The organism is Desulfurobacterium atlanticum, assembly GCF_900188395.1.
Lineage (GTDB): Bacteria > Aquificota > Aquificia > Desulfurobacteriales > Desulfurobacteriaceae > Desulfurobacterium_A > Desulfurobacterium_A atlanticum.
In genome coordinates this window covers 1-53685 of the sequence record NZ_FZOB01000010.1, presented here as the reverse complement: position 1 = coordinate 53685, position 53685 = coordinate 1, and the positions used below count along the sequence as shown (strand labels likewise).

72 protein-coding genes and 2 tRNA genes are annotated in these 53685 nt (G+C 38.3%); 44 read left to right on the top strand and 30 right to left on the bottom strand.

What is annotated here, in order from left to right; all coding sequences use genetic code 11:
• Positions 1-21: 21 nt before the first annotated feature.
• From rpsJ to CHB58_RS07005, 33 genes are all read left to right on the top strand, one after another.
• Positions 22-333 carry a 30S ribosomal protein S10 gene (rpsJ, locus tag CHB58_RS07165; RefSeq protein WP_089323427.1) on the top strand — a complete coding sequence of 104 codons (312 nt, stop codon included), beginning with the start codon at positions 22-24 and terminating at the stop codon, positions 331-333.
• A 16-nt stretch (positions 334-349) separates the two neighbouring features.
• Positions 350-973, top strand: a complete 624-nt coding sequence (gene rplC, locus CHB58_RS07160) for a 50S ribosomal protein L3 (protein ID WP_089323426.1) — start codon at positions 350-352, stop codon at positions 971-973.
• Positions 974-983: 10 nt separating this feature from the next.
• Positions 984-1610, top strand: a complete 627-nt coding sequence (gene rplD, locus CHB58_RS07155; RefSeq protein ID WP_089323425.1) for a 50S ribosomal protein L4 — start codon at positions 984-986, stop codon at positions 1608-1610.
• On the top strand, positions 1607-1930 hold the full coding sequence (gene rplW / locus CHB58_RS07150) for a 50S ribosomal protein L23 (RefSeq protein ID WP_089323424.1): 324 nt from the start codon (positions 1607-1609) through the stop codon (positions 1928-1930). Before rplD ends, rplW begins: the two co-directional genes overlap by 4 nt.
• 16 nt (positions 1931-1946) lie before the next feature.
• The gene (gene rplB / locus CHB58_RS07145) at positions 1947-2771 is read left to right on the top strand and encodes a 50S ribosomal protein L2 (RefSeq protein ID WP_089323423.1); all 825 of its coding nucleotides are present in this window, start codon (positions 1947-1949) and stop codon (positions 2769-2771) included.
• A gap of 12 nt (positions 2772-2783) precedes the next feature.
• The gene (gene rpsS, locus CHB58_RS07140; protein ID WP_089323422.1) at positions 2784-3062 is read left to right on the top strand and encodes a 30S ribosomal protein S19; all 279 of its coding nucleotides are present in this window, start codon (positions 2784-2786) and stop codon (positions 3060-3062) included.
• A 13-nt stretch (positions 3063-3075) separates the two neighbouring features.
• On the top strand, positions 3076-3471 hold the full coding sequence (gene rplV / locus CHB58_RS07135) for a 50S ribosomal protein L22 (protein WP_089323421.1): 396 nt from the start codon (positions 3076-3078) through the stop codon (positions 3469-3471).
• A 12-nt stretch (positions 3472-3483) separates the two neighbouring features.
• Positions 3484-4182 (top strand): 30S ribosomal protein S3, encoded by a 699-nt coding sequence (rpsC, locus tag CHB58_RS07130; protein ID WP_089323420.1) that lies wholly within the window; start codon positions 3484-3486, stop codon positions 4180-4182.
• Positions 4183-4184: 2 nt separating this feature from the next.
• Positions 4185-4598, top strand: a complete 414-nt coding sequence (rplP, locus tag CHB58_RS07125) for a 50S ribosomal protein L16 (protein WP_089323419.1) — start codon at positions 4185-4187, stop codon at positions 4596-4598.
• A 20-nt stretch (positions 4599-4618) separates the two neighbouring features.
• Positions 4619-4819, top strand: coding sequence for a 50S ribosomal protein L29 (gene rpmC, locus CHB58_RS07120; RefSeq protein WP_089323418.1), 201 nt, complete (start codon positions 4619-4621; stop codon positions 4817-4819).
• Between the two features lie 13 nt (positions 4820-4832).
• A complete protein-coding gene (gene rpsQ, locus CHB58_RS07115; RefSeq protein ID WP_089323417.1) occupies positions 4833-5105 on the top strand; it encodes a 30S ribosomal protein S17 in 273 nt (90 codons plus the stop codon).
• Positions 5106-5133: 28 nt separating this feature from the next.
• Positions 5134-5502, top strand: coding sequence for a 50S ribosomal protein L14 (rplN, locus tag CHB58_RS07110; protein ID WP_089323416.1), 369 nt, complete (start codon positions 5134-5136; stop codon positions 5500-5502).
• Between the two features lie 12 nt (positions 5503-5514).
• A complete protein-coding gene (gene rplX / locus CHB58_RS07105; protein WP_089323415.1) occupies positions 5515-5862 on the top strand; it encodes a 50S ribosomal protein L24 in 348 nt (115 codons plus the stop codon).
• A 23-nt stretch (positions 5863-5885) separates the two neighbouring features.
• A complete protein-coding gene (gene rplE / locus CHB58_RS07100) occupies positions 5886-6440 on the top strand; it encodes a 50S ribosomal protein L5 (RefSeq protein WP_089323414.1) in 555 nt (184 codons plus the stop codon).
• Between the two features lie 15 nt (positions 6441-6455).
• The gene (locus tag CHB58_RS07095; protein ID WP_089323413.1) at positions 6456-6641 is read left to right on the top strand and encodes a type Z 30S ribosomal protein S14; all 186 of its coding nucleotides are present in this window, start codon (positions 6456-6458) and stop codon (positions 6639-6641) included.
• A gap of 25 nt (positions 6642-6666) precedes the next feature.
• The gene (rpsH, locus tag CHB58_RS07090; protein ID WP_089323412.1) at positions 6667-7089 is read left to right on the top strand and encodes a 30S ribosomal protein S8; all 423 of its coding nucleotides are present in this window, start codon (positions 6667-6669) and stop codon (positions 7087-7089) included.
• A 25-nt stretch (positions 7090-7114) separates the two neighbouring features.
• Complete coding sequence (gene rplF, locus CHB58_RS07085; protein WP_089323411.1) at positions 7115-7657, top strand: 50S ribosomal protein L6; 543 nt, start codon at positions 7115-7117, stop codon at positions 7655-7657.
• 23 nt (positions 7658-7680) lie between these two features.
• The gene (gene rplR, locus CHB58_RS07080) at positions 7681-8046 is read left to right on the top strand and encodes a 50S ribosomal protein L18 (RefSeq protein WP_089323410.1); all 366 of its coding nucleotides are present in this window, start codon (positions 7681-7683) and stop codon (positions 8044-8046) included.
• A gap of 11 nt (positions 8047-8057) precedes the next feature.
• Positions 8058-8615 (top strand): 30S ribosomal protein S5, encoded by a 558-nt coding sequence (rpsE, locus tag CHB58_RS07075; RefSeq protein WP_089323409.1) that lies wholly within the window; start codon positions 8058-8060, stop codon positions 8613-8615.
• Between the two features lie 2 nt (positions 8616-8617).
• Complete coding sequence (gene rpmD / locus CHB58_RS07070) at positions 8618-8803, top strand: 50S ribosomal protein L30 (RefSeq protein ID WP_089323408.1); 186 nt, start codon at positions 8618-8620, stop codon at positions 8801-8803.
• Positions 8804-8810: 7 nt separating this feature from the next.
• Positions 8811-9263, top strand: coding sequence for a 50S ribosomal protein L15 (gene rplO, locus CHB58_RS07065; RefSeq protein ID WP_089323430.1), 453 nt, complete (start codon positions 8811-8813; stop codon positions 9261-9263).
• A 3-nt stretch (positions 9264-9266) separates the two neighbouring features.
• Complete coding sequence (gene secY, locus CHB58_RS07060; protein WP_089323407.1) at positions 9267-10592, top strand: preprotein translocase subunit SecY; 1326 nt, start codon at positions 9267-9269, stop codon at positions 10590-10592.
• A gap of 2 nt (positions 10593-10594) precedes the next feature.
• Positions 10595-11155: an adenylate kinase gene (locus CHB58_RS07055; RefSeq protein ID WP_180706455.1), complete on the top strand. Its 561-nt coding sequence runs from the start codon at positions 10595-10597 to the stop codon at positions 11153-11155.
• Positions 11148-11921: a type I methionyl aminopeptidase gene (gene map / locus CHB58_RS07050; protein ID WP_089323405.1), complete on the top strand. Its 774-nt coding sequence runs from the start codon at positions 11148-11150 to the stop codon at positions 11919-11921. Before CHB58_RS07055 ends, map begins: the two co-directional genes overlap by 8 nt.
• Positions 11922-11957: 36 nt before the next feature.
• Positions 11958-12176 carry a translation initiation factor IF-1 gene (infA, locus tag CHB58_RS07045; RefSeq protein WP_022847329.1) on the top strand — a complete coding sequence of 73 codons (219 nt, stop codon included), beginning with the start codon at positions 11958-11960 and terminating at the stop codon, positions 12174-12176.
• Between the two features lie 59 nt (positions 12177-12235).
• Positions 12236-12352: a 50S ribosomal protein L36 gene (gene rpmJ / locus CHB58_RS07040; RefSeq protein WP_013637834.1), complete on the top strand. Its 117-nt coding sequence runs from the start codon at positions 12236-12238 to the stop codon at positions 12350-12352.
• Between the two features lie 9 nt (positions 12353-12361).
• A complete protein-coding gene (gene rpsM / locus CHB58_RS07035) occupies positions 12362-12742 on the top strand; it encodes a 30S ribosomal protein S13 (RefSeq protein ID WP_089323404.1) in 381 nt (126 codons plus the stop codon).
• Positions 12743-12754: 12 nt separating this feature from the next.
• Positions 12755-13150, top strand: a complete 396-nt coding sequence (rpsK, locus tag CHB58_RS07030; protein ID WP_089323403.1) for a 30S ribosomal protein S11 — start codon at positions 12755-12757, stop codon at positions 13148-13150.
• 12 nt (positions 13151-13162) lie between these two features.
• Positions 13163-13789: a 30S ribosomal protein S4 gene (gene rpsD, locus CHB58_RS07025; RefSeq protein WP_089323402.1), complete on the top strand. Its 627-nt coding sequence runs from the start codon at positions 13163-13165 to the stop codon at positions 13787-13789.
• A gap of 25 nt (positions 13790-13814) precedes the next feature.
• Positions 13815-14777 carry a DNA-directed RNA polymerase subunit alpha gene (locus CHB58_RS07020; protein ID WP_089323401.1) on the top strand — a complete coding sequence of 321 codons (963 nt, stop codon included), beginning with the start codon at positions 13815-13817 and terminating at the stop codon, positions 14775-14777.
• Positions 14774-15151, top strand: a complete 378-nt coding sequence (gene rplQ, locus CHB58_RS07015; protein WP_089323400.1) for a 50S ribosomal protein L17 — start codon at positions 14774-14776, stop codon at positions 15149-15151. The genes CHB58_RS07020 and rplQ overlap by 4 nt, the downstream gene beginning before the upstream one ends.
• 73 nt (positions 15152-15224) lie before the next feature.
• Positions 15225-16349 carry a clostripain-related cysteine peptidase gene (locus CHB58_RS07010; protein ID WP_089323399.1) on the top strand — a complete coding sequence of 375 codons (1125 nt, stop codon included), beginning with the start codon at positions 15225-15227 and terminating at the stop codon, positions 16347-16349.
• Positions 16350-16360: 11 nt separating this feature from the next.
• Positions 16361-16939 (top strand): hypothetical protein, encoded by a 579-nt coding sequence (locus CHB58_RS07005; protein ID WP_089323398.1) that lies wholly within the window; start codon positions 16361-16363, stop codon positions 16937-16939.
• Here the strand turns inward: CHB58_RS07005 and CHB58_RS07000 are convergent, their stop codons facing one another.
• The 3 genes from CHB58_RS07000 to CHB58_RS06990 are packed head-to-tail and all read right to left on the bottom strand — an operon-like array spanning position 16940 to position 18633.
• On the bottom strand, positions 16940-17182 hold the full coding sequence (locus CHB58_RS07000) for a cell division topological specificity factor MinE (RefSeq protein ID WP_089323397.1): 243 nt from the start codon (positions 17180-17182) through the stop codon (positions 16940-16942). It lies immediately after the preceding gene.
• Between the two features lie 2 nt (positions 17183-17184).
• A complete protein-coding gene (gene minD / locus CHB58_RS06995; RefSeq protein ID WP_089323396.1) occupies positions 17185-17982 on the bottom strand; it encodes a septum site-determining protein MinD in 798 nt (265 codons plus the stop codon).
• 3 nt (positions 17983-17985) lie between these two features.
• On the bottom strand, positions 17986-18633 hold the full coding sequence (locus tag CHB58_RS06990; RefSeq protein ID WP_089323395.1) for a septum site-determining protein MinC: 648 nt from the start codon (positions 18631-18633) through the stop codon (positions 17986-17988).
• 52 nt (positions 18634-18685) lie between these two features.
• On the opposite strand from CHB58_RS06990, the gene speB reads away from it, so the two are divergent.
• From speB to CHB58_RS06975, 3 genes are read left to right on the top strand one after another with little or no spacing between them, the layout of a single operon-like run.
• Positions 18686-19486: an agmatinase gene (gene speB / locus CHB58_RS06985; RefSeq protein WP_089323394.1), complete on the top strand. Its 801-nt coding sequence runs from the start codon at positions 18686-18688 to the stop codon at positions 19484-19486.
• 1 nt (position 19487) lies between these two features.
• Entirely contained in the window at positions 19488-20336 is an 849-nt protein-coding gene (gene speE / locus CHB58_RS06980) for a polyamine aminopropyltransferase (RefSeq protein ID WP_089323393.1), read from the top strand.
• 12 nt (positions 20337-20348) lie between these two features.
• Positions 20349-21404 carry a bis-aminopropyl spermidine synthase family protein gene (locus CHB58_RS06975; protein WP_089323392.1) on the top strand — a complete coding sequence of 352 codons (1056 nt, stop codon included), beginning with the start codon at positions 20349-20351 and terminating at the stop codon, positions 21402-21404.
• A 34-nt stretch (positions 21405-21438) separates the two neighbouring features.
• Here CHB58_RS06975 and CHB58_RS06970 read toward each other — a convergent pair whose 3' ends face one another.
• The 4 genes from CHB58_RS06970 to CHB58_RS06955 form a co-directional block, all read right to left on the bottom strand.
• Positions 21439-21750, bottom strand: coding sequence for a hypothetical protein (locus tag CHB58_RS06970; RefSeq protein WP_089323391.1), 312 nt, complete (start codon positions 21748-21750; stop codon positions 21439-21441).
• A 66-nt stretch (positions 21751-21816) separates the two neighbouring features.
• The gene (locus CHB58_RS06965) at positions 21817-23397 is read right to left on the bottom strand and encodes an L-lactate permease (protein WP_089323390.1); all 1581 of its coding nucleotides are present in this window, start codon (positions 23395-23397) and stop codon (positions 21817-21819) included.
• Between the two features lie 31 nt (positions 23398-23428).
• Complete coding sequence (locus CHB58_RS06960) at positions 23429-23872, bottom strand: ACT domain-containing protein (protein WP_089323389.1); 444 nt, start codon at positions 23870-23872, stop codon at positions 23429-23431.
• 14 nt (positions 23873-23886) lie between these two features.
• Positions 23887-25188, bottom strand: a complete 1302-nt coding sequence (locus CHB58_RS06955) for a phenylacetate--CoA ligase family protein (RefSeq protein ID WP_089323388.1) — start codon at positions 25186-25188, stop codon at positions 23887-23889.
• 102 nt (positions 25189-25290) lie between these two features.
• Between CHB58_RS06955 and CHB58_RS06950 the strand changes: the two genes are divergently transcribed.
• The gene (locus tag CHB58_RS06950; RefSeq protein WP_089323387.1) at positions 25291-26559 is read left to right on the top strand and encodes a phenylacetate--CoA ligase family protein; all 1269 of its coding nucleotides are present in this window, start codon (positions 25291-25293) and stop codon (positions 26557-26559) included.
• On the opposite strand, the gene CHB58_RS06945 is transcribed toward CHB58_RS06950, so the two are convergent.
• From CHB58_RS06945 to CHB58_RS06900, 10 genes are all read right to left on the bottom strand, one after another.
• Complete coding sequence (locus CHB58_RS06945) at positions 26556-27095, bottom strand: indolepyruvate oxidoreductase subunit beta (RefSeq protein ID WP_089323386.1); 540 nt, start codon at positions 27093-27095, stop codon at positions 26556-26558. The genes CHB58_RS06950 and CHB58_RS06945 overlap by 4 nt on opposite strands.
• A complete protein-coding gene (locus tag CHB58_RS06940) occupies positions 27092-28879 on the bottom strand; it encodes a thiamine pyrophosphate-dependent enzyme (protein WP_089323385.1) in 1788 nt (595 codons plus the stop codon). The genes CHB58_RS06945 and CHB58_RS06940 overlap by 4 nt, the downstream gene beginning before the upstream one ends.
• 99 nt (positions 28880-28978) lie before the next feature.
• A complete protein-coding gene (locus CHB58_RS06935; RefSeq protein ID WP_089323384.1) occupies positions 28979-29533 on the bottom strand; it encodes a hypothetical protein in 555 nt (184 codons plus the stop codon).
• A gap of 22 nt (positions 29534-29555) precedes the next feature.
• Complete coding sequence (gene fsa / locus CHB58_RS06930; protein WP_089323383.1) at positions 29556-30218, bottom strand: fructose-6-phosphate aldolase; 663 nt, start codon at positions 30216-30218, stop codon at positions 29556-29558.
• A 34-nt stretch (positions 30219-30252) separates the two neighbouring features.
• A complete protein-coding gene (locus CHB58_RS06925; protein WP_089323382.1) occupies positions 30253-30744 on the bottom strand; it encodes a metal-dependent hydrolase in 492 nt (163 codons plus the stop codon).
• Complete coding sequence (locus CHB58_RS06920) at positions 30741-31382, bottom strand: MBL fold metallo-hydrolase (protein ID WP_089323381.1); 642 nt, start codon at positions 31380-31382, stop codon at positions 30741-30743. Before CHB58_RS06920 ends, CHB58_RS06925 begins: the two co-directional genes overlap by 4 nt.
• On the bottom strand, positions 31342-31929 hold the full coding sequence (locus tag CHB58_RS06915) for a LabA-like NYN domain-containing protein (protein ID WP_089323380.1): 588 nt from the start codon (positions 31927-31929) through the stop codon (positions 31342-31344). The genes CHB58_RS06920 and CHB58_RS06915 overlap by 41 nt, the downstream gene beginning before the upstream one ends.
• A complete protein-coding gene (locus tag CHB58_RS06910) occupies positions 31919-33193 on the bottom strand; it encodes a cation diffusion facilitator family transporter (RefSeq protein WP_089323379.1) in 1275 nt (424 codons plus the stop codon). The genes CHB58_RS06915 and CHB58_RS06910 overlap by 11 nt, the downstream gene beginning before the upstream one ends.
• Positions 33183-34709, bottom strand: coding sequence for an ATP-binding protein (locus CHB58_RS06905; protein WP_089323378.1), 1527 nt, complete (start codon positions 34707-34709; stop codon positions 33183-33185). Before CHB58_RS06905 ends, CHB58_RS06910 begins: the two co-directional genes overlap by 11 nt.
• Positions 34706-37048, bottom strand: coding sequence for a hybrid sensor histidine kinase/response regulator (locus tag CHB58_RS06900; RefSeq protein ID WP_089323377.1), 2343 nt, complete (start codon positions 37046-37048; stop codon positions 34706-34708). Before CHB58_RS06900 ends, CHB58_RS06905 begins: the two co-directional genes overlap by 4 nt.
• 301 nt (positions 37049-37349) lie before the next feature.
• Here CHB58_RS06900 and leuD point away from each other — a divergent pair, with 301 nt between their 5' ends.
• From leuD to CHB58_RS06865, 7 genes are all read left to right on the top strand, one after another.
• Positions 37350-37859 (top strand): 3-isopropylmalate dehydratase small subunit, encoded by a 510-nt coding sequence (gene leuD, locus CHB58_RS06895; RefSeq protein WP_089323376.1) that lies wholly within the window; start codon positions 37350-37352, stop codon positions 37857-37859.
• A 10-nt stretch (positions 37860-37869) separates the two neighbouring features.
• Positions 37870-38952: a 3-isopropylmalate dehydrogenase gene (leuB, locus tag CHB58_RS06890; protein WP_089323375.1), complete on the top strand. Its 1083-nt coding sequence runs from the start codon at positions 37870-37872 to the stop codon at positions 38950-38952.
• A 160-nt stretch (positions 38953-39112) separates the two neighbouring features.
• Positions 39113-39976 (top strand): glycine--tRNA ligase subunit alpha, encoded by an 864-nt coding sequence (locus CHB58_RS06885; protein ID WP_089323374.1) that lies wholly within the window; start codon positions 39113-39115, stop codon positions 39974-39976.
• Complete coding sequence (gene glyS, locus CHB58_RS06880) at positions 39960-42026, top strand: glycine--tRNA ligase subunit beta (protein WP_245807359.1); 2067 nt, start codon at positions 39960-39962, stop codon at positions 42024-42026. The genes CHB58_RS06885 and glyS overlap by 17 nt, the downstream gene beginning before the upstream one ends.
• A gap of 15 nt (positions 42027-42041) precedes the next feature.
• Positions 42042-44726 carry a pyruvate, phosphate dikinase gene (gene ppdK / locus CHB58_RS06875; RefSeq protein ID WP_245807358.1) on the top strand — a complete coding sequence of 895 codons (2685 nt, stop codon included), beginning with the start codon at positions 42042-42044 and terminating at the stop codon, positions 44724-44726.
• Positions 44727-44762: 36 nt separating this feature from the next.
• A complete protein-coding gene (locus tag CHB58_RS06870; protein WP_089323371.1) occupies positions 44763-45692 on the top strand; it encodes a DsbA family protein in 930 nt (309 codons plus the stop codon).
• 1 nt (position 45693) lies between these two features.
• Positions 45694-46482: a metal ABC transporter ATP-binding protein gene (locus CHB58_RS06865; protein ID WP_089323370.1), complete on the top strand. Its 789-nt coding sequence runs from the start codon at positions 45694-45696 to the stop codon at positions 46480-46482.
• On the opposite strand, the gene CHB58_RS06860 is transcribed toward CHB58_RS06865, so the two are convergent.
• From CHB58_RS06860 to rpmG, 13 genes are all read right to left on the bottom strand, one after another.
• A complete protein-coding gene (locus CHB58_RS06860) occupies positions 46476-47447 on the bottom strand; it encodes a DHH family phosphoesterase (protein WP_245807357.1) in 972 nt (323 codons plus the stop codon). The two genes, CHB58_RS06865 and CHB58_RS06860, sit on opposite strands and share 7 nt — an antisense overlap.
• Positions 47448-47449: 2 nt before the next feature.
• Positions 47450-47758 (bottom strand): 30S ribosome-binding factor RbfA, encoded by a 309-nt coding sequence (gene rbfA, locus CHB58_RS06855; protein ID WP_089323369.1) that lies wholly within the window; start codon positions 47756-47758, stop codon positions 47450-47452.
• Positions 47755-49089: a TldD/PmbA family protein gene (locus tag CHB58_RS06850; protein ID WP_245807356.1), complete on the bottom strand. Its 1335-nt coding sequence runs from the start codon at positions 49087-49089 to the stop codon at positions 47755-47757. The genes rbfA and CHB58_RS06850 overlap by 4 nt, the downstream gene beginning before the upstream one ends.
• An 18-nt stretch (positions 49090-49107) precedes the next feature.
• Entirely contained in the window at positions 49108-49713 is a 606-nt protein-coding gene (gene thyX / locus CHB58_RS06845; RefSeq protein WP_089323368.1) for an FAD-dependent thymidylate synthase, read from the bottom strand.
• A 5-nt stretch (positions 49714-49718) separates the two neighbouring features.
• A complete protein-coding gene (queC, locus tag CHB58_RS06840) occupies positions 49719-50426 on the bottom strand; it encodes a 7-cyano-7-deazaguanine synthase QueC (protein WP_089323367.1) in 708 nt (235 codons plus the stop codon).
• The gene (locus CHB58_RS06835) at positions 50419-50955 is read right to left on the bottom strand and encodes a hypothetical protein (protein WP_089323366.1); all 537 of its coding nucleotides are present in this window, start codon (positions 50953-50955) and stop codon (positions 50419-50421) included. Before CHB58_RS06835 ends, queC begins: the two co-directional genes overlap by 8 nt.
• A 20-nt stretch (positions 50956-50975) precedes the next feature.
• Positions 50976-51052, bottom strand: a tRNA-Pro gene (locus CHB58_RS06830).
• Between the two features lie 71 nt (positions 51053-51123).
• On the bottom strand, positions 51124-51846 hold the full coding sequence (gene rplA / locus CHB58_RS06825; RefSeq protein WP_089323365.1) for a 50S ribosomal protein L1: 723 nt from the start codon (positions 51844-51846) through the stop codon (positions 51124-51126).
• Positions 51847-51904: 58 nt separating this feature from the next.
• Positions 51905-52330 carry a 50S ribosomal protein L11 gene (rplK, locus tag CHB58_RS06820; protein ID WP_089323364.1) on the bottom strand — a complete coding sequence of 142 codons (426 nt, stop codon included), beginning with the start codon at positions 52328-52330 and terminating at the stop codon, positions 51905-51907.
• A 28-nt stretch (positions 52331-52358) separates the two neighbouring features.
• Positions 52359-53093 (bottom strand): transcription termination/antitermination protein NusG, encoded by a 735-nt coding sequence (gene nusG / locus CHB58_RS06815; protein ID WP_089323363.1) that lies wholly within the window; start codon positions 53091-53093, stop codon positions 52359-52361.
• Between the two features lie 4 nt (positions 53094-53097).
• Positions 53098-53286: a preprotein translocase subunit SecE gene (secE, locus tag CHB58_RS06810; RefSeq protein ID WP_089323362.1), complete on the bottom strand. Its 189-nt coding sequence runs from the start codon at positions 53284-53286 to the stop codon at positions 53098-53100.
• 23 nt (positions 53287-53309) lie between these two features.
• A tRNA-Trp gene (locus CHB58_RS06805) sits at positions 53310-53385 on the bottom strand.
• A 28-nt stretch (positions 53386-53413) separates the two neighbouring features.
• Positions 53414-53578, bottom strand: a complete 165-nt coding sequence (gene rpmG, locus CHB58_RS06800) for a 50S ribosomal protein L33 (protein ID WP_089323361.1) — start codon at positions 53576-53578, stop codon at positions 53414-53416.
• Positions 53579-53685: the final 107 nt, after the last annotated feature.

Sequence of the window (53685 nt, the reverse complement as noted above, 5' to 3'; positions counted from 1 at the left end):
TTAGACTAAGAGGGGTAGGTAATGGCTCAGGATCGCATAAGAATAAAGCTGATGGCTTACGATCATAGGTTGCTTGATAGATCTGTGCAGGAGATTATTGATACAGTTAAAAGGACTGGCGCTATAGTTGCCGGTCCTATTCCACTGCCTACGAAGCGCTCCGTTTGGAGTGTTATCAGGTCTCCTCACAAGTACAAATATTCACAGGAACAGTTTGAGATGAGAAGACATAGAAGGCTTCTTGATATTAAAAATCCAAAGCCGCAAACTGTAGAAGCGCTAATGGATTTAAAGCTTCCTGCAGGTGTTGATGTAGAGATTAAGCTTGATTAATTAAAGAGGTGAAACAATGAAAGGAATCCTCGGTAGAAAAATTGGTATGACACAAGTTTTTACTGAAGACGGCAAAGCCCTTGCTGTTACAGTTATAGAAGCAGGACCTTGCACTGTTGTTCAAAAGAGAACTCAGGAAAAGGATGGATATACAGCATTACAGCTTGGGTTTATGGAGAAAAACAAAGCAGAAGCTAAATTTCCAAAACCTCTTTTGGGACATTTTAAGAAGGCAGGAATTAAGCCGGTTAGATTTTTAAAAGAGGTTAAGTTTTCTGACGTGGATAAGTATAACGTTGGAGACAAAATAACCGTTGATATTTTCCAGCCTGGTGAAAAAGTAGATGTAACAGGAACTACAAAAGGTCGTGGATTTGCAGGTTATCATAAGAGATGGGGCTTTGGCGGTGGAAGAAAGTCTCACGGTTCCGATTTTCACGAAGGTCCAGGTTCTATTGGTGCATGTACTTTTCCTGGAAGAGTTCATAAAGGTAAGAAAATGGCCGGACATTACGGGAACGAGACAGTTACGGTGAAAAATCTTGAGATAGTTGATGTTATTCCTGAAAAGAACCTGATACTTGTAAAAGGTGCTATTCCAGGCCATAAAGGTTCCTTTGTAGTAGTTAAAGGAAAGTAAGGGGTGAACTATGGAAATAAAAGTATTAAATACAGAAAATCAGGAAGTTGGTACTGTTAAGATAAGCGACGATATAGCAAAAGCTCCTATAAAAAGTCATGCTATATGGGAAACTGTAAAGTGGCAACTTGCAAAAAGGCGCAGAGGAACTCACTCAACCAAAACAAGGGCAGAAGTTAGAGGAGGCGGTAGAAAACCCTGGCCTCAAAAACATACAGGTAGAGCAAGACAGGGTTCTATCAGGGCTCCTCAGTGGGTAGGTGGTGGAGTTGTTTTTGGTCCAAAACCAAGGGATTATTCTTACAATCTTCCTAAAAAGGTAAGGAAGGTTGCTTTAAGAAGTGTTGTTGCTGGGAAACTTGGAGATGGTTCTTTTATCGTTGTTGAAGATTTTGCCTTTGATCAGCCAAAAACAAAGCAGGCTGTAGAGTTTCTTAAGAAGTTAGGGCTTGAAAACGAGAAGGTTTTAATAGTTGTTTCTGAATTTGATGAGAATACATGGAAATCTTTTAGAAACCTTCCAAATGTGAAGCTTCTTGAGATAGAAGGACTTAATGTCTATGATATGCTCTGCTTTGATAAATGTGTTTTCTTTAAGTCAACTCTACCTAAATTAGAGGAGAGGTTATCAAGATGAAAACTCCTTATGATATAATCATCCGTCCGATTGTTACGGAAAAGAGTGTGCGTCTTGCGAATATGGAAGTTAAAAGCTCAAAAACTAAAGAAACCAGAAAGATTACTAAAGTTACATTTGAAGTTGACCTTAAAGCAACAAAGCCAGAGATAAAGGAAGCTGTTGAAAAGATTTTTGATGTTAAAGTTGACAAAGTGAATACGATTGTTGTTAAGGGTAAAAGGAAAGGGTTCAGAATGCTCAAAGGCAAGAGGAAGGACTGGAAAAAGGCTATCGTTACTCTCAAACCGGGGTATGAGATAGACCTTGAGAATCTGTAAGTAGAGGAGTTGAGAAATGGGAATAAAGAAGTTTAAACCATATACACCAAGTAGACGTTTTATGACCGTTTCTGACTTTTCAGAGATTACAAAAACAGAACCTGAAAAGTCTTTGACAGTAGGTTTTGTCAGGGGAACAGGTAGAAACAATCAGGGAAGGATAACCACAAGACATAAGGGTGGCGGTCATAAAAGGCGTTACAGGATAATTGACTTTAAGAGGGATAAGATAGGTATTCCTGCAAAAGTTGCAGCTATTGAGTATGATCCTAACAGAAGTGCAAGAATAGCCCTTCTTTTTTATGCTGACGGAGAGAAAAGGTATATCATCTGGCCTGATGGATTAAAGGTTGGAGATACAGTTGTTTCTGGCCCTGATGCAGAGATAAAGGTTGGAAATGCGCTTCCTTTGAGAAACATTCCTGTAGGTACTATAGTTCATAACGTGGAACTTAAACCTAAAAAAGGTGGTCAGCTCGCAAGATCTGCCGGATCTTTCGCCCAGCTTATGGGTAAGGTTGGAGATTATGCTCAGTTAAGGCTTCCTTCTGGTGAATTAAGACTTGTTCATCTTGACTGTATGGCGACAGTTGGTCAGGTAGGAAATATTGACCATGAGAATATTGTGATAGGTAAGGCGGGTAGATCAAGGTGGCTTGGTATAAGGCCTACTGTTCGTGGTACAGCGATGAACCCTGTTGATCACCCACACGGTGGTGGTGAAGGTAGAACTTTTGGTAAGCATCCTGTTACACCGTGGGGACAGCCTACTAAGGGATACAAGACAAGACCTAAGCGTAAGTACTCCGATAGGTTTATAATCAAACGCAGGACTAAGTAACGGAGGTTTTTGATGGGACGTTCAATTAAAAAGGGTCCCTATGTGAACCCTAAAATTTTGAAGAAAGTTAGAGCACTTAACGAGTCTGGAGAAAAGAAGGTTATAAAGGTTTGGGATAGAGCCTGTGTTATCGTTCCTGAATTTGTAGGCCATACATTTGCAGTTTACAACGGACAGAAGTTCATTCCGGTATATGTAACTGAGCAGATGATAGGACACAGGCTTGGAGAGTTTGCACTTACCAGGACTTTTAGAGGGCATGCGGGACAAAAGGTTGCCAAGAAGAAGTAAGGAGAGGTAGAAAATGGCTGTTGAGAACAGAGATTACTATAAAGAAGGTGAAAGAGGGTTTAAAACTCCGGATGAGGCAAGAGCTATCTGGAGAAAGGCAAGAATGTCTGCCTCTAAAGTGAGGCTTGTTGTTGATCTTATCAGGGGCAAACATATAGAGGAGGCACTTGCTATCCTTGCCAACTGCCCGAGAAAGGCAGCAAAGCTTGTTGAAAAAGTGCTTAAGAGTGCAATTGCTAATGCAGAGCAAAAAGGCCTTGATGTGGACTCTCTTGTAGTAAAGAAAGCTTATGTTGATGAAGGGCCAACAATGAAGAGAGTTAAACCTCGTGCTATGGGTAGAGCGAATATGATTAGAAGAAGAACCTGCCACATCACAGTGGTGGTAGGTACAAAAGAATCAAAATAACGGGGGTCAGCTTTGGGACAGAAAGTACATCCAGTAGGATTTAGGCTTGGAATAACAAAGGATTGGGAATCCAAGTGGGTTGCCAAGGAGAAAGGTAAGTATGTTAACTTTCTCCACGAAGATTTAAAGATTAGAAATCTTATCAAGCAGAAGTATTATCACGCAGGTATAGCCAGAATAGATATTGAAAGGACGCTTGATAAAATCAACATTAGAATATGGGCGGCAAGGCCGGGACTTCTCATAGCAAGAAAAGGAGCTCAAGTTAAAGAACTTAGAAGGATACTTGAGGGATTGACTGGAAAATCCGTGCACATAAACATTGAGGAAGTAAAGACACCTCAGTTAAATGCTCAGCTTGTTGCTGAAAATGTTGCTGCTCAGCTAGAGCGCCGTGTGGCGTTCAGGCGTGCAATGAAAAGAGTAATTGCTGATGCTATGAGAGCAGGTGCGAAGGGTATAAAAGTTCAGTGTGCTGGAAGACTTGGTGGCGCCGATATGGCAAGGATAGAATGGTACAGAGAAGGAAGGGTTCCTTTACAAACTATCCGTGCAGATATAGATTATGGCACGGCAGTAGCCCAAACTAAGTATGGTGTTATTGGCGTTAAAGTGTGGATTTACAAGGGTGATGTTTACAAAGACGAGACAGAGGAGATCCTCAAAAGACTTGAGAAGGAAGTTAAAGAAGAAATGGCAAGGGGTGAGTAACCATGTTGATGCCTAAAAGAACCAAATTCAGAAAACAGCATAGAGGAAGACTCAAAGGTAAATCTTATAGAGGAAATACTCTTGCGTTTGGTGATTACGGTATTCAGGCACTTGAGCCAGGATACATTACAACAAACCAGATAGAAGCTGCAAGGGTTGCCATTACGAGAACGATGAAAAGAGGTGGTAAGGTCTGGATAAGGATTTTTCCAGATAAACCTTACACCAAAAAACCTCTTGAAACTCGTATGGGTAAAGGTAAAGGTAATGTTGAAACCTGGGTTGCACCTGTAAAACCTGGAAGAATTATGTTTGAAATAGCAGGTGTTCCTGAAGGTGTTGCTATGGAAGCTTTAAGGCTTGCTATTTTTAAGCTTCCTATTAAATGTAGAATTGTTAAAAGGGAAGAAGCATAATTCCCAGGAAGGAGTAAGCTATGAAAAAATACACAGAAGATTTAAGAGCTAAAAGCACTGAAGAGCTTAGAAATATGGTTGCCGAGCTTAAAGAATCTCTTCTTAAGATGAGATTTAAAAACGCTTTCGGGCAACTTGAAAGCACTGCTGATATAAGGAAAACGAGAAGGCAGATAGCCCGTATTTTAACTATCCTTAGAGAGCGTGGGGTGAAGCTCTAATCTGGAGGAAGTAATGGCAGAAACAAGAGTTAATAGAAGAAAAGTAAGAGTTGGAGTTGTTGTTAGTGATAAGATGGATAAAACTGTAGTTGTTCGTGTTACAAGGGAGTTTAGACATCCTGTTTACGGTAAGCGTGTTAAGTTTTCCAAGAAATATATGGCACATGATGAGAGCAATCAGTGTCAGATAGGGGATGTTGTGAAAATAATGGAAACCAGACCCTTATCTAAGCGTAAAAGATGGAGAGTTATAGAGGTTATTGAAAAGGCCAAGAAACTTGGCTAAGTAAATTCCTGCTACAAGGAGTAGAGCGATGATTCAGGTTCAAACATATTTAAATGTTGCGGATAACACTGGTGCAAAAAAAGTTCAGTGTATAAGAGTTTTAGGTGGTTCAACAAGACGCTATGCTTCTCTTGGAGATGTTATAGTTGTAACGGTAAAGGATGCTATTCCAAATGCTACGGCTAAAAAGGGAGAAGTTTATAGGGCTGTTGTTGTTAGAACTAAAAAAGAGGTAAGACGTCCAGATGGGACTTATATAAAGTTTGACGATAATGCGGTTGTAATCCTCAATAAACAGGGTGAACCTCTTGGTACACGTATTTTGGGGCCTGTTGCCAGAGAGGCAAGACAAAAAGGATTTACAAAGATAGCTTCACTTGCTCCGGAAGTTATTTAAGGGAGGATTCTAATGGCTAAAAAGAAGTTTAAAATAAAAGCCGGCGATAAAGTAGTTGTTATTGCCGGTAAAGATAAAGGTAAAGTTGGTAAAGTTTTAAAGGTTTTACCTGAAGAGGAAAGAGTAATAGTTGAGGGTGTTAGGATCGTTAAAAAGCACCTTAAACCAAGTCAGAAATATCCTGAAGGTGGAATTATAGAGAAAGAGGCACCTATTCATATAAGTAATGTTATGCTTGCAGATCCAAAAGATGGCAAACCTACAAGGGTAGGAATTAAGTTTGAGAATGGTAAGAAAATCAGATATGCTAAGCGTTCTGGTGCTACCATAGATGAGATCAGCAAACCGGCGGGTCGGTAATCCGCTAAATTTAGGGAGGTAAGATGGATAAGAAGTATGTACCTAGATTAAAAGAGCACTACAAAAAGGAAGTTGTTCCTGCGCTGCAGAAGAAGTTTAATTACAAGAATGTAATGGAAATTCCAAAAATAGAGAAGATTGTTGTTAATATGGGTGTTGGTGAGGCTGTTCAGAATATAAAAGCTCTTGAAAATGCTATGAGAGACCTGGAGCTCATTACAGGACAGAAGCCTTCCGTGAGGAGGGCGAAAAGGTCTGAAGCTGGATTTAAACTTCGTAAAGGGATGCCTATCGGTGCTAAAGTGACCCTTAGAGGGGATAGAATGTATGACTTTCTTGATAGGCTTATATCCGTTGCTCTTCCAAGGGTTAGAGACTTTAAAGGATTGTCTCCAAAGTCTTTTGATGGAAGAGGTAATTACAACTTTGGACTAACAGAGCAGGTTGTGTTCCCTGAGATAGATTACGATAAGGTTGACGCTATAAGAGGAATGAATATAACTATTGTTACAACAGCTGAAACTGATGAAGAAGCGAAAGCTTTACTTGAAGCTTTTGGTTTTCCATTCAGGAAATAGTAAAAAGGAGGCATAATGGCAAGAAAAGCTTTAATAGTAAAAGCACAGAGAGAACCTAAATATAAGGTTAGAAAGTATAACAGATGTCCTCTCTGTGGACGTCCAAGAGGTTTCATAAGAGAGTTTGGAATGTGCAGACTCTGTTTTAGAACACTTGCCCTTCAAGGAAAAATCCCCGGAATCAAAAAGGCAAGCTGGTAAAAACACACTGGAGAGGTAAGGCAAAATGATGATGGATACAGTTGCAGATTTTCTTTCAAGGATTCGCAACGCAAACCTTGTATATAAAGAGTATGTTGATACTCAATACTCAAAGGTTAATGAGGCTATAGCTAAAATTCTTAAAGAAGAAGGTTTCATAAAGGATTATGAGGTGATAGAAGAACCCTTTAAAAGGGCTAGAAATCCTGAAAACAGAAGAAAGGTTTTAAGGATTCATTTAAAATATGGTCCTAACAGAGAAAGAGTTATTAATGAGATAAAAAGAGTATCTAAGCCTGGTAGAAGAGTATATGTTGGTGTAGAAGATATTCCTCTTGTGAAAGCTGGACTTGGTGTTGCCATTCTCTCTACCAACAAGGGAATAATTCCAGGTTATAAGGCGAGAAAGCTTGGTGTTGGTGGAGAAGTTCTCTGTTACGTATGGTAAAACCAGATATTAAAGGAGTGGAGCTATGTCAAGAATAGGTAAAATGCCTGTTGAGATACCTCAGGGAGTAACTGTAGAGGTTAAACCGGGAAATCATGTAGTTGTTAAAGGTCCAAAAGGACAGCTTGAATTCACCTTTAATCCTAAGTTAACTATAAAAGTTGAAGGGAATCAAGTTATAGTTGAAAGGCCGAATGATGAAAAGCAGATGAAAGCTTTGCATGGAACCACAAGAGCTATCATTAATAATATGGTTATAGGTGTTTCAAAAGGTTTTGAGAAGGTTTTAGAAATTAAAGGTATAGGTTATAGAGCTTTTGCTAAAGGTAAAAATCTTGAGCTTCATCTTGGTTTTTCTCATCCTGTTATTTATCCTATACCAGAAGGTATAGAAATAGAAGTTGACAGGGATAACAATATTTTTGTTCGTGGAATAGATAAGCAAAAGGTAGGGCAGGTTGCTGCAGAGATCAGATCCTTTAGACCGCCTGAGCCTTATAAAGGAAAAGGTATTAGATATAGAGGTGAAAGAATCATTCTTAAGGCTGGTAAATCAGCCAAGAAGTAATCTCTTATGAAAGAGGGGTAAAAATGGCAAAGATGACAAGAAAGGAACGTATACTAAGGAAACATAGAAGAGTAAGAAAGAAAGTTTTTGGGACTTCAGAAAGACCAAGACTTGCAGTATATAAAAGCTTGAAACATATGCATGCTCAAATAATAGATGACACAAAAGGTATTACACTTGTTTCAGCTTCAACGGTTGAGAAAGAGATTAAAGAGAAAGTTAAAGGTTTAACTAAGACAGAAGCTGCAAAAGTTGTGGGTCAGGTTATTGCTGAAAGAGCAAAGGAGAAAGGTATTAAAGCTGTTGTATTTGATAGAGGTGGTTTTATATACCACGGTCGTATTAAGGCTGTAGCTGAAGGTGCCAGAGAAGGTGGTTTAGAATTTTAAGGAGGTAATTGATGGCTAAGAGGGTAAAACCTGAGGGATTGGAGCTTAAAGAAAGGCTTGTTCATATCAATAGAAACGCAAAGGTTGTGACAGGTGGTAGAAAGTTTAGTTTTACAGCTTTTGTTGTTGTTGGTGATGGTAATGGTGTTGTTGGTTTTGGTAGGGGAAAAGCATCAGAGGTTCCTGATGCTATAAGAAAAGCTACTGAAGATGCTAAGAAAAACTTAATAAAAATTCCTGTAGTTGATGGTACCATACCTTATGAGATTCAGGAGCGCTTTGGTGCGTCAACAATTATAATGAGGCCGGCGGCTCCTGGTACTGGAGTTATTGCATCTGCTCCTGTTCGTGCAGTTCTTGAATCTGCAGGTATTACCGATATCTTGACAAAAGTTATCGGTTCTACAAATCCTCATACTGTTGTTAGGGCTGTCCTTAAAGCACTTGAAAAGCTCAAACTTCCTGAGGAGTTTGCAGAGCTTCGTGGTGTGTCAACAGAGGAGCTTAGAAAACGCTGGAAGCTTCCAGGAAGAAAGATTACGCCAGAAGGTGAGATAATCAGGAGGTAACAATGGCAAAAGTTAAGATAACTCTTATTAGAGGGCTTGCTGGCAAGTCAAAGAAAAAGAGAGCAACCCTTGAAGCTCTCGGCCTTAGAAAGAGAGGTAAAAGTACAGTTAAAGAACTTAATCCTGCTATTGAAGGTATGATAGATAAAGTTAGAGAGCTTGTAAAAGTAGAACCTCTGGAGGAGTGAAATGGATATCAAATTACATAATTTAAAACCGGCAGAAGGTGCTGTTAGAGAGAAAAAGAGAGTTGGTAGAGGACACGGTTCTGGAGTTGGTAAGACTTCAGGTAGAGGTCAGAAAGGGCAGAAAGCCCGTTCTGGATGGAGTGGTGGAACAAGGCCTGGATTTGAAGGTGGCCAGACACCTCTTTACATGAGATTTCCAAAGAGAGGTTTTTCTAACTATCCGTTTAAGAAAGAGTACGAGGTTGTTAACGTAAAAGATTTAAATAGGTTTGAAGAAGGAACGGAAGTAACCCCAGAGCTTCTTGTAAAAGCAGGGCTTGTTGCAAGGAATAAGCCTGTTAAAGTTCTTGGCGATGGTGAAATTACCGTTAAGCTTACTGTGAAAGCTCATAAATTCTCCGGTTCTGCAAAAGAGAAGATAGAAGCTGCCGGTGGCGTTTGTGAAATTATAGAGAGGTAATAGATGAACCTTTCAAAAATAATAAGAAATATTTCTGAAGTTCCTGAATTGAAAAAAAGGTTATTTTTTACTCTGGCGCTCCTTGCCGTTTTTCGGCTTGGAGCTCACATTCCAACTCCCGGAATAAATGTTGCAGCACTTTCAGAGTTTTTTCAGAGAGCTCAAGGTACTATGTTTGGTTTTATGGATGCGTTTTCCGGGGGTGCTTTGTCAAAACTTACAATTTTTGCCCTTGGTGTAATGCCGTATATCAGTGCGTCCATCATTATGCAACTTTTTACAGTGGCTTTTCCTTCTCTTGAGAAGCTTGCAAAAGAGGAAGGTGAATACGGAAGAAAAAAGATAAATCAATATACGAGATACGGTGCTGTTGCCCTTGCATTTATACAGGCTCTTGGAATTGCGATAGGGCTTCAGGGAATGAAAAGTCCATCAGGTCTTCCTGTTGTTCCTGAACCAGGATTAACGTTTATTTTTGTCTGCGTTACGACTCTTGTGGCTGGTTCTACCTTTCTTATGTGGCTTGGGGAGAAAATAACAGAACACGGTGTTGGTGAAGGAATGTCACTTCTCATTTTTGCCGGTATCGTTAGCGGTATTCCGAAAGGTGTTATAAATGTTCTTGTTCAGTTTAAATCTGGAGAACTTTCCCTTTTTAAGCTTATTGCTATTGTGTTAATAATTCTTGCAATGACAGCGTTTGTTATCTATATAGAGACGGCAGAGAGAAGGGTTCCTCTCCAGTATGCTAAACGTTCAGCTCCTCAAGTGGGAGGAACATATACAAGCTTTCTGCCTATAAAACTTAATCCTGCAAATGTTATTCCCATAATTTTTGCCGCTTCAATTATGATGTTTCCGGCTACAATAACAAAGTTTATTCACACTTCATGGGCGCAGAAAATAGCTGAGATTTTAACACCTGGAACACCTACATATATGGTGATTTACGGTGTTCTTATCTTCTTCTTTACATATTTTTATACTGCTGTTGTTTTTAATCCAGAAGAGATTGCTGAGAACCTTAATAAAGCAGGTGGCTTTATTCCAGGAGTCAGGGCTGGAAAAGACACTGTAGAGTATCTTGACAGAATAGTTTCCCGGTTGACATTTGCAGGTGCTGTGTTTCTTACAGCCATAGCGATTATTCCCCTTCTTATCATGCAGAAAATGCACTTTCCTTTCTATTTTGGTGGAACAGCTCTTCTTATTGTTGTTGGGGTTGCTCTTGATACTTTAAGAAGGATTGAGGCTTTTGCTCTTAATGTTTCGTATGAAGGATTTCTTGGTAGAAGAAGACGCAGGAAAACCGGTTTTGGGGGAGCATAATGATAAAAGTTGTTTTTCTCGGGCCTCCTGGTGCTGGGAAGGGAACTCAGGCAGTAAGAATTGCTGAAAAATTCAATGTTCCTCATATAGCAACAGGAGATATTTTAAGGGCTGCAGTTAAAGAGGGAACAGAGCTTGGAAAACTTGCGAAGTCTTATATGGATAGAGGCGAGCTTGTCCCTGACGATGTAATTATCGGGATTATAAGAGAGAGACTTTCTCAGGATGATGTTAGAAGTAGTGGATTTATTCTTGATGGATTTCCAAGAACCCTTCCTCAGGCTGAAGCTCTTGATGAACTTCTTTCTTCTATAAATATGGAGCTTGATAAAGTTATCTATTTGAATGTGGATGATGAAGAGATAGTTAAAAGGCTTCTCTCAAGGGGAAGAGCTGACGATAATGAGGATGTAATAAGAAATCGTCTTGAGGTTTACAGAAAGCAGACAGCACCTTTAATTGATTACTATAAGGGGAAAGGACTTCTTGCTGAGATTAATGGTGTTGGTGATATTGATGAGATTACTCAAAAAATTGTAGAGGCAATAGGCGTAAATGGTTAAAGCTTTGAGAAGACAGATTCCTATTAAAACTTCCGAAGAGATAGGTAGGTTAAGGAATGCAGCTGCTCTTACTATGGAGATTCTCCTTAAAATAGGGGAAAACATATCTCCTGGTATAACTGCTCTTGATATAGATAAGCTTGCAAGAAGTTATTGTAAAGAGTATGGAGTGAAGCCAGCCTTCTTAGGTTATGCTGGATTCCCTGGAGCTATCTGTGTTTCTGTAAACGAAGAAGTTGTTCATGGTCTTCCTACAGGCAGGAAGATTTTTAAAGAGGGAGATATTGTAAGCCTTGATTTTGGTGTTATTAAAGATGGTTTTTACGGCGATGTGGCAATAACTTTTCCTGTTGGGGATATTGCTGATAATGCAAGGAAGCTTTTAGAGGTTACCAAAGAGTCTCTTTATAAAGGTATAGAACAGCTAAAACCCGGTGGGAAGTTGATAGATGTTTCTCGAGCTATTCAAAAGCATGTGGAATCTCATGGCTTCTCTGTTGTTAGAGATTATGCCGGTCATGGGATTGGAAAAGCTCTGCATGAGGAACCTCAAATAACAAACTATGTGTATAAAGGATATCCCGATATAACTCTTGAACCTGGAATGGTGTTTGCGATAGAACCGATGGTGAATGAGGGGACTTACAAGGTAAAAGTAAAAAGAGATAGATGGACTGTTGTTACAAAAGATGGTAAACTGTCGGCTCATTTTGAGCATGATGTTGCCATTATAGAAAATGGATATATAATTCTATCGGAAATTTGAGAAAAATTGAACGTTTAATTTTTGTAGAGGAGAGGTATGGCAAAAGAGAAAGGTATTCAGGTAGAGGGGAAGGTAGTGGAAGCTCTGCCTAACGCTTACTTTAAAGTTGAGCTTGATAATGGACATCAGGTACTTGCTCACGCATCAGGAAAGATGAGGGTGCATTTTATAAGAATTTTGCCAGGCGACCGTGTGGTTGTCGAGCTGAGTCCTTACGATTTAACGAGGGGCAGAATAATTTTCAGGAAAGGATAATCCGTCCCTAAGATAAAACCGCGGCTAACGGCACAAAACTTTAACGACGGAGAGGAAAGATGAAGGTAAGACCATCTGTGAAGAAGATTTGTCCAAAGTGTAAGATTATTAAGAGAAAGGGTGTTGTAAGGGTAATTTGTGAAAACCCGAAGCACAAGCAGAGACAAGGTAAGTAAGGAGGAAAGATGGCAAGGATAGCAGGTGTTGATATTCCAGATAACAAGAAGGTTCCGTATTCCCTTGCGTATATTTACGGAATAGGGATAAAAACAGGTTTCAAAATTTGTGAAGAAGCTGGTATAGATCCTGAAAAAAGGGTCAAGGATCTTACAGAGGAAGAGATAGCAAAAATCAGAAAGATTATAGAGAGCGAGTATAAGGTTGAAGGTGACTTAAGAAAAGAGATAGCAATGAATATCAGAAGGCTTATAGATATTGGCTGTTACAGAGGTGTGAGACACAGACTAGGCCTTCCGGTAAGAGGACAGAGAACAAGGACAAATGCCAGAACAAGGAAAGGACCTAAGAAGACTGTAGCCGGGAAGAAAAAGGCTACTAAGAAGTAAAGGAGGTAATTAATGGCAAGAAGAAAAAGAGGCGGTGCCAAAAAGAAAGCAAAAAGAACCGTAGGTTATGCTATAGCGCATATCCAGACCACTTTTAACAATACGATAATCACCTTTACAGATAAAGAAGGTAATACTCTTACATGGGCTTCAGGTGGAACAGTTGGTTTTAAAGGAACAAGGAAAAGTACACCTTATGCTGCTCAGCTTGCTGCTGAAAAAGCTGCTAAAAAGGCTATGTCTGAGTACGGTGTAAAAGATGTTGAAATATGGATCAAAGGAAACGGTGGTGGTAGAGAAACGGCTATTAAGGCTATTGCGGCAACAGGTTTAAACATAAAAGTTATTAAAGATGTTACTCCTATTCCTCATGATGGTTGCAGACCACCTAAGAGAAGAAGAGTTTAATGGAGGTAATTGATGGCAAGATATAGAGGAGCGAAGTGGCGTATAGCTCGTCGTTTAGGTGTGAATATTTATGTTGGTGAAGAGAAATCACTTAAAGGTAAAGCTATAACAGATAAAAGACCTTACCCACCGGGACAGCACGGTAGAAGCAGAAGGAAGATTTCCTACTACGGCCGTCAGCTTATGGAGAAACAGAAGGTTAAATATTACTACGGGGTAAGAGAGGAGCAGTTCAGACGTTTCTATAAGATGGCCGAAAGGATGAAAGGGCAGACTGGTGAAAATCTTCTTAAGCTTCTTGAAAGCAGACTGGATAATGTGGTTTACAGGCTTGGTTTTGGAAAGTCTCATAGACATGCAAGGCAGCTTGTTGTTCATGGACATATTCTTGTAAATGGGAAGAAAGTTACAAGGCCTTCTTTCCTTGTTAAGCCTGGTGATGTTATAGAGGTAAGAGAGAAAAGTAGAAACATTCCTGATATACTCTCAGGTATTGAGCTTGCTAAACAAAGGGGTGTTCCATCCTGGCTCGAGCTTGATGCTGAGAATTTCAAGGGGATTGTAAAGGCTGAACCTACGAGAGATGAGATAGAGATTCCTATTGCAGAGAACCTGATTGTAGAGCTCTACTCTAAGTAATAGCTAACCTTTAGTGGAGGAAATAATGATTGAATTTATCACACCTGATAAATTCCGCTGGGAGGAACACACAGACTCCTACGGAAGATTTGTTGTTGAACCTCTTGAAAAGGGGTATGGTGTAACTGTAGGTAATGCACTTAGAAGGGTTCTTCTTTCCTCCATAGAAGGTGCTGCTCCTACAGCAGTTAAGTTTGAGGGAGCCTGGCATGAGTTTACAACTCTTCCTGGAGTTGTTGAAGATTTGACGGAAATAGTGCTTAATATAAAAGATTTAAGGTTTGCTCTTCATGGAGATGCTCCGGTATTTATAGAGCTCAGAAAGAAAGGACCCGGGAAAGTTTATGCTTCTGATTTTGAACTTCCTTCACAGGTTAAGCTTCTTACTCCAGACAAGGAAATAGCAACTCTTGATAATGAAAATTCTGAGATAGAACTTCATCTTCGTATAGATAAAGGTAAAGGATTTGTTCTTTCAGAGGAGATTCAGGAAATTTTTGATATTTCAACTCTTGGATGGATAGCTCTTGATGCTGATTTTTCTCCTGTTAGAAAGGTTGCGTTTAAAGTTGAAGATACAAGGGTTGGAAGAAGGACAGATTACAACAAACTTACTATGGAAATATGGACAGATGGAGGAGTAACTCCTAAGGAAGCTCTTGCTAAAGCTTGTTCTATTTTGATAGATCACTTCTCTTCAGTTATGGTTAATCTTGCTGAGGTCACTCCAGAAGTGCCGGTTGTTGAGGTTCATCAGGAAGAAGAGAAAGAAGATGAGAAACTTTCAATGACTCTTGAAGAGGCTGGTCTTAAGTCCAGGGCTCTCAGGGCTCTTAAAGAAGCAGGAGTTGAAACTATAGGAGAACTTATAAAATTAACCGATGCTGATTTAAAGAAACTTAAAGGATTGGGTAATAAGTCCATAGCTCAGATTAAAGAGGTTCTTTCCTCTTTAGGACTTGAACTTTCCGGAGGTAAAGAGGAATGAGACATAGAGTTAAGAGAAAAAAATTGGGAAGACGCACTGAGCATAGAGTAATGATGCTTAGAAATCTTGTAACAGATTTGATGGAACACGGGAAGGTTGTAACTACTATTGCCAGGGCAAAAGAGCTTAGAAGACTTGCTGATAAAGTTATTACGAAAGCAAAGTCTCAGGATAAGCTTAAAGCTATAAGAGAAGTGAATGCGATAATTACAAGAGAAGATGTTGCTTTTAAAGTTGTAAATGAGATAGCTCCAAAGTATGCAGATAGAAACGGTGGATATACAAGACTTCTTCATTACGATTTCAGAAAAGGTGATGCTGCTCCAACAGCTATAGTTATGCTTGTTGAAACAGAAGAAGAATCAGCTGAGTAAGAGTATAGATTGTTATAATTAAAGGGAGAGCTTTGGCTCTCCCTTTTTTATTTTTGTAGGGAGAATTTTTGATATGTCATGGATTAAGCTGATTTTTCTGTTTGCTCTTTTAGGAGTTTTTTCCTGTTCTTACGAAGTTTCTGATAATAGATATTCAAAGTGGGTTGTTGCGGTTTATATGGCCGGTGATAATAATCTATCCGATTATGCGACACTTGATCTTAAAGAGATGATGGATGCGGGTTCTGATGAAAATGTAAGGGTGGTTGTTCTTTGTGATAGAGGAGAGGGGACGACAGTTTATGAAGTTAAAAATGGATGGCTTGAGCCTGTTGAAGGTTTCGGAAATTTGAATACTGGAAGTCCTGATACCTTAAAACTGTTTTTAGATTCTATTTTTCATCATTACTCTTTCTCAAATCTTGCTCTTGTTGTCTGGGATCATGGAAATGGCTGGGAAATTGCCAGTATAGACGATACTTCAAAAGATTATCTAACAATGTATGAAATATATAAAGTGCTAAAGGATAATAGTATTCATCTTGGTTTTTTGGGGTTTGATGAGTGTCTTGCTGGTATGGTAGAGGTTTTTTACACGTTTAAAGATTTTGCTGATGTGATGGTTGCTTCAGAGGCATCGGAGCCTGGTAATGGCTGGGATTATAAAGGTTTGATTGAGGTTTTCAGAAAAACTGATTTATCTCCTTTTTCTCTTGGAAAGGCAGCTGTTGATTCATATTACACTTTTTATAGAGATTATTGTGCAGAAACTGGAGTAGAAGATTGTGTTCTTGCAGCGGTAAATTCAACAGATATGGATGGTGTTGTTAATAGTCTTGAAAATATTGTTTCTTTCTACTCTCCATCAACATCTTTAGATTTTAAAATAGCAAGGGAAAATAGTTTGTATGTAGATCCTTACTTTTCAGACTACATAGACCTTTATTCTTTTGCTGATAGTCTTTTTACTGTTTCTTCAGATGAGATTCTCGTTCAGGAGATTAACAATCTTAAATCTGCCCTTGATAAGTTTTATGTTCGTTCCGTTTTTAACAAGTTGAAAGGGGTTTCAATCTACTTTCCGCAAAGTGCCTCAGATATAAGTCCTGAAGAGTATTATAATTATAGCTATTTTAGTCCCTACAATCTTTTTACACAAACAAACTGGGATGAGTTTTTAGAAAGTTTTGTTAATTAGTGGAGTTAAATATGGTTTTTCTTATTTTTCTTTTAATACTGATACTTCCGTGTGCTTCAAAGGCTGATGGTCTTCTCTTGAAGTTTGGATCGGGATGGTCTTCAATTTCTGGTTATGAAGAACTTTTCAAGGATTATCCTGTTTATTTACTTGAGAGGGATGTTTATCCGTCTTTTTCTATCTCTTTCTCACAAGAGTTTAAATCCTACTATTTTGAAGGAGGAACTGAATTTTTGGGTGTTTCCTCAACCTTTTATTTTTATTCTGGTGATGTTAAAGAATATAGGCTTACAGGGGGATATATTTTTGCTGGAGGGGGATTCAAAAAGGATTTGAAAGGTTTGGTATTTAAAGGTGGAATAGAAGGTTTTTTTAAGTTTTATGAGAAATTTTCTGTAGATGGTTCCGATTATTCAACAGATTTTTTGTCCGATTTTTTCCCGGCAGTGGTTTTTACAGTTGATGCTTTTTTGACGAAAAGATTATGTTTGTTTGCTGTGTTTAAAAATAGCCTAGGCAAGGTTTTATCTACTCCTATAGCTGAAGGATCCTGGAATTCTTTTAATTTGGGAGTAGGTTTTAGACTTTAGCTATTTTTCGGTTTTAACGGGAATTTCAAGCTCTATCTTTTCTTCCTGTTCATCCTGAGGAAAATTTATTTTTATTCCTGAGATGTCAACAAACGGGAAATCCTTTAAAGCAGTTAAAATAGCGTCTTTTATCGCATCCACAGCATTTGGTGGCAGTCCTGCCCTATCATATTTTAAAATCACCTGAAGCCTTTGTTTTGCTACATCCTTGCTTGGTTTTCTATTAAAAGGCCAGAATCCCATTTTTAGCTCCCACCGAACAATCTTTTGAATTTTGATAGCAGCCCTTCTTCAGTATCAAGTTTCATAAAGGGCACATCTTTACCTAAAATTCTTTCGGCTATATTTCTTAAAGCTTTTCCTGCAATGGAGTCATTTTCAAGGACTGCAGGCTGTCCCCTATTGATATAGGCTACCATGTTTTTATCTTCAGGAACAACTCCAATTAACTCAAGACCGAGAATTTGAAGAACATCTTCAACATCAAGCATATCTCCTCTTTTTACTTTCGCAGGATCAAGACGGTTTATTATAAGCTTTGGTTCTAGTTTTCCCATAGCTTCACAAAGGCCTGTAACTCTGTCAGCATCTCTTATGGATGCCATTTCAGGATTTGTCACAACAAGAACTCCGTCTGCCGGTGCAACGGCAGTTTTAAATCCTTCTTCTATTCCAGCTGGTGAGTCTATAAATATAAAATCAAATTTTTCCCTTAAAGCTTCAACTATGGAGATAAGGTCTTCAGGTTTTACAGCGCTTTTATCCTTTGTTTGGGCAGCAGGAAGAAGGAAAAGATTCTTAGTTTTTTTATCTTTTACAAGAGCTTTTTCAGGCGGACAAACACCTTCTATCACATGAACAATATCGTAAACTATTCTGTTTTCAAGCCCCAGAACAAGGTCAAGGTTTCTAAGTCCAATATCAGCATCTATTGCTACAACCTTATAACCTTTCATTGCCAGAGCGGTAGCTATGTTACCGGTTATTGTACTTTTTCCCACACCTCCTTTTCCGGATGTTATACAAAAGACCTTATCTTCCATAATTTAAACCCTCTCCGTGTTGTTAATTCTAATTTTACCATTTTTATATATAAGCCTGAAATTATAGAACTTTTCATTTCTGTCAAAAGTTTTCTCTTCTCCACACACTTCAATACGAGGTGTTTGAACAAATAGGGCTCTGATTTCACATTCTTTTTTCCCGATGCCAGCTTTTACAAGTCCTCTTAAACTTCCAAATATATATACATTCCCTCCCGCTTCAACTTCAGCACCGGGGTTAACATCTCCTAATATTGCAATGTCTCCGGAAGAAGAAACCTTTTCTCCTGAGCGGACAGTTTTCTTTATAAACTTTATCTCTTCGTTGGAAGCTCTTTCTGTAGTTCTTTCAAGTTCAAGGGTTGACATATCGCAGGGAAAGCCGGCCTGAAGACACAGTTCCCGTGTTTCTCTTTTTGAAGTTTTAAATCCACAGAAAATTATTTCTGGAAAATTTTTTATAAATTCAGCAATCTCTCTTATCTCTGTTTCTTTAGGAATAACGTCATCAAAAGTTATTACAAGCCTTGTTTTCTTCATTATATCTTTTTTTTCTGATATAAATTTCTTTATGTCTTCAAGGTTAAACTTTTGCGGAGGAATAATGATTTCAATTCCGAGGATATTTGTTCCTCTAATTTTGTAATCCATCGTATAATTTCCTCAGGATATTTTAGCTTAATTTTACCATAAGGGGAAAAAGATGAAATTTCTGGCTGCAAAAGATAGAGGAGAAATAACGATTTTTGGTGTTCCTTTTGACGGAACTACCTGTTTTAGGCCTGGAGCAAGGTTTGCACCTGCTGGTATAAGATTTTTTTCGGAAAACTTGGAAACTTATAGTCCTGCTTTAAATAGAGATCTTGATGATATTGATTTTTGCGATGCTGGTGATCTTGAAATTAATGCTTTGCCAGAAGATATGGTAGAAACAGTTTACTCTTTTATGGAGAATGTAAAGATCCCTGTAATGCTTGGAGGAGAGCATTCTGTAACTTTTCCTGTTGTAAAAGCTTTGAAAGAGAGATATGGAGAACTTACGGTTATTCATTTTGATGCTCATACAGATTTGAGAGATATTTACTCTGGAACAGCTTATTCTCATGCTTGTGTTATGAGACGGGTTTTAGAGCTTGGGTGTAAGATTGTTCATGTTGGTGTAAGAAGCGGGACGCTGGAGGAGTTTACTCTTATAAGGGATAATCCTCTCCTTCATCTGGTGGATATAAAAAAACTTCCAGAGATTTTGGAAAATGAAAAGAATATCTATTTCTCAATAGATATAGATTATTTTGATCCTGCGTTTGCACCTGGAACTGGCACGCCAGAGCCATGTGGTGGAACGCCAGTTGAATTTTTTTCAATTATCTATAATTTACCATCTGCTAATATTGTTGGGTTTGACATTGTGGAAGTTTCTCCTCCTTATGATCCTTCAGGTATCACACAGATGCTTGCGGCTAAAGTAGTGCGGGAGTTGATTTTAAAATTCTGGGGAGGTTGATATGTTAAGGTTTACTGAGATGATGAATGGAGCTGGACTGACTGTAGATGTTAACAGTTCCATAAAGTATAAAACACCGTTTCAGGAGATACTTCTTCTTGAAACGGAAGCTTTCGGCAAAATGCTTGTTCTTGATGGTGCTGTTCAGACGACCGAGAAAGATGAGTTTATCTATCATGAGATGATTGTTCATGTTCCTCTTTTTACCTTGGGGAGAGATGTGGAGAAAGTTCTTGTAATTGGTGGTGGTGATGGAGGAACTGTAAGGGAAGCTTTAAAACATAATCCTTCTAAAGTTGATATGGTTGAGATAGACAGGGAAGTTGTAGAGCTTTGTAAAAAAGAGTTTCCAGAGATAGCTTCTGGTCTTGATGATGAGAGGGTGAGTATCTTTTTTGAGGATGGGAGAGAGTTTATCAAAGGAAAAAAAGGTGAGTATGACGCTGTTATTATTGATTGTTCTGATCCTGTAGGGCCGTCAGCTGTTCTTTTTTCTGAAGAATTCTACAAAGATGTTAAGAATGCTTTAAAAAGTGATGGTGTTGTTGTAACTCAGTCTGAGTCTCCTTTTGCTCAGTTTGATGCGTTTAAAGTGGTTATTTCAAACCTTAAAAAGGTGTTTTCTGTTGTTAGGCCTTATCTTGCTTTTATTCCAACCTATCCTTCTGGAATGTGGAGCTTTACTTTTGCTTCAGATAGTAAAGATCCCCTATCCGTTTCTCCCCAGGAGCTTGCGGAAAGACTTTCCTCTTTTGAAAAAAATAAAGGAAGACTTAAGTATTATAATCTTGAAATTCACTACGGAGCTTTTGCAATTCCAAACTTTGTAATTGATAAACTTAACAAATAAGGAGGTGCTTTAATGGAACTTCTTGAGAAAGTTGCCCGTGAAGCTGAAGAGAGAACGCAGGTGCCGGCTTATCCTGTTTCTGTGGAGAAGGTTTTAAAGGCTGTTATATTGTCCGGAGATTTCTGGAAGATAGTTGATTACTCTGACGAACCTCTTCCTCTTGTTGCAGAGATTTTGAAGATTTTAAACAGGGAAGGAATTATTGCTTTTGAGGGGAGTCAAATCCTTCTTACAGAGAAAGGAGCGGAATTTGTAAAGGAAGCAAACATTCAGCCTCCTGTTTCCCACAGGTGTAAATGTTGCAACGGCAGAGGGGTTGTTATTGACGAAACTTTAAAAGATGCGTTTGAAAAGTTTGTTGAAATTCAGAAAAATAGACCCCCAGCTATTCACTGTTTTGATCAGGGATATGTTACTCCAGAAAACTCTTTTGCAAGAGTTGCTCTTGCAGACGATAGGGGAGATTTAAGAGGTAAAAAGGTTTGTGTTCTTGGAGATGATGACCTTATGAGCATAGCACTTGCTCTTACAGGTTTGCCTGAAAAAGTAACAATTCTTGAGATAGATGAAAGGCTTATAAATTTCATAAAAGAAGTATCTGATAAATATAATCTAAACATTGATGCAAGGGTTCACGATTTGAGAAAGCCGCTTCCAAAAGATGTTGTCGGAGCTTACGATACATTTTTCTGTGATCCACCAGAAACAGTTGAAGCAATAAAAGCTTTTGTTGGAAGAGGAGTTGCTACTTTAAAGGCAGAAAGGTGTGCCGGTTATTTTGGTGTGACAAGAAGGGAGTCATCTCTTGATAAGTGGAGAAAGATTCAAAAGGTTCTTCTTGATATGGGACTTGTTATAACAGACCTTCTCCACAACTTTAACGAATATGTAAATTGGGACTACTATGAAGAGATGAGAGGATGGCAGCTTACTCCTGTGAAAGAACCACCAAAAGAGATCTGGTATAAGTCAACTCAATTTAGAGTTGAAACTGTAAAAGGATTTAAGGGATTCAATGAACCGATAGTTGGCGATATTTACAATGATGCGGAAAGTTCAACTACTTAATAGAACATAAAAGGGGGCGGCAAGCCCCCTTATTTTAATAAAGACCTACAAGTTTTAGTCCAAGATCAAGAAGAACGTAGGTAAGGAGACCTGTTATTCCGAGTGTTGTAATGAGTCCAAAGCAGAACACTTCTGGAGCAGGTTTTCTTGCTTTAAAAAAGGAGATGTAAAGTTTTGCACTTACAAGTGCTACAATGAGAGCTACAACTACCTTTGGAAGAAGGTAGTGCTCAAAATCAAGGTTGTTTCCAAATATTCCAAGAGGAAGAAATGCATACATGACAACAGTTATGAAAGCTACAGCCCCCAGAGACCAATCCATACTTTTTTCCATGAAAGAACCCATATTAAAACCTCCCTTTTTTCTTCTATACCATTATAAAATGTTGTTTGTCTAAAAATCAAGTACTGCTCACATAGTTGAGATTATTATTTGAAGGATGATCCCAACTATTAGGGTTATTGCAAGGACAGGGATAATCATTGTTTTAAGTAGTTGGCTTTCATCTTTCCCTTTCAATCCTACAAGGGCAGCTGCATTTGTTAATTTAGAAGGGGTGATAGCACTTGCTATCCCACCGCCAACTGCGTGCGCGCCGTATGCAGGTAGAAAAGCAGAAGCTCCTGCTGTTGCAACTATCGCACTGTATTGAATTTTTGCGAAAAGAACGTTTGATGCTGTTTCACTGCCTCCCACAAAAGCTCCAATGAGACCTAAAAATGGAGAAATTAGTGGATAGAATTTTCCAAACACGCTGGCAAGAGTCTGTCCTATTATTATATCCATGTTAAGATGCTGGAAGTTAGCTCCCGGTGTAAGTTTTCCGTTTATTATTTCCATTCCAGACCAGGCCATTACAAATGCAACAGCAAAAAACAAAGAGTAAGCAATAAAAGGTCCCCATACACGGTTTTTCCATGTAGTAAAAGCTCTGGAAAGTTGTTCCTTTGTAGGGTTAAGCAAAGGTAGAGATACTATAAGAGCTATAAGTATCCAGAAGTAAACGCTTGCAAAGATGTTCAGGTCTACCTTTTTATTTGCTATTATCGGAATTACTTCCAATTTTCCTGGGATATTTGCTAAAAACTTTTTAATCGGTGGATAATTGGTAATAAGGGAGAATAAAAACAGAAACAACCAGGGGGAGATTGCCTTTAAAAAAGATACATCTATTTTAGTTTTGCTACTTTCATTTTTCCTGAAGAAGAGATAAACAATTACCATTGTTATAAAGCCAGAAATAACACCTATAACTTCTACAGGGACAATCTTTGTGTATGCCAGAAACATTGCAGAAAGAGATAAAACAAGCCCTGCGGTTAGGGCGTGGATGGCATTTTTCTTTATAGCGCTCCACCCTCCAACAAAGTAAAGCATCATAAAGGCAAAGAATACTGAAATAACGGGAAGGAAGATGGTTATCTGCTGGGTAAATGCCCAGATAAATTGGTCAACATTCTCAATTCCTGGAGGACGAATTCCAAAAGGTCCCCATACAACTTTTGCAGGAAGTGTTATCGGTATTGACAGGAGGGCAAAAGATGTAAGTGGGTCGTAACATAGAACGGCTATTGCTACAGCCGCAAGAGGGCTAAAGCCAAGTGCTACAAAAACGGGAGGAAATAGTGCGGGAGTAACCACTCCAAGGGATGTGGCAAGAGAGCCAAATCCCATTCCGATAAAGAGGGTCTGTTCAACTTTATCTGTTGTTATTGAGTTTACAGTTTTTACTATTTCTGTTAGTGCTCCTGTTTCCTTCATTATAAAAATCATCAGCATTGTAAAAGCCACAGCAAGAGTGATACCGAGAGCTTTTACAACTCCGTAAACACTTGCTCCGATTACAACGGGCAGAGGAGTTTTAAAGTAAAGCCATGCAACTACTCCGGCAAACAGCCATCCACTTACAGCCATAAAAACACCTGAACGGGAGAATACAAGCATGCCGATTAAAACAACTAAGATAGGACTAATTGCGAAGATAAAATCCATTCTTCCTCCTGACAGAAAGAATTAGTTTGTATTAGCGATATATCTGAGCAGCTTCAACAAGCTTTATTCCTTTTTCACGCAGAATATTTATGGATTTGTTAAGCAGTTCCTCCTTAACTTTAAAAAACAGTATCGCTTTTGAGCTGCTGCCGGCATAGGCATATGTGTATTCAATGTCAATTCCTTCTTCTGTAAGGGTGCTTACTGTTCTGTAAAATCCTCCCGGTCTATCTTCAACCTCAACTGCGAATATATCGGTTTCGTTTGCAGCAAATCCTTCTGAGAGAAGAACAGCTTTTGCTTTTTCTGGATTGTCAACAACAAGCCTGAGAATTCCAAACTCAGAAGAATCGGCAAGGAAAAGTGCCCTTATGTTGATGTCGGTTTCTGCCAATGCTTTTGCTACGTCTGCAAGCCTTCCCCGTCTGTTTTCAAGAAATATAGAAATCTGCTTTATTGTGTATTTCCCTTCCATATCAATTTCCCTCCCTATAGATTTAGTTCTCTTCTGTCAACGATTCTTTTTGCCTTGCCCATGCTTCTTTCAAGAGTTTTAGGCTCTACAAGTTTTACTTTTGCTTTTATAAACAGATAGTTTAAAAGGTCTTCCTCTATCTTTCTTTTAAGGTTGTCAAGACTCCCGATGCCGTCTGTTAGCATCATTTCATCAACTTCAATCCACACTTCCAGTTTATCAAGAACCCCTTTCTTATCAACGACTATTATGTAGTTTGGTGTTAACCCTTCTATCTTTGTTATTACGTGTTCTATCTGGGAAGGGAAAACGTTTACACCGTTAACGATCAGCATATCATCGCTTCTTCCTTTTATGTTTTCCATATAAACGATTGTTCTTCCGCATGGACACGGTTCTCTCCGTAGAACAGTTATATCTTTTGTTCTGTACCTTATCATTGGAAGTGCCTGTTTTGTGAGTGTTGTTAAAACAAGTTCTCCCTCTTCTCCGTCAGGCAGGACTTCTCCGGTTTCAGGGTCTATTATTTCGGGATAAAAGTGATCCTCAAATATGTGAAGATTGCCGTATTTGCAGGTTGCGGCAACTCCCGGTCCTATTATTTCAGAAAGGCCGTAAGCTTCAACATACTGAATGCCCCACAGTTTTGCAACGGTTTCTTTCAATCCTTTTGATGCAGGTTCTGCTCCGAAAAATCCTGCTCTGAGTTTAAAGTCTTTTTTAAGATCATACCCTTCTTCTCTGGCTACTTCTGCAAGGTGAAGGGCAAAAGATGGGGTGCAGCACAGAATTGTTGTGCCAAAGTCTTTCATGAGCATAAGCTGTCTTTTGGTAAAACCTCCGCTTGCTGGAACAACCGCAGCTCCAATAGCCTGAGCAGCATCGTGAAAGCCGAGTCCTCCTGTAAAAAGGCCGTATCCGTAAGCGTTGTGGACAACGTCTTTTTCATTCACATCAGCCATAAGGTATGTTCTTATCATAACTTCCTGCCAGACTTTCATATCGTGTTCGGTGTAGCCTACAACTGTTGGTTTTCCGGTGGTGCCGGAAGATGAATGGATTCTGACTATCTGTTCAATAGGAACGGCAAAAAGCCCAAATGGATAATTGTCTCTTAAGTCCTGCTTTACTGTGAATGGAAGTTTTTTAATGTCTTCAAGGGTGTTTATATCTGAAGGTTTTATGTTGGCTTCTTCAAACTTTTTTCTATAAAATGGGACAAGATAATATGCCCTTTCCACAGTTTCTTTCAATCTTTTTAGTTGAATTGCTGAGAGTTCCTCCCGTGATATGTAATCTTTTCTTTTAAGAGACATTTTATCTTCCTCCTATCCATTTTTATATTTTGATAGATAAAATTATTATAAAATAATCTCTATTCTAATAGAAACTTTTAGAAACTTTCGGGGAGGATTTTTATGTTTCAACGGCTTATTGAAACAATGCCAAGGGAGCGTATTGAAAGGTTACAGCTTGAAAGGTTAAAAAGGACGATAAGCAGGATAAAGGAAAAAAACAGCTTCTACTGGGAAAAGATAGGGAAGGTGGAGGTTGAAGATATAAAATCTCTTGATGATATTAAACAATTACCATTTCTTACCAAGGAAGATCTGCGGAAAGGTTATCCTTTCGGGTTTGCCTGTGGCCATCAGAGTGAATTTGTTCGGTTTCACATGTCTTCTGGAACAACCGGTACCCCTGTTGTAAATCCATACACTCCGAAAGATATTGACCAGTGGGGAGAGATAATGGCAAGGTGCCTTGCAGCAGCAGGGATTACATTTAAAGATGTGCTTCAGATAACTCCATCTTTCGGGCTTTTTAACGGAGGATTTGGTTTTCATTACGGTGCTGAGAAAATAGGTTGTTTTGTTGTTCCTATAGGACCTGGTAGAACATTTCTTCAATTAAAATTCTTTAAGGATTTTAACACTACTGCTCTTGCAGGTATAGCATCTTATCCATTAAGGATTATAGAGGTTGCAAAAGAGGAGGGATTTGACTTTTCTGAAACCTCATTAAGGGTCGGGATTTTCGGGGCTGAAGTGTGGAGTGAAGAGATGCGTCGCTACATAGAAAAGGAGATGGGAATAGAGGCGTTTGATATTATCGGAATGACAGAAACAGGTGGAGTAGGCCTTGGTATAGAGTGCAGCTTCCATAGCGGTATTCATGTCTGGGAAGATCACTATTTTATTGAAATAATAAATCCTGAAACAGGAGAAGTTTTACCAGATGGAGAGGAAGGTGAAATGGTTGTTACCACTCTTACAAGGGAAGGTTTGCCGCTGATAAGATATAGGACGAGGGATATAACTAAAATAGTTTCAAGAGAACGTTGTGAGTGTGGAAGAACTCATATTAAAGTTGCAAGGATAAAGGGAAGAACGGATGATATGTTGAAAGTAAAAGGGGTATGTTTTTATCCGAAACAGATTGAAGAGATAGTTATGAAATATCCTGAGATACTTCCTGATTATCAGATTGTTATAGGTAAAAGTGAAGGGAAAGATTTTGTTAAAGTTGTGGTTGAAACTGAAAGAATTGACCAGTATTTGAAAAACCGCCTTGAGGAGGAGATTTACAGCACTTTGGGGCTTCATGTTGATATTGTTCTTGTTAAGAAAGGAGAGATTGAAAGGAAGCCTGGAAAAGTGGTAAGAGTGAGAAAGGAGGGAGACCTTTAAAGGTTCTCCCTGTAATAAAAGCCTTTGTTAAAAGCTTTAATATTTGTATCGGCAAATTTTGCGTTTATAGCTTTTATCCCATCTTCAATTTCCTCTTTTGTGAAGGGAAAATCGGGAGATTTCTGGAGGGTATAGCCCAGGATGAAAACATTGAGGGATTTAGGATTAATCTCTCCATTTACAGCTAACCTTGAGCCGTTTACAGTAAAGATATTAAGGTTTTCCATCTTTGGTAAGTTAAAGTTATCAGTTACGTTTGTTATGACTTTTCCGTCTTTTTTTAAATATTCAAGAAATCTCAATGTTTCTGTTGGGTAAAGTCCTATAATAATATCTGCCTGCCCTTTTCCTACAAGGGGAGCGTAGAAATCTCCTATTTTAAGATAGGAGATAACCGTTCCTCCTTTTTGTGCCATTCCGTGAGTTTCTGTTCCGATAAACGGTATGTTCTTATTAAGGGCACATTGAGCGAGTAATTTAACAAGGAATATCGTTCCCTGCCCTCCAACCCCTGTAAGGACTATCTGATATTTCATCTTCTATCCTCCACAAAAGCATTAAACGGACATACACCGTCAAGGCATACACTGCATCCGACACAGAAGTATCTGTTTACTGTTACTTTATCGTTTTTCCACTCAAACGCAGGGCAGCCAAATGTTTCTATACAGTAGCCGCAGCCGGTACATTTAGTTTCATCAACTTTTGCAAAAATGCCAGGCAGGTTAACTTTTTCTCTGTCAAATGTGCAGAACTCTTTTACTACAGCTACTACCGGTAATTGACTTTTCTCATATTTCTCTTTTACCTTTTTGAAAAAATCTATTGTGGTTTTTACTGTTCCGTCATAGTTGAGTATTAACGGTTCCACGCCACACCCTTCTACCACTTTAGTTATTTCAACTCCTCCTATTCTTTCTGGAGTTGGCTGAAGGCCTGTCATTGCTACGGTGCTGTTATCCATTATTACAAGGATATATTTGTGTTTGTTGGCTATGCTGTTTATAAGGGGATGTATGCCTGAATGGAGGAATGTTGAGTCTCCTATGGTTGCAACTACAGTTTTATCAGGGTCTGCTATGGATATTCCTCCTCCAAGTCCTGCAGCTGCTCCCATGCAGAGTATTGTGTCAACCGCTTTCTGATTAAGTCCAAGTGTGTAACAACCTATATCTGAAGGATAAACTGCTTTTTCTCCGAATACCTTTTTAATAGCGTAAAATACCGTTCTGTGTGGACATCCGGGACAAAGTGCCGGTTTTCTTTTTGGAGGTGTATTTTTAAAGGGAATTCCGGTATAGATATTCTTTTTCAGAATACCGTTTTTCTTTAAGGTTTCTGCTATACGTTCATGAGTTACTTCATCAATGTTAAAAACATCTCCTGTAAGTTTTCCTTTTACGTTTCCGACCGGTTTTATCTGTTCTTCTATAAGTGGATATGTTTCTTCAAAAACGATGACAGTTTCATACTGTTTGATAATCTCTTTAAGGTTGTCAACAGGTAATGGTGTTGGCATATCTATCTTTAAGATATCTACTGGAAGGTTGTTGTCTTCTATCACCTCTTTTGCAAAACTGTAGCAGGTTCCTGATGCTACTATGAGGAATTTTGTTTTGTTTAGCTTTTCTATTTGTGGTTTAAGAAAATGTTCAAAATTGTAAAGGGCTATCTTTTCAATTTTTTCAAGAAGTTCATATCCCTGCTTGAGTCTTGGTTCTCTTGGAACGGCTGCCCAGCGATTTATATCTCTTTCAAAGTTTCCTTTTCTTCCTTGAAATTTAAAGTCAGGTATCTCAACTATCTGTCTTCCGTGACAGACTCTTAAAACAGGTCTTAGTAGAACGGGTATTTCAAACTGCTCAGAGATTTCAATTCCTTTAATGGTGAGATTTAGTGCATCCTGTGGAGAGGCTGGGTCAAGAGCTGGAATTCTTGCAAACTTTGCGAAATATCTTGAGTCCTGTTCTGTTTGAGAGCTGTAAAATCCCGGGTCATCAGCAGAAAAGATAAGAAAGCTTCCTTTGTTTCCGATGTAAGCTGCGCTCATGAGGGAATCAGAAGCCACGTTAAGTCCAACCATTTTCATCCCACAGGCGGCTCTTTTTCCGCTTATTGCTGCAGCGTAGGCTGTTTCAAAGGCAACTTTTTCATTTGTTGACCATTCTGCATAAGCCGGCAGGTTCAGGTCATTTATCAGTTTCTGGTATGTTTCAAGAATTTCAGAACTTGGAGTGCCAGGGTAGGCTGCCATGGTGTCAACATTTGCAGCAACCATTCCCCACGCCATTGCCTCATTTCCAAGAAGTGCCTTTCTCATTATTTTCCCCTCGCAATTTTTAAATGGTAAAAGCTACTACTCTTAGGGAATTTTAGCATTTTGGGATGGTTTATACAGAATAAAGGAGAAGGGAAGATACTACTCTTTCCCCTCTTTTAGTCTTGTCAGGAAATTTTCAATTGAGTCAGTAGCATCAAGTTCTGTTGAGAAAAGTTCCCATTTTATGTGTGATTTTACTTTGTAATCAAGTTGAATTTCAAAATTTGAAAGAATTTCCTCAATTCTTGTCAAAACTTTCACTTTTGATTCAAGGTTTTTATCAAGTATGTAGATAATGCCTAAACTGCCGTCTTCAAATAGGAACAAGGTGTCAGTAGGTCTTATGTGGTTGTCTATGTAATTAACTATCATGTTCCTTAAATCTTCATAGTTACCAAAATGAAACTTTATTCTTATACCCATTATTGTTTTTGTTTTGTCAAAAGCCATTCTTTTAAGAAGTCTGCTCAATCTGTATTTGATTAGCTTTTCTTTTGGAACAAAGGTGGATAGGTCTATCAGTTCTTTATACATACTGAGAGTTTTTGCGAGAATTGTTACAGTTTGCTCAAGTTCATCAAGCTTTTCTACCCCTTTCTGGAAATGTTCCCTCGCCTCTCCTATATACTGTTTAAGAATCTCCTTTTCTGTCACAATTGCCCCCGCACAAGAGGATTTATTTGAAAATAGAATCCTTATCTGGAACGTTTGCCCAGTCCTCAAGGAATCTTTCTATGCCCTTATCTGTTAATGGATGTTTTGCAAGCTGACTTATAACTTTAAAAGGAATTGTTGCTATATCTGCACCTATAAGGGCAGCTTCAAGTACGTGTTTTGGATGTCTTATACTTGCAACTATTATTTCTGTTGAGAAGCCGTAATTACTATATATCTCAACTATTTGAGATATAAGATCCATACCGTCGTGGCCTATGTCGTCTAGTCTTCCGACAAAAGGAGAAACATACGTTGCTCCTGCCTTTGCTGCTAAAAGTGCCTGAAGGGGGGAGAAAACCAAAGTTACGTTTGTTTTAATTTCCTCTTCAGAGAGAATTTTTACAGCTTTAAGTCCCTCTGTTGTCATAGGGATTTTTATAACAACATTGTCTCCAAGCTTTGCTAAAACTCTTGCTTCATCCACCATTCCTTTTGCATCAAGACTAACAACTTCAAGGCTTACAGGACCGTCAACAAGTTCCAGTATCTCCTTTGCAACTTCCATAAAAGGTTTACCTGTTTTTGCTATTAGTGTTGGGTTGGTTGTTACTCCGTCAATTAATCCAAGTTCATAAGCTTTTTTTATCTCGTTTATATCAGCCGTATCTATGAAGAATTTCATGATGCCTCCTAATAATTTAATGATGTTGATCTACCTATTTTAGCACACTGTTAATAATAGAAATATTTTCTTCTCCTATCAGAGAATTTAAATTAAGCTTCTTTTTGTTTAGAACAGTAGTTAAGATTAAAAGTAGCGCTAAAAATACAATTATCTCACTTATCTTATTGCTTCTAAAAACTTTAAGAGATATTCTTGGGTAAAATTTATGAGTGTACGGAATACCAAGAGGAGTTAATGTGTCAAGTAGAATGTGGGTTGTGTATCCTATAGAGAATGATAGTAGGTTTTTGTAGATTAGACTGAAGTTAGTTTCTTTTAAGTAGAAGCTTAAAGCTATTAGTGTAACAGGAATTGCAATGTGGTGGGTTATTCCTCTGTGTGTATTAAAAAGGTTTCTTTTCTTTGGAAATCCATTTTTTATATCTATATCAGGGATTACTGATCCAATCACTGCAGGAAGAACAGGCAGGTTTAGATAAAGTGCAGCTATAACTCCTGCGAGAATATGGGTTCCAGTTGTCACGAGACAATCTCCCTAATGAAAGGATTGTCAAGAAGCTCTTCCTCTACTGTTGTGGTTGGTCCGTGTCCCGGGATTATGGTTGTGTCTTTTTCCACATTACTTAAAAGTTTGATTATTGATTGTTTTAACTCTTCATAGTTGCTTCCTGGAAGGTCATATCTGCCAATACTCCCTTTGAAAATAAGGTCTCCCACAATAACAAAGTTGCTTTCAGGGTTATATATACAGATACTTCCGGGAGAGTGTCCTGGAGTATGGAATATTTTAAATTCTTTATTACCTATACTTAAAACATCTCCTTCATTAACTTTTAAGTCTGGTTCCGGAGAATATTCTGCTCCTATACTTTTTCCAAAATCCGATTCTATCCACATGTTTACTGTTTTTGCAGTTTCAGGGTGCATTACAAGTTTGGCTTCTGGAAATGTGAGTTTTGCCCAGGCATTTTTTGCTGTGTGGTCAGGGTGTTCGTGGGTGTTGATTATGTACTTTATTTTCAATTCTTTCCTGTCAACTTCAGAAATTATGTCATCAAGCTCTCCAGCAGGGTCAACTATAAAGGCTTCTCTGCTATCTTCATCAAACACAAGAAGAGTGTTAACTGCTAACATTCCCAGTGGATAAATCTTTATCTCCATTTTCCGTTTCCTCCAGTACTATAAAGTCAGCAACTTCTCCAAGGTCTATATATTCGTTTGCTGCAGTTATAAGTTCTTTTGCGGTGATCGATTTAAAAGATATGATTTCTACTTTGATTCCCTTTGCTTTAAGAAAATTTACAAGGTCAACAAAGTCACCATCACCGCTCATTATTACCGCTACATCTATTTTTCCAGATTCTGCCATGGCTATCGCATCAATCGCTATACCCATGTCCCAGTCTGCTTTGTATTCTACTCTGTCCCAGCTGTAAAATTTTTTAGGTTGTTTCAGTTTTATTTCATAACCGAGACTTTTAAGAACATACAGGAAACTTCCCTGATTAACATTGTCAAGGTCAACAAGATATGCGATGGCTCTGTAAAGGTGTCTTCCTCTTACAGCTATTTCAAGTAATCTTTTAAAATCTATTTTCTTTTTTAAAGATGTTTTTGCACCGTAATAGAGATTTTGCATATCAATGAAAACCGCCACATTAAGATGGCTGAATATTTTATCCCGTTCAAGTATATCTTTAGCTTTCATTGGAAACTCCCTTTTCCTCTTTATCAAGAAATGTTAAAGCGTTAATACAGCAAAGTTTGTTATTTAAAGCCATATCCAGAATGTCATACGGTTCTTTCTTTTCTTTAATAAGTGCAATTTTAATTCTGTTTTCAGCCATTGCATAAAATACTCCCTTATGAAGAGGAAGTTTAAAAAGGGCAACGCAGGTAACTTCTTTCATTTTTAAAAACTCCACAAGTTCAACCCCTCTACTTTTAGCAACACACTTTACAGGATTTGAGTATATTTTTACATCTTCTATAACTCCTTTTTCTCTGTCAACTTTTCCTATCATTATGTAATCGCAATCACAGAATTTCTCACTTATACAGTTTTTTTCATCAAGAGGGATGGCTATTACTCTTTTTGTAGATTCGTAAGGTTCTGGATGAATTATAACTTTTTCAACAAAAGGTATCTCTTTTTTTATCTTTTTTTCTATCTCATCAAGAGTCTGGTGCACCTGTTCAAGGGAGTCTGAGTCAACGTAGATTTCAGCTTCAAGGAATATGTAGCTACCGGAGTTTCTTCCTTTTAAAGACTTTATTTTGGTAACTATAGGAAATGAAAGAAGTATCTTTTCAACTCTATTTAAAGTTTCACTATCCACTGAGGCGTCAAGGAGAACTTTGAGAGAGTCTGTTAGAATTTCAAATCCAGAGTGAAGAATGAAAGCAACTATTATAAGAACGGTGATTTTTTCTATTGAAAATAGACCGAAGTAGTTTGCCGCTATTCCTATAAGGACAACAATGGAGCTTAACATATCGGTTTTTACGTGTTCTGCATCAGCTAAAAGGCTTGGAGAGTTAAGTTCCCTGCCCTTTTTCTCTTCATATTTTGAGAAAAGGAATGTTATGGCTATGGAAGCTATAACAGTTCCTATAGCTATGGGAAGGTTATCAAGCTGTTTCTCTTTTCCGTTGAAGAATGTGTATCTGAAAATTTCATACCCGGCAAGGAATATTGCAAAAGCACTTATTGTAGCCACAAGGTTTTCTACCTTGTAAAGTCCGTAGGGAAACTCTTTTGGTTTTTTATTTGCTATCTCTATTCCTGTGTAAACAGAAACAGCAGCGGCAAGGTCTGATAGAGAATGGATAGCGTCTGCCACAAGAGTTGTGGCTCCGCTGATAAGTCCTGCAATAAGCTTGATAATAAATAGGGTAAAATTTACGCTGATAGATAAAAGAGCGATTTTCTTCTTCTCCTTGAATATTTCCACACTTATCCTATTCATCATAGAAATCCGCCAAACTATTGATATCTTCTTCTAACTGTTTTCTCTTTTCTACTATCTCCTGCCACTCTTCTACTGCACTTATATCTTTCCCACTCTTTTTACTTTTTGCAAGGTCTATCTTTACAAGGGCAGGAACACCTATCATTTTTCCCATTACAAGAGCTTCCCCCACATTAAGGGATGGAAGTTGTTCCACCAGTTCACTGCTTAAAGATTCTGCTGCCTGCTGAACATGTCTCTGGTCTCCCGGTTCTACAAGTTTAAGTATTACCATGTTGTTTGCCTGAGAGAGGGTGTTGGAGTCAAGAGATTTTGGCCTTTGACTTACAAGACACAACCCTAATCCAAACTTTCTTCCTTCTCTTGCCACCCGGGAAATCCAGTATTTTGATTTTGTGTTTATTGTTGAAGATGCAAGGATATGGGCTTCTTCTATTATTGTTAAAACGGGGAATTTGAGACCATTTTCATATCCGTGGATAAATTTTTTCCGTTTTTCAAGAAGGTTTCTTAAAACGTGACTTACAATAATGTCTGCCACCTTTTCATCAACCTGAGAAAAATCTATAACGTTAAGACTGCCCGGTTCTATCTGTTCAACTATCGGTTTTTCAAAAAGGTCAAAAAGCTCATGATACGATTCCATTGCGTCTTCTACTTTGTTTAAAACACCAACAATTGATTTTCTGTCTTCTTTTATATCCGGGTCTTCTTTCGCAAGTTCCTTGTAAGCTTCAAGTTCTCCTTTTAATCGTCCCCAGAACTGACTTGTCTGGATTTTTCCTGCGGAAATCTCTTCCAGTGTAGTTTTAAAGGCTCTTTTAAGATACCTGTCCTGAATGAATGCGTTGTCATCAACGTTTATGAATTGACGAAACTCTTTATAGTTTAAGTATGCCGGGTTTAATTTTAATTCAAGACGATTTACTACATTTTTACCGTTTCTTCTGAAGTCAAAGTTTATGTATTCACCGTGCATATCAAATACAAGTATTGTTCCAAATTTTTCAAGGATACCTTCTATGATAACAGAAACGGTATTTGACTTACCGCCCCCTGTAATTGCAAGGATTGCAAGGTGTCTGCTGACTATCTGGTCTATATCAACATAAACGTTTACATCAGGCCTTGTAAGCAGCGTTCCAAGTTTGAGTTTTTTACCGTCATCTTTTCCAAACACTTTTTCAAGGGTTTCCTTTGATGCCGGAAAGATGTCTGTTCCAGGTGGCGGCGGAGTTCTGGGAACAAACATTCCTTTTTCCACATCGCCAAGAATCGCTATTTTCCCTATGTATGTTTTAAATCCGTCTGTTAGGCTTTTAAGTTTTTCTATATCTTTTATGTTAAGGTCTTCACTTACCGTTCTGTTTATGCAGCGTATCTCTTTAACAAATCCAAGGGTTCTAAATCCATCGTAGGAGAGTTCTACATAGTCTCCAAGCTGGATATTTCCGTTGCTTATAAATGTTATTTCCCTTGGAGTTGCTTCTCCAACACAAATACCTACTTTGTTCATTTCTCTTCACCTTTTCGTTTCATCTTTATCTTTGAAGCGTATGAGAGAGCTTTGCAGAGTTGTTTAAAATCAACAGGTTTCACAAGATAACCATCAGCTCCTGCTTTTATAGCTTTCTCTTCAGAATCTCTGAAAGCATCTGCTGTCAGCATAAATATAGGCACATCTATTCCTTTCTTTCTAATTTCTTCTATAGCTGTTAAACCGTCCATTACAGGCATTTTAAGATCCATCAAAATCAGGTCAAACTGTTCCTTTTCGGCAGCTTCAACAGCTTTTTTACCGTTGTCAACAATTTTTACATTTTCTATACCGAATTTCTTTTTAAGAAGTTCTCTGATAAATATTTGATTAACTATTATATCTTCAGCAATAAGAATTTTAAGGTTTTTATCCACATTTTCACATTCCATTTCATCAAGTTGTTCTTGCTTTGCTGGTGGTTTTGCTTTCTTTAGTTCAAGTAATACATAAAAGGTGGAACCCTTTCCGGGCTTGCTATCAACCCACACATCTCCACCCATAATGTTTGCAAGTTTTTTGGTTATGAAAAGACCAAGTCCTGTGCCTTCCACTTTCTTAGCTGTTCTACTTTTAATCTGTGAGAATGGCTTGAAAAGAAGTGGCTGTTTTTCGTAAGGAATGCCTATACCTGTGTCTTTCACATAAAAGAGAAGTTTGTATGCATTTTTCTCTTTCTCCTCTTTTACTCTTTTTAGCCCAACTTCAATAAAGCCTTTCTCTGTGAATTTCGCTGCGTTTGAAAGGAGGTTGAAGAATATCTGTTTAATTCTTTTTTCATCTCCTTCTACCCATAGTTCCTCTTCAGGGAAGTTAAATTTTAGTTCTACTCCTTCTTTTAAGTTGGAAGATAAAGCGTAGGCTGTGTCTTTAACCACTTTAATTATGTTTATCGGTTCTGTGTAAAGTTCTATCTGTTCAGCCTGTATTTTTGCCACATCCAGTATATCGTTTACAAGACTTAAAAGCTGTTTTGCACTTGACAGTGCAAGTTCTACATATTCTCTGTCTTTTGGAGAAAGCTTGTCAGACTGGTTTAACAATCCTAAAAAGCCGATTATGCCGTTTAAAGGAGTTCTTATATCGTGGGAAACGGTTGCAAGAAATATTTTCTGGCTTGAAAGTGCGTTTAAAAGGGAGATTGCCATATCTTCAAGTGATTTTGCGATTTCATGGAGAAAATCGGGAATTTTTGAGTAATCAATACTTGAAGGTATGAATGTTTTCCCTTCTCTTATAGCTTTTGAAATTTCTTTTCTGAATCTATCTATTTCGTCTGCTGCAACCATTGTTTCATCTTTCAGTTTTTTTAAAGTGCCGTAGATCTCTTTGTATATTCCTTGATTATCGGCAGGGATGATACAGTTAAATCTTCTTTCACAAGTTTCACAGCTTTTAAGCTTTTTGAAACATTCAATCCATCTCAGTGTAGTTTGTGCTCCTTCTGCCCATTTTTCCGATATGGCGTTAAGGAGTTCTCCTATCTCCTTCCATTTCCCTTCAAGATCGTCGGTTCTGACCTTTGAAATTTTTCCTGTCTGGAAGTTCTGAAGCATCTTTTTTATTCTTCCGAGGAGAGAGAATATAAGTTGTGAAGTTTCCTCTGCTGCGATAAACGCCTGACCTATTTCATCGTTTGTTCTGTATTTTTCGGGAAGTTTTGAGAGTTTGCAGAATTTTCCTGTTGGAATACTTGTGATGGCATAGGAAAGTTTTTCTATCTTTTTTGAAACATCAAATAACATGATGCCTATTATAATGAAAACGAAAGTTCCTGCAATGATAAATCCTATTTCAAGTTCATAAAAGAGATACCTATCGTCGCTGAGTTTCAGTTTATCTATTAGTATGTTTAACTCTTTTTTAATCTTTTTTGATTCAATGTAGATTTCATAGGGTGGAGCACTGGATGTAAGTAAATTTTTGATGTTTTTCCATTCTCTTTCTATTTTTGTTAAAAGTGGCTTGTATTCCTTTTGTTTTCCCAGGGGTTTTATGTAAAAATTTTGAAATGGGTTATTGTTTGTGGCTTCTTTTGGTACAAGAACAACTCCACCGTTTTTGATAGCTTTCAGGTTTATTTCAAACATTCTCTGGCTTGTTTTAAGCTCTTTCTCTATTTTTCCGTCATAACCTTCTTTTAGAAACAGATAACTTCTTAAAATTTTTTCAAGGAGATACTTTTCTGTGTTTGCCACTTCTATAGCGTTATCCACTCTTACGTGGATACGCATTCCGTATATACCTACAGTTGCAGCCAAAAAGCCAAAAAGTCCCATTATTGTAAGGAGAATTGCAAATTTTGTTCGTATTTTCATTTCCAGACCCTCAGGTTGTAATCTTAAAACTCATCTAATAATTTATAACACTAACTGTGGAATTTTGTAACTGTTGCGGGAGGCTGTTTGAAAAATGGCTATGAACTTTAAGAGATCCTTCGGGCTTTGCCCTCAGGATGACTTTCATCGTCATTCTGAGGCTGCTTTGCAGCCGAAGAATCTCAATACCTTTTAGAAACAAATGAGAATTTTCAAACACTCTCACTGTTGCGGTAGGATATAAACGTAATGCTTTGATAAAATTCAACTTCAACTTTAAGATAACTTAAGGAGGCAGGTTATGTCCAGTGAAGTTTACAGAGGAAAAGCTTTTAAGTTCGGGGATGATATAAATACGGATGAGATAATACCTGCAAGGTATCTTAACACTTCTGATCCTGCAGAACTTGCAAAACACTGTATGGAGGATGCTGACCCTGAATTTCCCTCCAAAGTGCAGAAAGGGGATATTATTGTTGCAGGGAAAAATTTTGGTTGCGGTTCTTCCAGGGAGCATGCTCCTATTGCGATAAAGGCTGCAGGTGTATCTGCTGTTATTGCAAAATCTTTTGCAAGAATTTTCTACAGAAACTGTATAAATATTGGTCTTCCGATTTTTGAGTCTCCAGAAGCTGTGGAAGGTATTGAGGAAGGTGATATTGTTGAAGTAAATCCTGTTACGGGTATTATTAGAAATATTACTAAAAATACGGAATTTCAGGCTACTCCGATTCCGCCGGAGATAAGGGAAATAATGGATGCAGGCGGGCTTATGGAGTATGCAAAAAAGAAATTGAAGGAAAACAGATAGGGAGGTTATCTTGAAGAGGATAAAAGTTGCAGTTTTACCGGGAGACGGTATAGGGCCTGAAATTGTTAGGCAGGCGATAAAAGTTATGGATGCTGCTGCAGAGAGGTTTGGACTGGAAATCACCTATAAAGAAGCTCTTATAGGTGGAGCGGCAATAGATGAAACCGGTGTCCCATTTCCAGATGAAACTAAAGAGATAGTTTTATCTTCAGATGCGGTTTTACTTGGTGCTGTAGGTGGCCCAAAGTGGGATAATCTTGAATTTTCAATAAGACCGGAAAGGGCATTGCTCGGTTTAAGGAAGCTTTTAAATACCTTTGCAAACTTGAGACCTGCAAAGCTTTACGATGAGCTTATAGATGCTTCATCTTTAAAGCCTGAGATAATTAAAGGTGTTGACATAATGGTTGTCAGGGAGCTTAACAGCGGAATCTATTTTGGGATTCCAAAAGGTATTTTTGTTGATGGTGATGAAAGAGTGGGAATTAACACTTTAAGATACAAAGAGCATGAAGTTGAAAGAATTGCAAGAGTTGCTTTTGAGGTTGCAAGAAAGAGAGGTAAAAAAGTAACAAGTGTTGATAAAGCCAACGTTCTTGAAGCTACGGTGCTCTGGAGAGAGGTTGTTGAAAGGGTTCATAAAGAGTATGAAGATGTAGAGCTAAATCATATGTATGTTGATAACGCTGCAATGCAGATAATAAGGTGGCCAAAGCAGTTTGATGTAATTGTAACCACGAATATGTTTGGAGATATTCTTTCTGATGCCTGTGCCATGCTTACAGGTTCTTTAGGAATGCTTCCGTCTGCAAGTATCGGCGGAAAGATAGGTCTTTATGAGCCGATCCACGGTTCTGCACCTGATATAGCCGGTCAGAACATAGCGAATCCTATTGCTACTATAAACTCAGCAGCGATGATGTTTACCTACTCGTTTGATATGCCTGAAGTGGAAGAAGCTATAGATAAGGCTGTGCGTTCTGTCCTTGCAAAAGGTTACAGAACAAAAGATATCTACTCTGAAGGTTGTAAGCTTGTTTCAACAGAAGAGATGGGAGACCTTATAGCTGAAGAGGTAAAAATAGCTAAGTGATTTGGGATTTGGTAACTTTACAGTTGGGGCAGCTACAGGCTGCCCCTTTTTTGTTTCTGTTTTCTATCAATGGTAGAATGTTTCTGCATTTATTTGACTGATTTTTTAAAGAATTTTAAAATTAGCGCGAAATTTTTACTAAATTTTGTGGAGATTTAAGGTGACTTTTCAGGAAATAATATTTACACTGGAAAACTACTGGTCTGAGAAGGGTTGCATAATAGGAAAAAGTTATGATGTTGAGCAGGGTGCAGGAACAATGCATCCTTTCACTTTTTTAAAAGTTCTTGATCCTAAACCGTGGAATGTAGCTTATGTTCAGGCGTGCAGAAGGCCTGCTGATGGAAGGTATGGTGAGAATCCTAACAGGCTTCAAAGATACTTTCAGTTTCAGGTGATCCTTAAACCATCTCCTGAAAACAGCCAGGAACTTTATCTTGGAAGCCTTAAGGCTCTGGGAATAAATCCTTATGAGCACGACATCCGTTTTGTTGAGGATGACTGGGAGTCTCCGACCCTTGGAGCCTGGGGGCTTGGTTGGGAGGTCTGGCTTGATGGTATGGAGATTACCCAGTTTACTTATTTCCAGCAGGCGGGTGGTATAACCCTTAATCCTGTTTCTGTGGAAATCACCTACGGTCTTGAAAGAATAGCTATGTATATTCAGAATGTTGATAACGTTTTTGATATTGTATGGACTGACGGCGTTAAATATGGTGATCTTTATAAGGAAGCTGAATATCAGTGGTCTGTTTACAACTTTGAAGAGGCAGATGTGGATATGCTTTTTGACCTATTCTCAAAGTATGAAAAGGAATCAAAGCGACTTGTTGAAAAAGGGTTGGTTCTGCCAGCTTACGATTTCTGCTTAAAATGTTCTCATGTTTTTAACATCCTTGATGCAAGAGGTGCTATATCTGTTGCTGAGAGAGCTTCCTACATAGGAAGAGTTAGAAAGCTTGCCAATCTGTGTGCAAAAGAGTATCTGAAAAAGAAAGAAGGGGTAAGTGCTGGTGAAAGCTAAAAACTTTGTTCTTGAGATAGGTACAGAGGAACTTCCTGCATCTTTTATAAAACCTGCCCTTGAAAATTTAAAGTCTCAATTTCAAAATCTGTTGAAAGAATCCCATCTTTTTGCTGAAGCTGTGGAGGTGTTTGGAACGCCGCGAAGACTTATCTTGATTGCCGAAGGTGTTCCAGAAAAGGAACCAGATAGAGAGGTACTTGTTACAGGGCCTTCATGGAAAGCTGCTTTTGACTGTGATGGAAATCCAACAAAAGCGGCTCTTGGTTTTGCAAAGTCAAAAGGTGTGGATGTTTCAGAGCTTATAAAGATAGAGACAGAAAAAGGTATTTATGCTGGTTTTAAAAAAATTGTAAAAGGTAAGGATACTGTTTCTCTTTTGAAAGAAAAACTTCCTGAAATTATCAGAAAAATTCCATTTAAAAAGAGCATGCGCTGGGGCAGTGGGAATTTAAGGTTTGGAAGGCCTATACGCTGGATATGTTGTGTTTTTGGAGAAGAAAAAGTTTCATTTTCACTTGATGGGATAAACTCAGACGTTATCTCTTACGGTCATAGATTTTTATCACCTGAGCCCCTTGATGTAAGAGAGGTTGATAACTTTATAGAGGAGCTTGAAAGAAGGTTTGTTGTTGCGGATATAGAAAAGAGAAAAGCTATTATTTTTGATGTAGCTAAAACTCTGGCTGAATCGGTGGAAGGAGTTCTTTTTGAAGATGAGGAGCTTCTTGAAGAGGTTGCAAATCTTGTAGAGTATCCGTATCCGATTCTTGGAAGTTTTGATAGGATATACCTTGAGCTTCCTGAAGAGGTTCCGATTGTTGTTATGAAAGAACATCAGCGTTACTTTTCTTTAAAAGATAGAAATGGAAAGTTGAAAAACTATTTTGTTGCCGTTTCAAACATAAAGCCGCCTGATGAAGCAGTTGTAAGGCACGGTTATGAGAAAGTTTTAAGGGCGCGTCTTGCCGATGCGATGTTTTTCTTTGAAGAGGACAGAAAAACGCCTCTTTCAGCAAAAGTTGAAAGGTTAAAAGGTATTGTGTTTCATGATAAGCTTGGCACGATGTATCAAAAGGTTGAAAGGTTAAAGCAACTATCTCCATTTGTAGCTGATTTTATAAATGCAGATAAAAGGAAAGCGGAAAGAGCTGCTTTCCTTTCAAAGGCTGACCTTGTTACTGAGATGGTAAAGGAGTTTACAGAGCTTCAAGGCGTGATGGGTAAGAACTATGCCCTTCTTGATGGTGAGGATAAAGAGGTGGCTGAAGCGATATTTGAGCAGTATCTGCCAAGGTTTTCTGATGATACTCTTCCAGAAACAGGTGCAGGTATATCTCTCTCTGTTGCAGAGAAGATAGATAATCTTGTAGGATTTTTCGGTGCAGGGCTTAAACCTACCGGTTCAATGGATCCGTTTGCTTTAAGAAGAAATGCTATAGGGCTTGTAAGGATACTGGTTGAGAAAGGAGTGTTTTTAAACCTCTGGGAACTTTTGAAAGAGAGTTTTAACCTATATAGCTCTCAGGGAATGTCGCTTAATGAAAATTTTGCAATTAATGATGTGCTTGAGTTTATCAAAGATAGATTCAAAGGGTTGCTTTCAGATAGATTCAGTCATGATACTATAGATGCGGTAGTTGGTGCTACGGATAATCTTGCAGATGCTCTTAAACGGATAGAAGCGATTGAACAGTTAAGGAAAGAAGAGGGCTTTGAGGAAGTTCTTCTTACTATGAGAAGGGTGATGAATATTATCCCTGAAGGGTTTAATCCAGTAGATATTGGTAGTGTTGACAACAGGTATGAAAAGCAGCTTCTGGAGAGTTTTACTGAAGTTAAAGCTGAAATAGAAAGAAGTATTGAAGATAGGAACTATAAAGATGCACTTCTTGCTGTAAAGAAGCTTAAAGATAGTGTTGATGCTTTTTTTGATAATGTGATGGTAATGGATAAAGATGAGGAAGTGAGAAATAGAAGGCTTTCTATTTTAAAAGAGATATCAGAAACGATTTCTCAGATTGCAGACTTTAGAAAGATTAGAGGTTAAGCAAGGGGGCGGCTGATGGTTAAAAGAGTTTATTTTTTTGGTGGTGGTAAGGCAGAAGGAACTGCAAGTATGAAAAATCTTTTAGGCGGTAAAGGTGCCAATCTCGCAGAGATGACCAATTTAGGATTACCTGTTCCACCAGGTATTACTATCACAACAGAAGTTTGCAAGGAGTATTTCAATCTTGGACATCAGTTTCCGGAAGGCTTGTGGGATGAAGTTTTAGAAGGGATGAAGAAGATTGAGAAGGTTGTTGGAAGAAAGTTTGGTGATAAGGAGATGCCTCTTCTTGTTGCTGTTCGTTCTGGTGCTCCTGTGTCAATGCCTGGAATGATGGATACGATTCTCAATCTTGGTCTAAATGATGAGTCGGTGGAAGGGTTAGCAAAAAGCACAGGGAATGAAAGATTTGCATGGGATTCATACAGGCGCTTTATTCAGATGTTTGGAAACGTTGTTATGGGTATCCCACATGAGAAGTTTGAAGAGATTCTTGAAGGTAAGAAAAAAGAAATTGGGGCTAAAGAGGATATAGATCTGACTGCCGAAGATTTTAAAGAGATAGTAGATAGATATAAAAAGATGGTTAAGGAAGAAACGGGACAGGAGTTTCCTCAGGATCCTTACAGGCAGCTTGAGATGGCTGTTAGAGCTGTTTTTGAGTCATGGAACAATCCAAGAGCTATAAAATACAGGGAGATCAATAAGATTCCTGAAGATTATGGAACTGCTGTAAATATTGTTGCAATGGTTTTTGGGAACCTTGGAGAAACTTCAGGAACAGGGGTTGCCTTTACAAGAAATCCATCAACAGGTGAAAACGAGTTTTACGGTGAATATCTTAAAAATGCTCAAGGTGAAGATGTTGTAGCCGGTATAAGGACTCCACAGCCTCTTAAGAAATCTCAAAAGACAGATGAATCTCAGGTTTCTCTTGAAGAGGAGTTTCCTGAAGTTTATAAGGAGCTTGAAAGGATTAGAGAAATTCTTGAAAAGCACTATAAGGATATGCAGGATATAGAGTTTACCATAGAAAACGGCAAACTTTACATGCTTCAAACACGAACGGGTAAAAGGACTGCGAGAGCTGCCGTAAAGATAGCTGTTGACCTTGTGAAGGAAGGTCTTATAACAAAAGAAGAAGCACTTCTTAGGATAGATCCTTCCCTCATCAATCAACTTCTTCATCCTATGATTGATGAGGAGGACAAGAAAAGGGCAATAGAGCAGGGAAGATTTATAACTAAAGGTCTCCCAGCAGCTCCTGGTGCTGTTTCTGGTGTTGTTGTTTTCTCTGCTGATGAAGCTGTTGAGATGAAAGAAAAGGGTAAAAGGGTTATTCTTGTGAGACATGAAACCTCTCCTGAAGATATACACGGTATGCATGCTGCTGAAGGTATTTTAACTGCAAGGGGTGGTATGACTTCTCATGCTGCAGTGGTTGCAAGGGGTATGGGTAAAACCTGTATAGTTGGTGCTGAAACCATAACTGTTGATTATGACAAAGAAGAGTTTAGAGTAGGAGATATTGTTGTTAAAAAGGGTGATGTTATAACTATTGATGGTTCTACAGGTGAGATATTCCACGGAGAGATAAAAACGATTCCTGCCGATATTTCAGGTGAATTTGAAGAACTTATGAAGTGGGCTGATGAGATAAGAAGTATAAGAATAAGGGTAAATGCTGACACTCCTGAAGATGCTCTTCAGGGTAGAAAGTTTGGAGCTGAAGGGATAGGACTCTGTAGAACAGAGCATATGTTTTTTGATGAAGATAGAATTCCTGTGGTAAGAGAGATGATTCTTGCTAAAACAAAAGAGGAAAGGGAAAAAGCCCTTAAAAAACTTCTTCCTATGCAAAGGAGCGATTTTAAAGCTATCTTTGAAGTAATGGATGGACTTCCAGTTAATATCAGGCTTCTTGATCCGCCTCTTCATGAGTTTTTACCTAAGACAGAAGAGGAGTTTGAAAAGACGGCGAAAGAGATGGGTATATCTGTTGAAGAGATTAAGAGAAGGGCAGAAGAACTTCATGAAGTTAACCCGATGCTCGGTCTTAGAGGTTCAAGGCTTGGTATAGCTTATCCTGAAATCTACGAGATGCAGGTAAGGGCTATAATGGAAGCTGCCTGCCAGTGTAAAAAGGAAGGAGTGGATGTAAGGCCTGAAATTATGCTTCCTTTAATAGCTGATGACAGAGAGCTGTCTATTTTAAGAAAAATGATAGATAGAATCGCTGCTGAAGTTTTCGTTGAAACGGGAGTGGAAGTCCCTTATCAGGTTGGGACGATGATAGAGATACCAAGGGCGGCTCTTATTGCAGACCAGCTTGCCAGAGATGCTGAGTATTTCTCTTTTGGAACAAATGACCTTACTCAGATGACATTCGGTCTTTCAAGGGATGATGCAGGAAGATTTATAGGCACATATATTGAGGAAGGTATTTTAAAAGGTGATCCGTTTATGCATATTGATGAAAACGGAGTTGGTCAACTTGTAAAGATTGCTATAGAGAAGGGAACAAAGACAAGGCCTGAGCTGAAGACAGGTGTTTGTGGAGAGCACGGTGGAGATCCGAGATCCATTAATTTCTTCCAGAAATTGGGTATTCAATATGTTAGTCCTTCTCCGTTCAGGGTTCCTATTGCAAGACTTGCCGCCGCGCAGGCAAAGATTAAATTGGATAGAGGGGAGCTTTAAGCTCCCCTTTTTAATTCTTGAGGAAGGAGAAAAACGATGAAGAAGTATCTCTACTTTTTAACTGTTCTTGCTTTAACAACGTCATTTTCATGTGCACAATCCTCTAAAACATCCAAGGATGTGGTAAGCTCGGCAACAAAAGAGGATGTTGAACTTGTGAAAAAGATGTTTGGTCATGCTGCTGGCCGAAATCTTGAGCTTGTTGATGTTGAACCTACAAATAAGACAGTTACTTTAAGGGCGTATAAGGTTAAGTTTAAAGATAAGAAAAGTCCAAGATATGTTTACGGCTATGTGTGGCTTTCAACAGAAGAGGCCGGTAAAGATGGGAAAGGAAAAATTATGACTTTTAAGATTTATGAAATTACAGGAGAAAGTAAGGACGGTATGCCTCTTGCAGCTCCTATAGAGCCTGAAAAACAGGAAGAGATGTATAAAACCGACCTTTCGTGGTTTAAAAAGATTGTAAAGGAACTTGAAGATAAAAACATTCCACATACTATAGGAAAAGGGGATAAGGTTGTTTACATAGTATGGGATGTTTACTGTCCGTTTTGCTACAACAATTTTGGGAAGGTTGCTAAATCCCTTAAAGAAGGGATAAAGCTTGTTTTTGTTCCTCTTCCTGTTCACGGGGAAACTTCTGTAAAAGGTTTTGTTTACTATACCTACCTTGCAAGGAAAGAAGGTGCTCAAAAAGCTATGGGTCATATTTTTATGAGAGGAGACGGTAACTTCGGTAAATTTAGAAGGAGCTTTGAAGAAGAGGTTGAAAAGAACTATAACAAAATTCCTGAAAAGGAAAGGAAAGAGCTTGAGAAGTTCTATAGAGATATAAGAGCACAGCTTGTTAAGAAAGGTATAAACGCAACTCCTACAATTGTTTATATTCCGCCTACAGAAAAAGATAAAGGCTATATTCATAGAGGATTTATCCAGTTTGATAAATTGTTTGAGCTGAAATAATATGCATCGCTGGGGAATAACGTTAGAAAATCTTGCTATCGGCTATAAAGGAAAGCCCCTTTTAAAGGGGCTTTCTCTTTTTATGGATGAGGGAGAGTTCTGGGTAGTGGTTGGTCCAAACGGTGCTGGAAAATCAACGCTTCTGAAAACAATTTTAGGTATAGTTCCTCCTGTTGAGGGTAAGGTTTATATCCATGGTATTGATTGTACATTCCATGTTGGTTGTGATGAAAAAAAATTTATTTCTTATGTTCCACAGTTAGAGAGTTATTCAAAAATTTTTCCCGCAACGGCTTTAGATGTGGTTTTGTCAGGTTTGTTTATGAAAAAGAAACGGCTGGAAAAGATTACAGATAAGGATGTAGCAAGGGCTGTAGAGTGGCTTGAATTTTTTGATATGGCTCATTTGAAAAATACTCCGTTTAAAAATCTTTCAGGTGGTCAGCAAAGAAAGGTCCTTATAGCAAGAGCACTTATTTCAAGTCCTCATTATCTTTTTCTTGATGAGCCTACAACGGGAGTGGATATTAAAAGTGCGAGAAGACTTATAAACGCAATAAACTTCCTGCATAAAAATAACAGGATAGGCATCTGTATGGTTACTCATGATCTTAATTTTGTGTGGAATTACGTTGAGAAGGTTCTGGTTTTGGGAAATGGGAAGTTTGTTGCTGGGAATAAGGATAGTATCATAAATGAGGATATTCTTTCTGAAATTTACGGGGTAAAGATAAAAATTTTAGAAACACCGGCAGGGCCGGTATTTCTCACAGGAGATAAACATTATTGATTTAAAAGCTTTGAAAGGTGTTCAAATAGTTCTTTTTTAAGATTTTCTATTCCCTCTCCAGAATATTCAAATCCGGCAGCCATAACATGCCCGCCGCCTCCAAATTTTGAAGCCACTGCTGCAACATCAATATTTCCTTTAGAACGTAAAGAAACTTTCCACTTCCCGTCTTCAAACTCTTTAAAGAATATGGCAACCTCTACTCCTTCTATTGAACGTGGGTATGAGATAAACCCTTCTGTTTCCTCAAGTCCGGCTCCTGTTTCTTTGAGGAATTTTTGAAGCACTGTGATGTGTGCTATTTTTCCGTTTGCAGCAAAATTAAGAGTATCAAGAACCTTCTTGAGGAGTTTTATTCTTGTGACTCTATTCCTTTCAAAGAGATTTTTAATTACTGTGTAGGGGTTGATGCCCCTTTCAAGGAGAAACGCCGCATTTCTTAAGGTATCTGGAGTTGTTGAGTTGTAGCCAAAGCTTCCTGTGTCTGTTACCATTCCCATATAAAGCGGAAGGGCAACTTCGTAATCTATCAGATTTTCACCTATAAGCTTCATAATTTCAAGAGACAACTCACATGTGCTTGGCATTTTGGGTTCAACAATAGCGAATGTGCTATCCGGGTTTGCGGTTATGTGGTGGTCTATGACTAAAGAATTTTTTGCAGGGATTGAATCAAAACCTGTTCTTTCAGTTTCTGATACATCAAGGATTATTACCCAGTCAAACTGTTCGTTGATAGAGTGGGAAGTTGAAATTTTATTAATGTTTGGAAGAAAATCGTAAAAGTAAGGAATTTTATCTTTAAGAATAACCTTAACATTGCTTTTAAGTTTTCTTAAAAAGTTAAACCATCCGAGAGAACTTCCTATGGCATCACCGTCAGGATTTTTGTGTGAGGTTATAAGTATTTTCCCTTCCATGTTTTCTATAAGCTGAGCAACCTCTTTTCTGCTTAAAGTTTTCACTTTCACTCTCCTGTAAAAGAGTCTAACGCTACTTTAAATTCTGGTCTTGGTACGATTTTCATTCGCAATCTTCTTCCAAGAAGTCCGTGGATATAGCCGGCTGCTTTGTTAAGTGTTTCAACGCTTTTAATTGCCTCTTCTCTTCTTAACGTTGAGATATAGACTGTTGCTTTTCTTCCGTCCTTTGAAAGGTCTATTCTGCTTACAGTAATAAAATTCACCCCTTCAGGTTTATCTATTTCAAATGTAATAATATTTGACAATTCTCTTTTTAAAAGAGATTCTACCCTTTCTTTTCTCCTTCCTTTCATTCTCCACCAACCATTAACTCTTTGATCAGGACCGATGGACTTGAGATGTTTCCAAGCCATCTTGAGTCTCTTCCAACTTCACTTATGTTTTGGAGAAGCTTTTTCACATTTCCTGCAACTGTGCATCCTGTTACAGGTTGAACTATATTTCCTTCCTTTATAAGAAGCCCGCTTACACCTATAGAAAACTCACCTGATATGGGATTTATGGTATGAATTCCCATAGCATCTGTTATTACAAGAACTTCTTCCGGTGTTCTTATAAGTTGTTCAAGGTTTAAAGCTCCAGGTTCAACAACAAGATTTGTTATTCCCGATTGTGGTAATGACTCTATTCCGTGCCTTATTCCGTTACCTGTGGGAGACAGATTTAGTTTTCTTGCTGAGTATATGTCAACGAGGAAATTTTTAAGAACGCCTCTTTCTATGATAGCCTTTTTCCTTGTAACGGTTCCTTCGTCATCATAAGGTCTTGAGCCCATTCCATCTTCGGTTAAAGGATTATCATGTATTGAAAGGACATGACTTGCAATTTCAAAACCCAACCTGTTTGTAAATAACGATTTTTTTCTTAATACATTGTTTCCTAAGAATCCTGCCGATAGTGCGTCTATAAGTTCGGCAAAAACGGTATTTTTAAAGATTACAGGGATTTTTTGTGTTTTTATCGGTTTTGCTCCAAGAAGTAATGTAGCGTTTTCCACTGCTCTTGATGCTACAAGATCGCTGTTAAGGTTGGAGAATTTCCTTACAGCATCAAAATCCCATCCCATCTGGCTGTCGCTACCATCTTCAGCTTTGACCATTATACTCAAGGAGTAAGCTGTTGTTTCATAGGAGAAGGAATGATCGTTGGAGTTGTAGTAGAAGACTTTTGTAATAGAATCTGAATAAGAAGCCTTTCTAACTTTTTTTACCCTGCTGTCAAGAGAGTAAGCTTTTTCTTCAAGGGCTTTTGCAATCTCTATTTTTCTTTCTAGAGAGATGTTTTTAAAATTTTCATCTGAAAGGGAAAACTCAATAGACGGTTTAGCAGGCATAGATATTTCATATTCATCAGGGTCACTTCCTGATGCGTTATCTCTTGCACACTCTATCGCTATTCTTATACCGTCGTCTGAAGTATCCCTTGTGTAAGCAAAGCCCATCTTTCCATCTATGATTACTCTTATGGCAACTCCCTTTTTAAGTGGCACTTTTATCTTTTCAACTTTTTTGTCTTTGACCTCAACGGAAAAACCGTGAGAGATGGTTGCAAAAATATCAAACTTTTCAATGTTTTGTTTTTTTAGTAGATTTACAGCCTTTTCTATTTCTTTAAGCATGTTCATAAATTCGCCTCCAGCTTTTTAAAAACTTTTAAAGAAGTTTATTACTTCCTCTTTTTTTCCACAGGTTTTCTCTCCTTCCGGACAGATACCGGTAGTAAAACACTCCGGGCCAATTTTTTTGAATATTTCAGGGAGTACTTCTCTTACTATTTTTAATATTTCTAAAGCCATTTCTCTTATTTCCCACTGTGCTCTGTTACATGTTCTTAGTTTAAGGAAATGGATAAGCTCTTTGCCATTCATTGTAAACACTACTCTTGTTGCGCAACTGTTTGGAAGGATGAATCTTGCATCTTCTTTAGGAATGTTTTGTTCTATTAAAGACCCATAAGCTTCTCCTATAAGATTCATAAATTCGTTATATGTTAATGACACTTTTTCTTTGTTTACTGTAAAACTTATATTTTTATTTTCTATTGAAGGGGGAGTGACGTAGGGGAAATTTTTCATTGATACATATCTTTGAGATTGCTGACTGTAAGATGCAAGGCGATGTCTTACAAGCTGGTGGGAACAGGCTCTTGAAATCCCGTCAACAAGAAATGTAAAAGCTATATGCTTTTCAAGTTCGGATGTATCTATATCAATTTCTGGAATATTTTTGGAGATTAAAATAACTTTCACCGTAACTACTCCTTAATTTTTCCTTCCATTTTTAACCTTTTAATAAGATGGTCTTCCATGCCAACTTCCTGCCATCCTTTTGCTCTTAAAATACAGCTGTCACAGGTTCCGCAGGGTACCTCTTCTCCCCTGTAACAGGAGATAGAGTAGGAATAATCTGCTCCAAGTTCAAGCCCCAATTTTATAATATCTCCTTTTGTAAGATTTATAAGTGGAGCATATATTTTCCATCTTCTACCTTCAGCTCCAAGTTTCGTTCCCTGATTTAAAGCTTCTTCCATCGCTTTCAAAAAGGATGGGCGACAATCTGGATATCCGCTAAAGTCAACAGCGTTCCATCCGCCAGCGATGTTTGTGCACAGCTTTGTTTCTGCATAGGCGGCAGCGAGGGAGATAAAAATTCCGTTTCTAAACGGCACGTAAGTTACAGGTATCTCCCTTTCCAATACTTCTTTAACTGAATGTGCTTCAGGGACTTCTATGTTTTTATCTGTTAATGCAGAGCCTCCGAATTGTGAGAGATCAACTTTAAACAGTTTGTGTTCTTTCACTCTGGCTTTCTCTGCTATTCTTTTTGCCATTTCCACTTCTATACTGTGCCTTTGGCCGTAAAAAAAGGTAATTGCGAATATTTCATCAAATCGCTTTTTTGCCCAGTAAAGAACGGTTGTTGAGTCAAGTCCCCCTGATAGTATGACAACGCATTTACTCATTTTTAGCCTCTTTTACCTTGATAGGTTTTATAGTTAACTGGCATTGTTGGTTTTCAATAACAACTTTATCAAAAGTTCCATCTTTATAAAAGTAAAGCTCTTTTATTTTCCCAAATGGTATTTCAATTAAATAGGGGGATAAAATTATGAAATTTCTATCGTATATGTATCCTGTAAGAGCCGATTTTATCTGATCAACGTTTCTTATGTAGGTAGCAAAAGGTGCAATGTTTTCAGAAGCAAAAATTCCTTTATTAGATACAGTGATTTTTCCGGCGTAGATACCAGCTGAGGCATAGACTTTTATTGTAGCTTTATCATCTGATAGTTTTATGATAGCTTTTCCGTTAATGGATGTCCCGTTGCTACATTTCAAAAAGCAGTTCGCGACACCTTTTAAGCTGTCAGAAGGTTTTTTGATGGTTTTCCATGGATACTCTTTGACTGTTGATACTAAGGGCTTTTCTGTTACCGTTTTACATGATGGTAGAAGTAATAAACATAAAAATAGAAGATGCCGCTTTTTCATATTTTATCCTTAAGTTAAAGTGGTCGGGGCGACCCGACTTGAACGGGCGACCTCTGGCCCCCCATGCCAGCGCGCTACCAGGCTACGCCACGCCCCGACAGTGAACTTAAATATAGAAATAGCTTTATGAAAATTCAAGAGAGGGGACAACCCTCTCCTGAGAGAAAATCAGTCTATAGATTGTGCTTTGTTAATGGCATCAAAAATATCTATTTTAACTCCTGGATCCATAGAAGCAGAAATAGCCATGCTTTTTACATACTGTCCTTTGGCACCTGAAGGTTTAGCTGCAAGAATTGCTTTAACAAGGGCAAGAGCATTTTCAAGCAGCTTTTGCTTATCGAAAGAGACCTTACCTATTGGAGCATGAACGATTCCAGCTTTTTCAACCTTGAAATCAACTTTACCTGCTTTTGCTTCCTTTACAGCTTTTGCTATGTCAAATGTAACTGTTCCTGTTTTAGGGTTTGGCATAAGTCCCCTTGGTCCCAAAATTCTACCAAGTCTTCCCACCTTTGCCATCATATCAGGAGTAGCAATCAAAACGTCAAAGTCAAGCCATCCCTGCTGAATTTTCTGAACAAGCTCATCTCCACCAACAAAATCTGCACCGGCTTCTTTTGCTTCATTAAGCTTTTCACCTTGAGCAATAACAGCTACTTTAACATCTTTACCAAGACCGTGTGGAAGAACAACACTTCCTCTTACCATTTGATCCTGATATTTTGGGTCAACATTGAGCCTTACTGCCATTTCAACAGTCTGGTCAAAGTTTCTTTTTGTTACTTCAGCCATTTTCTTTACAAGTTCAACAGCTTCTTCAATAGGATATGCCTTTGTTCTGTCAATAAGAGCAAGAGCATTCATATATTTTTTACCGTGTTTTGGCATCTTTTCCTCCTGTCGGCTAATTTTGCCTTCCACCTTCTGGTGGTAAGTTTTTATTTACTCAGTCAACAACTTCAACACCCATATTTCTTGCTGTACCTTCTATGATTCTCATTGCCGCTTCTATGTCGTAACAGTTAAGGTCTGGCATTTTGGTTTCTGCAATCTGCCTTAACTGTTCTCTTGTGATAGTTCCAACTTTTTCTTTCTTTGGCATATGTGCCCCTTTCTCTATACCTGCTGCTTTCTTGATAAGAACAGAAGCAGGAGGGGTTTTCATTATAAAGCTGAAAGTTCTATCTGCGTAGATAGTGATTACAACAGGGATAACAAGTCCTTTTTTATCTGCAGTTGCAGCGTTAAAAGCTTTAACAAATTCCATAATATTAACACCGTGCTGACCTAAAGCCGGACCAACTGGTGGTGCTGGTGTGGCTTCGCCAGCAGGTAATTGCAGTTTAACTTCAGCAACAACCTTTTTTGCCATTTTATTCCTCCAGAATATTTAAAATCGTTTAACTTACTTTTTCTATCTGATCAAATTCAAGTTCTACAGGTGTTTGTCTATCAAAGATGTTTACAAGAACTATAACCTTTTCTCTCTCTCCATCAATATCAGAGATTACACCTTCAAAGCCGATAAATGGTCCTTCTTTTATCTTTACTCTTTCTCCTGGCTCAAACTTGAATTTTGTTGTTTTAGGTACACCTTTTTCAAGTCTTTCTCTCATTGCAGTAATTTCAGATTCCGGTACAACTACCGGCTCTCCACCTGTGCTAACAAACCCGAGCACTCTGGGGACACTTCTTATGGTGCTTCTAACTCTATTATCAAGGTCTGCTTTTATGAAGATGTATCCAGGATACATCTTATCTCTAAGTTCTATTTTTGCTTCAGCTTTAACTTCCGGGCACTTTATCTTCTGTCCAATCCTTTCTATCGGCTTTGGAGGTATACAACCTTTTTTAAGTCCCTCACCTTCCGCCCACACTTTGCCATTTTCAATGTGGAAAGTAACTTTTTTTCCATCTTCAGATTCCACTTCGTAAGTTTTATGCTCTCCTTTAAGAGGAAGAACTGCCTTTTCTTTTCCTGCCACTTTTATTACAACCCTTTCGTTGGCAGGTATAAAAATCTCTTCAACCTTATCAAGCAAACCTTCCTGATTGAGAGTTTTAATTATGTTGGTTCTTACTCTGTCTTCAAATCCAGATTGAACATGAAGTGAATACCACTTGCCCTTAGCCATTAACTTAAACTCCCTGTTTGATTATGAACTGAAGTAATTTAGTAAATGCCATATCAAGAACCCAAAAGTAAGCAGCAATTGCCAGAGTAAACAGCATAACCCCTACTGTGCTGTTTATAACATCCTCCTTTGTTGGCCATGTAACCTTTTCAAGTTCGCTTTTAACGTCACTCAGAAATTGGATAGGAGACATCTATCCTCCAAAAATAAATAAAATGGCAGGCCAGGAGGGACTTGAACCCCCAACCGCCGGATTTGGAGTCCGGTGCCCTGCCAATTGGGCTACTGGCCTACCTTAGTTATGCGACAAAGAATATAAACTATTTTACTTCCCTGTGCAAGGTGTGTTTATTGCACCACGGGCAATATTTTCTAAGTTCTAGTCTTTCTGGAGTGTTTCTTTTGTTTTTTGTGGTTGAGTAGTTTCTTCTTTTACACTCAGTGCAGGCAAGCTGTATTATTTCGCGAGGTCCTTTTTTTGCCATTTTAGTACTCCTGTGCTGTTAGTAAATTTATAGATTTGCAGGCATCCTGATTTTTATTCCAGGATGCCTGCCGAAGGGAATTTATATCCAAAATTTAATTAGTCAAG

Excerpts from the sequence above, each read along its gene's own strand:
- rpsJ (WP_089323427.1), top strand. The coding sequence starts at position 22 with ATGGCTCAGGATCGCATAAGAATAAAGCTGATGGCTTACGATCATAGG.
- rplC (WP_089323426.1), top strand. The coding sequence starts at position 350 with ATGAAAGGAATCCTCGGTAGAAAAATTGGTATGACACAAGTTTTTACT.
- rplD (WP_089323425.1), top strand. The coding sequence starts at position 984 with ATGGAAATAAAAGTATTAAATACAGAAAATCAGGAAGTTGGTACTGTT.
- rplW (WP_089323424.1), top strand. The coding sequence starts at position 1,607 with ATGAAAACTCCTTATGATATAATCATCCGTCCGATTGTTACGGAAAAG.
- rplB (WP_089323423.1), top strand. The coding sequence starts at position 1,947 with ATGGGAATAAAGAAGTTTAAACCATATACACCAAGTAGACGTTTTATG.
- rpsS (WP_089323422.1), top strand. The coding sequence starts at position 2,784 with ATGGGACGTTCAATTAAAAAGGGTCCCTATGTGAACCCTAAAATTTTG.
- rplV (WP_089323421.1), top strand. The coding sequence starts at position 3,076 with ATGGCTGTTGAGAACAGAGATTACTATAAAGAAGGTGAAAGAGGGTTT.
- rplP (WP_089323419.1), top strand. The coding sequence starts at position 4,185 with ATGTTGATGCCTAAAAGAACCAAATTCAGAAAACAGCATAGAGGAAGA.
- rpmC (WP_089323418.1), top strand. The coding sequence starts at position 4,619 with ATGAAAAAATACACAGAAGATTTAAGAGCTAAAAGCACTGAAGAGCTT.
- rpsQ (WP_089323417.1), top strand. The coding sequence starts at position 4,833 with ATGGCAGAAACAAGAGTTAATAGAAGAAAAGTAAGAGTTGGAGTTGTT.
- rplN (WP_089323416.1), top strand. The coding sequence starts at position 5,134 with ATGATTCAGGTTCAAACATATTTAAATGTTGCGGATAACACTGGTGCA.
- rplX (WP_089323415.1), top strand. The coding sequence starts at position 5,515 with ATGGCTAAAAAGAAGTTTAAAATAAAAGCCGGCGATAAAGTAGTTGTT.
- rplE (WP_089323414.1), top strand. The coding sequence starts at position 5,886 with ATGGATAAGAAGTATGTACCTAGATTAAAAGAGCACTACAAAAAGGAA.
- CHB58_RS07095 (WP_089323413.1), top strand. The coding sequence starts at position 6,456 with ATGGCAAGAAAAGCTTTAATAGTAAAAGCACAGAGAGAACCTAAATAT.
- rpsH (WP_089323412.1), top strand. The coding sequence starts at position 6,667 with ATGATGATGGATACAGTTGCAGATTTTCTTTCAAGGATTCGCAACGCA.
- rplF (WP_089323411.1), top strand. The coding sequence starts at position 7,115 with ATGTCAAGAATAGGTAAAATGCCTGTTGAGATACCTCAGGGAGTAACT.
- rplR (WP_089323410.1), top strand. The coding sequence starts at position 7,681 with ATGGCAAAGATGACAAGAAAGGAACGTATACTAAGGAAACATAGAAGA.
- rpsE (WP_089323409.1), top strand. The coding sequence starts at position 8,058 with ATGGCTAAGAGGGTAAAACCTGAGGGATTGGAGCTTAAAGAAAGGCTT.
- rpmD (WP_089323408.1), top strand. The coding sequence starts at position 8,618 with ATGGCAAAAGTTAAGATAACTCTTATTAGAGGGCTTGCTGGCAAGTCA.
- secY (WP_089323407.1), top strand. The coding sequence starts at position 9,267 with ATGAACCTTTCAAAAATAATAAGAAATATTTCTGAAGTTCCTGAATTG.
- map (WP_089323405.1), top strand. The coding sequence starts at position 11,148 with ATGGTTAAAGCTTTGAGAAGACAGATTCCTATTAAAACTTCCGAAGAG.
- infA (WP_022847329.1), top strand. The coding sequence starts at position 11,958 with ATGGCAAAAGAGAAAGGTATTCAGGTAGAGGGGAAGGTAGTGGAAGCT.
- rpmJ (WP_013637834.1), top strand. The coding sequence starts at position 12,236 with ATGAAGGTAAGACCATCTGTGAAGAAGATTTGTCCAAAGTGTAAGATT.
- rpsM (WP_089323404.1), top strand. The coding sequence starts at position 12,362 with ATGGCAAGGATAGCAGGTGTTGATATTCCAGATAACAAGAAGGTTCCG.
- rpsK (WP_089323403.1), top strand. The coding sequence starts at position 12,755 with ATGGCAAGAAGAAAAAGAGGCGGTGCCAAAAAGAAAGCAAAAAGAACC.
- rpsD (WP_089323402.1), top strand. The coding sequence starts at position 13,163 with ATGGCAAGATATAGAGGAGCGAAGTGGCGTATAGCTCGTCGTTTAGGT.
- CHB58_RS07020 (WP_089323401.1), top strand. The coding sequence starts at position 13,815 with ATGATTGAATTTATCACACCTGATAAATTCCGCTGGGAGGAACACACA.
- rplQ (WP_089323400.1), top strand. The coding sequence starts at position 14,774 with ATGAGACATAGAGTTAAGAGAAAAAAATTGGGAAGACGCACTGAGCAT.
- CHB58_RS07010 (WP_089323399.1), top strand. The coding sequence starts at position 15,225 with ATGTCATGGATTAAGCTGATTTTTCTGTTTGCTCTTTTAGGAGTTTTT.
- CHB58_RS07005 (WP_089323398.1), top strand. The coding sequence starts at position 16,361 with ATGGTTTTTCTTATTTTTCTTTTAATACTGATACTTCCGTGTGCTTCA.
- CHB58_RS07000 (WP_089323397.1), bottom strand. The coding sequence starts at position 17,182 with ATGGGATTCTGGCCTTTTAATAGAAAACCAAGCAAGGATGTAGCAAAA.
- minD (WP_089323396.1), bottom strand. The coding sequence starts at position 17,982 with ATGGAAGATAAGGTCTTTTGTATAACATCCGGAAAAGGAGGTGTGGGA.
- CHB58_RS06990 (WP_089323395.1), bottom strand. The coding sequence starts at position 18,633 with ATGGATTACAAAATTAGAGGAACAAATATCCTCGGAATTGAAATCATT.
- speB (WP_089323394.1), top strand. The coding sequence starts at position 18,686 with ATGAAATTTCTGGCTGCAAAAGATAGAGGAGAAATAACGATTTTTGGT.
- speE (WP_089323393.1), top strand. The coding sequence starts at position 19,488 with ATGTTAAGGTTTACTGAGATGATGAATGGAGCTGGACTGACTGTAGAT.
- CHB58_RS06975 (WP_089323392.1), top strand. The coding sequence starts at position 20,349 with ATGGAACTTCTTGAGAAAGTTGCCCGTGAAGCTGAAGAGAGAACGCAG.
- CHB58_RS06970 (WP_089323391.1), bottom strand. The coding sequence starts at position 21,750 with ATGGGTTCTTTCATGGAAAAAAGTATGGATTGGTCTCTGGGGGCTGTA.
- CHB58_RS06965 (WP_089323390.1), bottom strand. The coding sequence starts at position 23,397 with ATGGATTTTATCTTCGCAATTAGTCCTATCTTAGTTGTTTTAATCGGC.
- CHB58_RS06960 (WP_089323389.1), bottom strand. The coding sequence starts at position 23,872 with ATGGAAGGGAAATACACAATAAAGCAGATTTCTATATTTCTTGAAAAC.
- CHB58_RS06955 (WP_089323388.1), bottom strand. The coding sequence starts at position 25,188 with ATGTCTCTTAAAAGAAAAGATTACATATCACGGGAGGAACTCTCAGCA.
- CHB58_RS06950 (WP_089323387.1), top strand. The coding sequence starts at position 25,291 with ATGTTTCAACGGCTTATTGAAACAATGCCAAGGGAGCGTATTGAAAGG.
- CHB58_RS06945 (WP_089323386.1), bottom strand. The coding sequence starts at position 27,095 with ATGAAATATCAGATAGTCCTTACAGGGGTTGGAGGGCAGGGAACGATA.
- CHB58_RS06940 (WP_089323385.1), bottom strand. The coding sequence starts at position 28,879 with ATGAGAAAGGCACTTCTTGGAAATGAGGCAATGGCGTGGGGAATGGTT.
- fsa (WP_089323383.1), bottom strand. The coding sequence starts at position 30,218 with ATGAAATTCTTCATAGATACGGCTGATATAAACGAGATAAAAAAAGCT.
- CHB58_RS06920 (WP_089323381.1), bottom strand. The coding sequence starts at position 31,382 with ATGGAGATAAAGATTTATCCACTGGGAATGTTAGCAGTTAACACTCTT.
- CHB58_RS06915 (WP_089323380.1), bottom strand. The coding sequence starts at position 31,929 with ATGAAAGCTAAAGATATACTTGAACGGGATAAAATATTCAGCCATCTT.
- CHB58_RS06910 (WP_089323379.1), bottom strand. The coding sequence starts at position 33,193 with ATGATGAATAGGATAAGTGTGGAAATATTCAAGGAGAAGAAGAAAATC.
- CHB58_RS06905 (WP_089323378.1), bottom strand. The coding sequence starts at position 34,709 with ATGAACAAAGTAGGTATTTGTGTTGGAGAAGCAACTCCAAGGGAAATA.
- CHB58_RS06900 (WP_089323377.1), bottom strand. The coding sequence starts at position 37,048 with ATGAAAATACGAACAAAATTTGCAATTCTCCTTACAATAATGGGACTT.
- leuD (WP_089323376.1), top strand. The coding sequence starts at position 37,350 with ATGTCCAGTGAAGTTTACAGAGGAAAAGCTTTTAAGTTCGGGGATGAT.
- ppdK (WP_245807358.1), top strand. The coding sequence starts at position 42,042 with ATGGTTAAAAGAGTTTATTTTTTTGGTGGTGGTAAGGCAGAAGGAACT.
- CHB58_RS06870 (WP_089323371.1), top strand. The coding sequence starts at position 44,763 with ATGAAGAAGTATCTCTACTTTTTAACTGTTCTTGCTTTAACAACGTCA.
- CHB58_RS06865 (WP_089323370.1), top strand. The coding sequence starts at position 45,694 with ATGCATCGCTGGGGAATAACGTTAGAAAATCTTGCTATCGGCTATAAA.
- rbfA (WP_089323369.1), bottom strand. The coding sequence starts at position 47,758 with ATGAAAGGAAGGAGAAAAGAAAGGGTAGAATCTCTTTTAAAAAGAGAA.
- CHB58_RS06850 (WP_245807356.1), bottom strand. The coding sequence starts at position 49,089 with ATGAACATGCTTAAAGAAATAGAAAAGGCTGTAAATCTACTAAAAAAA.
- queC (WP_089323367.1), bottom strand. The coding sequence starts at position 50,426 with ATGAGTAAATGCGTTGTCATACTATCAGGGGGACTTGACTCAACAACC.
- CHB58_RS06835 (WP_089323366.1), bottom strand. The coding sequence starts at position 50,955 with ATGAAAAAGCGGCATCTTCTATTTTTATGTTTATTACTTCTACCATCA.
- rplA (WP_089323365.1), bottom strand. The coding sequence starts at position 51,846 with ATGCCAAAACACGGTAAAAAATATATGAATGCTCTTGCTCTTATTGAC.
- rplK (WP_089323364.1), bottom strand. The coding sequence starts at position 52,330 with ATGGCAAAAAAGGTTGTTGCTGAAGTTAAACTGCAATTACCTGCTGGC.
- nusG (WP_089323363.1), bottom strand. The coding sequence starts at position 53,093 with ATGGCTAAGGGCAAGTGGTATTCACTTCATGTTCAATCTGGATTTGAA.
- secE (WP_089323362.1), bottom strand. The coding sequence starts at position 53,286 with ATGTCTCCTATCCAATTTCTGAGTGACGTTAAAAGCGAACTTGAAAAG.
- rpmG (WP_089323361.1), bottom strand. The coding sequence starts at position 53,578 with ATGGCAAAAAAAGGACCTCGCGAAATAATACAGCTTGCCTGCACTGAG.